43 protein-coding genes (1 of these 43 only partly in view) are annotated in these 42,854 nt (G+C 60.6%); 15 read left to right on the top strand and 28 right to left on the bottom strand.

Annotated features, from left to right (window positions below):
* The 3 genes from HY852_RS16815 to HY852_RS16805 form a co-directional block, all read right to left on the bottom strand.
* Positions 1 to 818 (bottom strand): branched-chain amino acid ABC transporter permease (locus HY852_RS16815; protein ID WP_291605905.1); only part of this gene is annotated, 818 nt, incomplete at its 3' end.
* Between the two features lie 12 nt (positions 819 to 830).
* Positions 831 to 1,724 carry a branched-chain amino acid ABC transporter permease gene (locus HY852_RS16810; RefSeq protein WP_291605904.1) on the bottom strand — a complete coding sequence of 298 codons (894 nt, stop codon included), beginning with the start codon at positions 1,722 to 1,724 and terminating at the stop codon, positions 831 to 833.
* A 75-nt stretch (positions 1,725 to 1,799) separates the two neighbouring features.
* Complete coding sequence (locus HY852_RS16805; protein WP_291605903.1) at positions 1,800 to 2,996, bottom strand: ABC transporter substrate-binding protein; 1,197 nt, start codon at positions 2,994 to 2,996, stop codon at positions 1,800 to 1,802.
* Positions 2,997 to 3,334: 338 nt separating this feature from the next.
* Here HY852_RS16805 and HY852_RS16800 point away from each other — a divergent pair, with 338 nt between their 5' ends.
* The 9 genes from HY852_RS16800 to HY852_RS16760 all read left to right on the top strand — a co-directional run bounded on the left by HY852_RS16800 (position 3,335) and on the right by HY852_RS16760 (position 14,404).
* Complete coding sequence (locus HY852_RS16800) at positions 3,335 to 5,065, top strand: acyl-CoA synthetase (protein ID WP_291605902.1); 1,731 nt, start codon at positions 3,335 to 3,337, stop codon at positions 5,063 to 5,065.
* Positions 5,066 to 5,200: 135 nt separating this feature from the next.
* Positions 5,201 to 6,475 (top strand): ABC transporter substrate-binding protein, encoded by a 1,275-nt coding sequence (locus HY852_RS16795; RefSeq protein WP_291605901.1) that lies wholly within the window; start codon positions 5,201 to 5,203, stop codon positions 6,473 to 6,475.
* 44 nt (positions 6,476 to 6,519) lie between these two features.
* Positions 6,520 to 7,416, top strand: coding sequence for a branched-chain amino acid ABC transporter permease (locus HY852_RS16790; RefSeq protein WP_291605900.1), 897 nt, complete (start codon positions 6,520 to 6,522; stop codon positions 7,414 to 7,416).
* Positions 7,413 to 8,342, top strand: coding sequence for a branched-chain amino acid ABC transporter permease (locus HY852_RS16785; RefSeq protein ID WP_291605899.1), 930 nt, complete (start codon positions 7,413 to 7,415; stop codon positions 8,340 to 8,342). The genes HY852_RS16790 and HY852_RS16785 overlap by 4 nt, the downstream gene beginning before the upstream one ends.
* Positions 8,339 to 9,070 (top strand): ABC transporter ATP-binding protein, encoded by a 732-nt coding sequence (locus HY852_RS16780; protein ID WP_291605898.1) that lies wholly within the window; start codon positions 8,339 to 8,341, stop codon positions 9,068 to 9,070. Before HY852_RS16785 ends, HY852_RS16780 begins: the two co-directional genes overlap by 4 nt.
* The gene (locus tag HY852_RS16775; protein WP_291605897.1) at positions 9,057 to 9,704 is read left to right on the top strand and encodes an ABC transporter ATP-binding protein; all 648 of its coding nucleotides are present in this window, start codon (positions 9,057 to 9,059) and stop codon (positions 9,702 to 9,704) included. Before HY852_RS16780 ends, HY852_RS16775 begins: the two co-directional genes overlap by 14 nt.
* A 661-nt stretch (positions 9,705 to 10,365) precedes the next feature.
* A complete protein-coding gene (locus HY852_RS16770; protein ID WP_291605896.1) occupies positions 10,366 to 11,721 on the top strand; it encodes a phosphatase PAP2 family protein in 1,356 nt (451 codons plus the stop codon).
* A gap of 159 nt (positions 11,722 to 11,880) precedes the next feature.
* Positions 11,881 to 12,336: a cupin domain-containing protein gene (locus HY852_RS16765; protein WP_291605895.1), complete on the top strand. Its 456-nt coding sequence runs from the start codon at positions 11,881 to 11,883 to the stop codon at positions 12,334 to 12,336.
* A gap of 283 nt (positions 12,337 to 12,619) precedes the next feature.
* Positions 12,620 to 14,404 (top strand): adenylate/guanylate cyclase domain-containing protein, encoded by a 1,785-nt coding sequence (locus HY852_RS16760; RefSeq protein ID WP_291605894.1) that lies wholly within the window; start codon positions 12,620 to 12,622, stop codon positions 14,402 to 14,404.
* Between the two features lie 89 nt (positions 14,405 to 14,493).
* On the opposite strand, the gene HY852_RS16755 is transcribed toward HY852_RS16760, so the two are convergent.
* Complete coding sequence (locus HY852_RS16755) at positions 14,494 to 15,369, bottom strand: tripartite tricarboxylate transporter substrate binding protein (RefSeq protein ID WP_291605893.1); 876 nt, start codon at positions 15,367 to 15,369, stop codon at positions 14,494 to 14,496.
* Positions 15,370 to 15,826: 457 nt separating this feature from the next.
* On the opposite strand from HY852_RS16755, the gene HY852_RS16750 reads away from it, so the two are divergent.
* Positions 15,827 to 16,378, top strand: coding sequence for a histidine phosphatase family protein (locus tag HY852_RS16750; protein ID WP_291605892.1), 552 nt, complete (start codon positions 15,827 to 15,829; stop codon positions 16,376 to 16,378).
* Between the two features lie 164 nt (positions 16,379 to 16,542).
* Here HY852_RS16750 and HY852_RS16745 read toward each other — a convergent pair whose 3' ends face one another.
* The 14 genes from HY852_RS16745 to HY852_RS16680 all read right to left on the bottom strand — a co-directional run bounded on the left by HY852_RS16745 (position 16,543) and on the right by HY852_RS16680 (position 28,860).
* The gene (locus HY852_RS16745; protein WP_291605891.1) at positions 16,543 to 18,192 is read right to left on the bottom strand and encodes a benzoate-CoA ligase family protein; all 1,650 of its coding nucleotides are present in this window, start codon (positions 18,190 to 18,192) and stop codon (positions 16,543 to 16,545) included.
* Between the two features lie 62 nt (positions 18,193 to 18,254).
* On the bottom strand, positions 18,255 to 18,656 hold the full coding sequence (locus tag HY852_RS16740; RefSeq protein WP_291605890.1) for a RidA family protein: 402 nt from the start codon (positions 18,654 to 18,656) through the stop codon (positions 18,255 to 18,257).
* Positions 18,657 to 18,840: 184 nt separating this feature from the next.
* Positions 18,841 to 19,683, bottom strand: a complete 843-nt coding sequence (locus tag HY852_RS16735; protein WP_291605889.1) for an enoyl-CoA hydratase family protein — start codon at positions 19,681 to 19,683, stop codon at positions 18,841 to 18,843.
* A 9-nt stretch (positions 19,684 to 19,692) separates the two neighbouring features.
* Positions 19,693 to 20,469, bottom strand: a complete 777-nt coding sequence (locus HY852_RS16730; protein WP_291605888.1) for an SDR family NAD(P)-dependent oxidoreductase — start codon at positions 20,467 to 20,469, stop codon at positions 19,693 to 19,695.
* Positions 20,470 to 20,474: 5 nt separating this feature from the next.
* A complete protein-coding gene (locus HY852_RS16725) occupies positions 20,475 to 22,796 on the bottom strand; it encodes a bifunctional salicylyl-CoA 5-hydroxylase/oxidoreductase (protein WP_291605887.1) in 2,322 nt (773 codons plus the stop codon).
* Between the two features lie 11 nt (positions 22,797 to 22,807).
* Positions 22,808 to 23,056: a hypothetical protein gene (locus HY852_RS16720; protein ID WP_291605886.1), complete on the bottom strand. Its 249-nt coding sequence runs from the start codon at positions 23,054 to 23,056 to the stop codon at positions 22,808 to 22,810.
* Positions 23,056 to 23,847: a fumarylacetoacetate hydrolase family protein gene (locus tag HY852_RS16715; RefSeq protein WP_291605885.1), complete on the bottom strand. Its 792-nt coding sequence runs from the start codon at positions 23,845 to 23,847 to the stop codon at positions 23,056 to 23,058. Before HY852_RS16715 ends, HY852_RS16720 begins: the two co-directional genes overlap by 1 nt.
* Before the next feature lie 104 nt (positions 23,848 to 23,951).
* Positions 23,952 to 24,968 carry a 2Fe-2S iron-sulfur cluster binding domain-containing protein gene (locus HY852_RS16710; protein ID WP_291605884.1) on the bottom strand — a complete coding sequence of 339 codons (1,017 nt, stop codon included), beginning with the start codon at positions 24,966 to 24,968 and terminating at the stop codon, positions 23,952 to 23,954.
* Between the two features lie 5 nt (positions 24,969 to 24,973).
* Complete coding sequence (locus HY852_RS16705) at positions 24,974 to 25,294, bottom strand: SCP2 sterol-binding domain-containing protein (protein WP_291605883.1); 321 nt, start codon at positions 25,292 to 25,294, stop codon at positions 24,974 to 24,976.
* Positions 25,295 to 25,339: 45 nt separating this feature from the next.
* Complete coding sequence (locus HY852_RS16700) at positions 25,340 to 25,714, bottom strand: non-heme iron oxygenase ferredoxin subunit (RefSeq protein ID WP_291605882.1); 375 nt, start codon at positions 25,712 to 25,714, stop codon at positions 25,340 to 25,342.
* Entirely contained in the window at positions 25,714 to 26,655 is a 942-nt protein-coding gene (locus HY852_RS16695) for an alpha/beta hydrolase (protein WP_291605881.1), read from the bottom strand. The genes HY852_RS16700 and HY852_RS16695 overlap by 1 nt, the downstream gene beginning before the upstream one ends.
* Entirely contained in the window at positions 26,582 to 27,385 is an 804-nt protein-coding gene (locus tag HY852_RS16690; RefSeq protein WP_291605880.1) for a hypothetical protein, read from the bottom strand. Before HY852_RS16690 ends, HY852_RS16695 begins: the two co-directional genes overlap by 74 nt.
* 1 nt (position 27,386) lies before the next feature.
* Complete coding sequence (locus HY852_RS16685) at positions 27,387 to 27,659, bottom strand: hypothetical protein (protein ID WP_291605879.1); 273 nt, start codon at positions 27,657 to 27,659, stop codon at positions 27,387 to 27,389.
* 37 nt (positions 27,660 to 27,696) lie between these two features.
* Positions 27,697 to 28,860, bottom strand: coding sequence for a Rieske 2Fe-2S domain-containing protein (locus HY852_RS16680; protein ID WP_291605878.1), 1,164 nt, complete (start codon positions 28,858 to 28,860; stop codon positions 27,697 to 27,699).
* Between the two features lie 279 nt (positions 28,861 to 29,139).
* Between HY852_RS16680 and HY852_RS16675 the strand changes: the two genes are divergently transcribed.
* Positions 29,140 to 29,793 carry a GntR family transcriptional regulator gene (locus HY852_RS16675; protein WP_291605877.1) on the top strand — a complete coding sequence of 218 codons (654 nt, stop codon included), beginning with the start codon at positions 29,140 to 29,142 and terminating at the stop codon, positions 29,791 to 29,793.
* 461 nt (positions 29,794 to 30,254) lie between these two features.
* On the opposite strand, the gene HY852_RS16670 is transcribed toward HY852_RS16675, so the two are convergent.
* From HY852_RS16670 to HY852_RS16650, 5 genes are all read right to left on the bottom strand, one after another.
* A complete protein-coding gene (locus tag HY852_RS16670; RefSeq protein WP_291605876.1) occupies positions 30,255 to 31,229 on the bottom strand; it encodes a PEP-CTERM sorting domain-containing protein in 975 nt (324 codons plus the stop codon).
* A 155-nt stretch (positions 31,230 to 31,384) separates the two neighbouring features.
* Entirely contained in the window at positions 31,385 to 31,663 is a 279-nt protein-coding gene (locus HY852_RS16665) for a hypothetical protein (RefSeq protein ID WP_291605875.1), read from the bottom strand.
* Positions 31,664 to 31,769: 106 nt separating this feature from the next.
* Positions 31,770 to 32,294 carry a PEPxxWA-CTERM sorting domain-containing protein gene (locus HY852_RS16660; RefSeq protein WP_291605906.1) on the bottom strand — a complete coding sequence of 175 codons (525 nt, stop codon included), beginning with the start codon at positions 32,292 to 32,294 and terminating at the stop codon, positions 31,770 to 31,772.
* A gap of 452 nt (positions 32,295 to 32,746) precedes the next feature.
* The gene (locus tag HY852_RS16655; protein ID WP_291605874.1) at positions 32,747 to 33,421 is read right to left on the bottom strand and encodes a DUF642 domain-containing protein; all 675 of its coding nucleotides are present in this window, start codon (positions 33,419 to 33,421) and stop codon (positions 32,747 to 32,749) included.
* Positions 33,422 to 33,808: 387 nt separating this feature from the next.
* Positions 33,809 to 34,471, bottom strand: coding sequence for a choice-of-anchor C family protein (locus HY852_RS16650; RefSeq protein ID WP_291605873.1), 663 nt, complete (start codon positions 34,469 to 34,471; stop codon positions 33,809 to 33,811).
* 67 nt (positions 34,472 to 34,538) lie between these two features.
* Here HY852_RS16650 and HY852_RS16645 point away from each other — a divergent pair, with 67 nt between their 5' ends.
* Positions 34,539 to 34,886 carry a hypothetical protein gene (locus HY852_RS16645; protein ID WP_291605872.1) on the top strand — a complete coding sequence of 116 codons (348 nt, stop codon included), beginning with the start codon at positions 34,539 to 34,541 and terminating at the stop codon, positions 34,884 to 34,886.
* Between the two features lie 713 nt (positions 34,887 to 35,599).
* Here the strand turns inward: HY852_RS16645 and HY852_RS16640 are convergent.
* Positions 35,600 to 36,781 (bottom strand): glycosyltransferase family 2 protein, encoded by a 1,182-nt coding sequence (locus tag HY852_RS16640; protein WP_291605871.1) that lies wholly within the window; start codon positions 36,779 to 36,781, stop codon positions 35,600 to 35,602.
* A gap of 204 nt (positions 36,782 to 36,985) precedes the next feature.
* Between HY852_RS16640 and HY852_RS16635 the strand changes: the two genes are divergently transcribed.
* On the top strand, positions 36,986 to 38,185 hold the full coding sequence (locus HY852_RS16635) for a glycosyltransferase family 4 protein (RefSeq protein WP_291605870.1): 1,200 nt from the start codon (positions 36,986 to 36,988) through the stop codon (positions 38,183 to 38,185).
* Between the two features lie 6 nt (positions 38,186 to 38,191).
* Here the strand turns inward: HY852_RS16635 and HY852_RS16630 are convergent, their stop codons facing one another.
* The 4 genes from HY852_RS16630 to HY852_RS16615 form a co-directional block, all read right to left on the bottom strand.
* The gene (locus HY852_RS16630) at positions 38,192 to 38,878 is read right to left on the bottom strand and encodes a metallophosphoesterase (protein WP_291605869.1); all 687 of its coding nucleotides are present in this window, start codon (positions 38,876 to 38,878) and stop codon (positions 38,192 to 38,194) included.
* 157 nt (positions 38,879 to 39,035) lie between these two features.
* On the bottom strand, positions 39,036 to 39,914 hold the full coding sequence (gene xrt, locus HY852_RS16625; RefSeq protein ID WP_291605868.1) for an exosortase: 879 nt from the start codon (positions 39,912 to 39,914) through the stop codon (positions 39,036 to 39,038).
* 108 nt (positions 39,915 to 40,022) lie between these two features.
* Positions 40,023 to 40,244 (bottom strand): XrtV sorting system accessory protein, encoded by a 222-nt coding sequence (locus HY852_RS16620; RefSeq protein ID WP_291605867.1) that lies wholly within the window; start codon positions 40,242 to 40,244, stop codon positions 40,023 to 40,025.
* Between the two features lie 59 nt (positions 40,245 to 40,303).
* Positions 40,304 to 41,176, bottom strand: coding sequence for a hypothetical protein (locus tag HY852_RS16615; protein ID WP_291605866.1), 873 nt, complete (start codon positions 41,174 to 41,176; stop codon positions 40,304 to 40,306).
* A gap of 250 nt (positions 41,177 to 41,426) precedes the next feature.
* Here HY852_RS16615 and epsI point away from each other — a divergent pair, with 250 nt between their 5' ends.
* Together epsI and HY852_RS16605 are read left to right on the top strand one after the other, a co-directional pair.
* Positions 41,427 to 42,128: an exosortase-associated protein EpsI, V-type gene (gene epsI, locus HY852_RS16610; RefSeq protein ID WP_291605865.1), complete on the top strand. Its 702-nt coding sequence runs from the start codon at positions 41,427 to 41,429 to the stop codon at positions 42,126 to 42,128.
* Between the two features lie 60 nt (positions 42,129 to 42,188).
* Positions 42,189 to 42,854, top strand: the 5' portion of a protein-coding gene (locus HY852_RS16605) for a serine protease (RefSeq protein WP_291605864.1). 78 nt of this gene lie beyond the right edge of the window; 666 of the gene's 744 nt are visible here — the first part of the coding sequence; it begins with the start codon at positions 42,189 to 42,191; its stop codon lies beyond the right edge, outside the window.

Raw genomic sequence — 42,854 nt, 5'->3', positions numbered from 1 at the left:
GCCAGCACGATCAGCGCGCCGAACAGCAGATTGCGCCAATCGCCGAGAAAGCGCAGGCCCTCGATGAGGAAGCCCTGAATGAAGATGACGGCGAGCAGCGTGCCGAACACGTTGGAAAGCCCGCCGAGGATCGGATAGGCGATGGCGAATGTCGCGAGAATGACGCCGAACTGCACATGCTCGATGTGCGTCGTATAGTGCGCGAAGATGCCGCCGCCGATTCCGGCGATGACCCCACCGATGGTCATCGCCGATACCTTCACCGCCGTGACGTTGACGCCGGAGCTGTGCGCCGCGACCTCGTCTTCACCGACAGCGCGCATCACGGCGCCGGCGCGCGATTGATCGAGCCACCACAGGCATGCCATCACGATCGCCACCATCAGCCAGATGAACATGAGGACGTCGAAGGTGGACCAGCCGTGCTCCGGGAAGTAGCGGATCTGGCGAAAACCTTCGGCGCCGTGCGGGCCGATCTTCAGCTCGCCGGCCTGAATCTGGTAGGTGAAATTGAAGAAGAACAGGCGCACGGCCTCGCCGAAGGCGAGCGTGGCGACCACCAGCATCAATCCTTTCACGCGCAGCGCCGGGAATCCGATCGCGCAGGCGGTCAGGCCGGAGACGGTGGCGGATACGCCGAGCGCGGCAAACAGATGCCACTTGAAGATGACGGTGAGGATCGCGGCGACATAGGCTCCGACGGCGAAGAAGGCCGCCTGGGCCAGGCTCACCTGCCCGGTGAGCAGGACGCAATAGGCCGAGAGCCCCAGCAGGGTATGGACGCCGATGACCTGCGCCAGACCGAGATAGAAATCCATGCCCGCCTCCTCTCAGTCGCGCCCGGGCGCCCTGGCGAAAATGCCTCCCGGCCGGAACACGAGGAAGGCGAACAGGAGCATCATGATGTAGAGGTCCCGTTCGGTCACACCGCGCAGGAACTGGAACAGGCTCTCCAGCCCGCCCACGATCAGGCCGGCGATGATCGCCCCGGGTATGCTGCCGAGGCCGCCGATCACGGTGACAATCAGGCCCTTGACGGTGAGCGGCTGAGCCAGCAGCGGCGACAGCATGCCGATCGCTGCGCCGCTCATGGCACCGGCAATGCCGCCCAGCATGCCGGTGACCACGAAAGTCAGAACGTTCACCTTCAGGATGCTGATGCCGCAGAGCTGCGAGGCGATCGGCTGCTGCGAGACGGCGCGCGTGGCGATGCCCAGCCTGGTCCGATAAAGCAGCAGCAGGAACAGCACCATGCAGGCGCAACCAAGCACGAAGACAAACATCAGGTCGCCGCGCAGCATGAACTGACCAAGCCGCACGACCACGTCGGAATACAGCGCGGGATAGGCGAGCGGCACGCCTTCCGTCGTGTGCACGATAATCTCGTCAATCAGCAGCAACAGGCCGACGGTCGACATCAAGGTGGCCAGCGGATTGGCGACAGGGATGAACTTGAAGCCGATGAAATAGACAAGCGCGCCGATCACCCCGCCGCACAGCGCCGCGGCCATGAAGACGATGATGGCCGGCGCGGCGCTGAAGCCGCTGAGAAGCAGCAGGCTGCCGTAGGCAGCGCCGATTGACGCTGCGGCATAGGAAAGATTGATCTTGTGCATCACGCCGAAGATGAGCGTGAAACCTATTCCGAGCAGCGCGTAGGTGGAGCCGAACAGCAACCCGTCGGCGACGGACTGCACGGCATCGATCAGATCAAGCAGGTCCACTGCGCCCTCACACTACAGGGTCGAGGTTGACAGGATGCGGCGGGCCAGCCGGGCCCGCCGCTTGATTGACGGCGATCACGAGGAAGGCTTGTGGAGGACCTGCCAGCTCCCGTCCTTCGCATGCACGTAGAGGTACGGCTTGATCGCCTCGCGGTCCTTGGTGCGCCCGACGGTGCCGAGCAGCCCTTTTGTTTCCTTCAACGCGGCCAGCCCCTGGCGCATCTTGTTGCGGTCGGCCTGCACCGTATCGGGCTTTGCCATGATCTTCTGGCTTTCGATCACTTCCTTGAGAATGAACATGATCTCGTAGGCCGCCGCGCTGTGCAGATCCATGCTGCCGCCCTGCTTGGAGACGTTCTCGGCCGCGGCTTTCGCCTCCGGGGTGACGGGCGCAAAACTGGTCGGGATGATGATGCCCTCCGCCTGCTTGGCGCACCCCTGCAGCGTCTCGATGCTGGAAGAACTGGTCAGGCCGATCAGGAGTTTCGGCTTCACGCCCTGACGGTCCATCTCACGCAGCACCCCGCAGGTCGTGAACGGGTGGGCGGAAATGGCGACGATCTCCGGATTGGCGCGGCGCATTTCGCGCACCTGCGTCGAAAAGTTCGTGTCGTTCAGCAGCCACTCGCCGGTCCCGAGCACCTGGAAGCCGTTCTCCTCGGCCTGTTTCTTCATCACGCCGTAGGTGGCATTCGAATGCGCAAAGTCCTTTTCGACGCCGCCGTAGATCGTCTTCAGATTGGGGTGCTCCCGCTTCAGCCACGCGAACAGCGACTTGTACATTTCGAGCTCACTCGGGACGTTGCGAAACGCCCACTCGGAAATCGCCGCGAGGCCGCCTTTGGCGGCGACGTCGGCGAACACGGGGATTTGCAGGCCGCTGTCGGAGGCGTCGCCCACCTTCTTCTGCAGGATGCCGAAGAGCGACTCGGCAACGTTCGAGCAGGTCGGCCCGACCGCCACAAAGGCATCCGACGAAGCGATGCGGCGGATGACGGAGATTCCCTCCTCGGCGTTGCAGCGATCATCGAGGAATTCGACGGCAAGCTTTGCTTTCGTGCCGTCGCCGAGGGTGACGCCGCCCGCCTTGTTGATTTCCTCGGCGGCTGCCTTCATCGCCGCCTCGCTGTTGACGCCGAACACGCGGACCACGCCGGATTTGGCGCCGAAGCCAGTGATCTTGACTGTACGCTCCTGGGCTAAAGCGCCGCCCGAAACACTGGTCATCAGGCCGGCAAGCAGCGCGGCCGCCGCAACACTGAGAATTCTCATGGTGTCTCCTCCTGCTGAAAGCGGGCGGTTTTTCCGCCTCCCTTGTGGTTGAGAATCTTGCAAGGCCGGTCCCGCGCGTACCACTCTGCACTTGACCGTCCGCGGACGATGGTGAGCCTGAGGAATGTCACGCCCGTTTGCAAGTCCCTTGTCTTCGCGCACGGAGTTATGCCGTGCCGCAGCAATTGAGCGGCAGGCAATCGGGCGGAAGAATTTCGCCTTGCTGACAGTCGGGGGGCGCGGTTTGATATATGCTCAGCGCCTTGGTCCAAAAGAACCGGATCGGACGGCGAGCGCCGGGGCTTCGCCACAGCGCGAGCGCCGCGGGAGGAGCAGCGATGGTACGATTACCGCAAGGTAAGCGCGCGGCACGCCCCAAGCGAACGATCTCCAGGCCAGCAGGCAAGACGCGTGCGGCGAAGTCCAATCGACGGTCGCGCGACGGCGACAACGGGGTGTTTTCCGGCCTCGGTCGCAACGAAGCAAACTTCTCCCCGCTCACGCCCGTTTCGTTCCTGCCGCGCTCGGCCGAGATCTATCCGGAACGGATCGCGGTGATCCACGGCGAGCGGCGCTACAGCTATCACCAGTTCTATGAGCGCGCCCGTCGCCTCGCATCGGCGCTTGCGGGCGCCGGCGTCAAGCGCGGCGATACCGTCTCGGTCATGCTGCCGAACGTACCGGCGATGGTCGAGGCGCATTATGGCGTGCCGATGCTCGGCGCGGTATTGAACGCCATCAACACCCGTCTCGAGGCGGCAACTATCGCCTATATCCTCCAGCACGCCGAGGCGAAGGTGTTGATCACCGACCGCGAGTTCGCGGCGCAGGTTGGGCCCGCGCTCGCGGCGCTGAAAAAGCGGCCGCTGGTGATCGATGTCGACGACGAGCTCTATACCGGGCCCGGCGAACGGCTCGGCAAGGTTGAATACGAGGCGTTCATCGCCACGGGCGATCCGAGCTTCGCCTGGAGTGCGCCGGCCGACGAGAGCAGCGCGATCTCGCTCAATTACACATCCGGCACCACCGGCAACCCGAAGGGGGTCGTCTATCATCACCGCGGCACCTTCCTCGAGTCAGTCGGCAACATCATGGCCTGGCCGATGCCTCCGAAGCCGGTCTATCTCTGGACGCTGCCGATGTTCCACTGCAACGGCTGGTGTTTTCCATGGTCGGTGGTGGCGATGAGCGGCACGCATGTGTGCCTGCGCAAGGTCGATCCGGCGCTGATCTTCCCGACGATCGCCGAGAACGGCGTGACGCACATGTGTGGCGCGCCGACGGTGCTGACGATGCTGACGTCGGCGCCGGCCGAGCAACTGCGCCGATTCAACCATGTAGTGGAAATCCAGACCGGCGGCTCGCCGCCGCCAGCCAAGGTGATCGAAGCGATGGAGCAACTTGGCTTCCGCGTCACGCACATTTACGGCATGACGGAGCTGCAGGGTCCTTCGACCTACTGCGCGCCGCAGGATGACTGGTCGGCGCTGCCGCTCGCCGAACGCGCGGGCTTGGTTGCGCGCCAGGGCGTCCGCTATCCCGTGGTCGAAGGGCAGATGGTGGCCGATGCCAGGACGATGAAGCCGGTGCCCCGCGACGGCCGGTCGATCGGCGAGATCATGGTTCGCGGCAACACGGTGATGCTCGGCTACTTCAAGGAACCCAAGGCGACGGCCGACGCCTTCCGCGGCGGCTGGATGCACACCGGCGACCTCGCGGTCGAGCATCCGAACGGCTACGTGGAAATCAAGGACCGCGCGAAGGACATCATCATCTCGGGCGGCGAGAACATTTCCAGCGTCGAAGTCGAGATCGCGCTCTACAAGCACCCGGCGGTGCAGCTCGCGGCCGTCGTCGCGCGACCGCATTCGAAATGGGGCGAGACGCCCTGCGCCTTCGTGCAGCTCAAGCCCGGCACTCAGGCGACCGAGGAGGAAATCATCACCTTCTGCCGCGACCGGCTCGCGCACTTCAAGGCGCCAAAGTCGGTGATATTCGGGCCGCTGCCGACGACTGCAACCGGCAAGGTGCAGAAATTCACGTTGAGGGAACGCGCGCGAAGCCTGTAACGGACTAAAGGCCGTCACAGGTCTTCCACACGCCAAGGTCTTCTGGTTTCGGATTCGGGCAGCAACCCATGTGAGATACCGCAGCCTTTGCCGATTGGCACTGGTCTAGTCAGACCGACAAGGAGGAGGAAACAAATGCGACCATCATTGAGCTTCGGGTTGTGCGCGGCCTTGGCCGCGTTCGTCTTTCTGCTGGCGGTGCCGGCTTCGCTCGCGCAGCAACCCCTCAAGGTCGGCATCGTTACGTTCCTGTCCGGTCCGGCCGCCGGTCCGTTCGGGGTACCGGCCCGCAACGCCGCCGAGCTGACGGCCGAGCTGCTCAACGCGGGCACTGTTCCCGCACCCTATTCCCAGAAGGGATTCGGCGGGACGCCCATCGAACTCGTCATCATCGACGAGGCGGGCGGCCCACAAAAGCAGGTGGCCGAGTATCGCAATCTCGTGCCAAGGGTCGACATCGTGATCGGCTACATCTCGAGCGGCGATTGCCTGGCGATTGCGCCCGTCGCCGAAGAGCAAAAGAAGCTCACCGTCCTATTCGACTGCGGCACGCCTCGAATCTTCGAGGACGCGAGCTACAAATACGTGTTTCGCACCGGTCCAACCGGCACAATGGACAACGTGTCTGTCGCGCTTTATCTGGTGGAGCGCACGCCCAACGTAAAGTCGATTGCCGGCCTCAATCAGAACTATGCCTGGGGTCAGGACTCCTGGGCGGACTTCGAGAACGCCATGAAGACCCTCAAGCCTGGCATCGAGGTGAAGACCTCGCAGATGCCGAAGCTTTTTGCGGGTCAGTTCGGCGCTGAAATCACCACGCTTCTCGGTAGTGGGGCGGAGGTGATCCATTCCAGCATGTGGGGCGGCGATCTTGAGGGCCTCGTGCTGCAGGGCGCACCGCGTGGCCTGTTCGAGAAGCACAAGGTGGTGCTGTCAGCCGGCGAACCGGCCATCAACAGGCTGGGCACGCGGATTCCGGACGGAACCATTCTGGGGGCGCGTGGTCCGTTCGGGCCGTTTGCACCGGGCACTGATCTCGCGCGCTGGCTGAAGACCACCTACCAGGACCGCTACCACGTCCCGCCGAACTATGCGTCCTTCAAAATGACGCAAGCAATCCTCGGCGTGAAGGCTGCCTACGAGAAGGCCAAGGGCAGCGGCAATGAGGCACCCGACCAGGACAAGATCATCGCTGCGTTCGAGAACCTGACCTTCGAAGGCCCTGGTGGGCCGGTCAAGATGGCGCTCGGCAAGGGCCACCAGGCGATCATGGACGCCGCGGTCGGCACGACCAGGGTAGAGGGCGGTGAGCTCAAGATCGTCGATATCGCACGCTATTCCGCGGACAAGGTGAATCCACCCGATGGCGTGAAAAGCGAAGCCTGGATCAAGTCTGGCATCAAGAAATAACAATCAGGGACGGCAGCCTACGGGCTGCCGCCGCTTGGCTTAAGATGAGCAGCATCCTGCCCATTGCCTTCGACGGCATCACCTATGCGTCCTGGCTGTTCCTGATTTCGGCCGGGCTGACGCTGATCTATGGCGTCATGCGCATCCTCAACGTGGCCCATGGCAGCCTCTATGCCTTGGGCGCCTATGCGGCTTGCTCGCTTGCCGGCGCATGGCTCGGTGGCGGACTGCCGGCGGCCGGCAGCTTCGCCATGCTGCTGCTCGCGGCCCTCCTCGTCGGCTCCGTTGCCGGTCCGCTGATCGAGCGTGGCCTGCTGCAGTGGATGTACGGCAAGGACGAGGTGGTGCTGGTGCTGATCACCTATGCTCTCTTCCTGATCATGGAGGACGTGATCAAGCTGGTGTGGGGCGTGGACTCGTTGCTGCTGCCCGACCCCTACGCGTTGCCCGGAAATTTTCAGCTCGGCGGCCTGACATACCCCGTTTACAACGTCCTGCTGATCGCATTGGCGCTGGCGACCGGGCTCGCCCTTGCCTGGGCGCTCTATCGCACGCGCCAAGGTAAGCTGCTGCTCGCCGTCATCCACGACCGTGACATGAGCATGGCCATGGGCATCAACGTGAGCCGGGTCTATCTCGCCACCTTCGCCGTCGGTGCGACGCTGGCGGCGCTCGGCGGGGCATTCACGGCGCCAACGATAGCCGTAACGCCCGGCATTGGTGTTGAGGTGATTGTGCTCGCCTTCGCGGTGGTGGTGATCGGCGGTCTCGGCAGTCTCGGCGGAGCGGCGCTCGGCGCGCTTCTGGTCGGCCTCGTCCGCTCGGCCACGGTGCGCTACTGGCCGGAGGCCGAGCTGTTCTCCATCTACGCGGTGATGGCCATGGTGCTCATTGCGCGCCCGAAGGGACTGTTCGCGGCGCAGGAGGCGCGCAAGATATGAAAGCTGCGATCGTCGCAATCGCTCCTCTCGTCGCGCTGACAGGGTTGGCTCTGCTCTCGCCACAATGGCTGGTGTTCATGGCCATGCTAGCGCTCGCCAAAGGCGTGGTGGTGCTTGGCCTTCTTGTGCTGATGCGCACCGGGCTCGTGTCGTTCGGGCAGGGGCTGTACTTCGGCATCGGCGCCTATGCGGCTGCGCTGCTCTCGCATCATCTGCATGTTGCCGATGCGGCCGTGATGCTGCTCGCAGGCGCCGCGGCCGCCGGGTTGATAGCCGCCCTGCTGGGCCTGCTGCTCGCCAGGTACCGCGATATCTTCTTTGCCATGCTGTCGCTGGCATTTTCGATGATCCTGTATGGCGTGCTGGTGAAGAGCGCCGCGCTCGGCAGCACGGACGGGTTCAACCTGCATGCGCGCACATTCTTCGGAGTTGCCTTGGCGTCCGGCGTGGAGCGGCGGGTGTTTCTCATTGCCGGCGCGGTCTGTGCAGTGGTGGTGGCGCTATTGGTGCACAGGCTGCTGGGCGGACACTGGGGACGGTTGGCCACCGGCGTGCGCGACAACGAGCTGCGGGTGGCCTATCTCGGCGCCTCGCCCTACCGCGTGGTGTACGTCAACTACCTGATCGCGGGTGCCATGGCGGGCCTGGGCGGCGCCCTGGCGGCCTTGGCGGTCGGCCATGTCGATCCCGAGATGACCTATTGGACGACCTCAGGCGAGTTCGTGTTCATCGCCATCCTGGGCGGCACCCAGAGCATTCTGGCCCCCTTCGTGGCGGCCTCCATCTTTGAGGCTCTGCGCACGATCGCCAGCCAGTACGCGCCCAACGTGTGGCAGATGTCGCTTGGCCTGGCCATGCTGGCCATCATCATGTTCCTGCCAGCCGGCCTGTGGACGCTCGCCGAGCGGCGGCGGAGGTCCGTATGAGTGCGGTGCTGACTGCAAAAGGGTTGCAGAAGAGCTTCGGCGCCGTGAAGGCGGCCGTCGATATCAACCTGACGTTCGATCCTGGCACCGTCGTCAGCCTGATCGGTGCCAACGGCGCCGGCAAGACGACCTTTCTTAACATGGTGACCGGCTATCTCAGGCCCGACAGCGGTCAAATCCTGTTCGGCGAACGCGACATCGTGGGCTTGAAGCCGCGCCAGATCACCAAGCTCGGCATCTCGCGCTCGTTCCAGATACCGCAGCTCTTCAATTCGTTGAGCGTTCGCGAGAACCTACTGGTGGCCGAGAGTATTGCCGCGATGGACGATCCGCAGGCAGCGGCCGACGAGACGCTGACGCGGTTCGAGCTCGCACCCTACGCCGCGCAGAAGGCCGGCTTGTTGCCCGAAGGAATCCGCAAGTTGCTCGACGTTTCCATGGCCCTGTCCAGCCGCTCCAAGCTGCTCCTGCTCGACGAGCCGACCAGCGGCGTCTCCGCCGACGAAAAGTTCGCCATCATGGACGTCGTGATGGGCGCGGCGCGTGCCGCCGGGGTAACGGTGATCTTCGTCGAGCACGATATGGACATCGTGGCGCGATTTGCCGGGCGCGTGGTGGCGTTCTACGACGGTGGCATCATCGCGGACGGATCGCCCGACACCGTGCTGCGCGCGGAGAACGTGCGCCGCTACGTGATCGGCGAGGAGATACCCCATGCTGCGGCTTGAAGGCGTCTCCGTGTCGATCGGGGCGGTGGCCATTCTGCGCGGCGTCGATCTCGAGGTCAGCGCAGGGGAGTTCGCCGGCCTGATCGGGCGCAATGGCGCCGGAAAGACCACCCTGTTGCGCACCATCATCGGGCTGCAGGCGCCAGCGTCCGGGCGGCTCGACTTCGAGAGCCGGGAGCTGGCGGACTTGCCGACCTACCGTCGCGCAGGGCTGGGGATAGGATACATGCCGGAGGACCGGCGGCTTGTGCCGGGCCTGTCGGCGGAGGAGAATATCCTGCTGCCTGCCTGGGCCGCGGACGCGGACGACGCAAAGGTGCAGCTCGCGCACATCTACAACACCATCCCCGAGCTGACGAGCTTGCGCGCACGCAAGGCCTTGCAGCTCTCGGGCGGCCAGCAGAAGCTGGTGGCCTTGGGTCGGGCGATGATGGGGGGACGCAAGCTTCTCTTGCTCGATGAGCCGTTCGAGGGCCTGGCGCCGGTGCTAGCCCGGCGCCTGGCCGAGGTGATCTCGGGGCTGCGCAGGTCCGGATTGTCGGTGATTCTCGCCGAATCAAGCATGACGCACGCACATGGCCTGCTCGATCGCGTGTTCACCATTGACCGCGGATCGGTCGGCCTGAGGAGTTGATGAGTAACGCAACAGGCCGGTACCGCGAGCGATTGATCGCCGCCGCACGCGACGGCGTCAGTAAAGTTAGTGGCTACCAATATGGTGCTGCCCTACGCAGGAGCTGGCGGACAGAACAGTCGCGTATCTGAAACCCGAGAACGACACTGAAGTGAGCCGCTAGACTGGGGCGTGGATTCATAAAGACGCAGGATGTCGGGTTTTGGGGACTTAGCAGACCTCTTCTGCTCGGTCAGGGCATTCCGATTTTGACCTGGAGCGGACCTTGATCAGTCCGGCCGCGCGCTTCCGCTGCCGAAAACTCAGGACGGCGGTGCGGATTGCCTAACGCGCATCTCGGTCGCCCACTCCGTCAGGCGCTGTTCAGCGTAGCGCAGGCCTTTGGTGGTCCGCTCCAGGCGATCCCGTCCGGCCTCCCAAGAGAGATTTTTTGTCCCATCGTAGACAGCCGCAGCTCCACGGCGACGACGAGGCTCACATTGACTTTTGTGCTTCCCGGGCTCACGGTCCGTCAAGGTAGCGCATGTTTGTAGCGCGTGCCCAGTTCAGGAGGTGTCCCGCTGGCGTCTGGCCGGGGGCGGCAGAACGGCGTTCAACCACCTCCAGCGCAAAAAAGATTCAAGGCTTCGGTCTGACGCCGGTCCTTCACAGGGGATCGACGATGATTACTTTCAACCGTTCCTTGGCAAGCAGCGTGGCTGCCGCGTGGCTGGTTGTGGCTGCGGGCACCGCTCGAGTTGACGCCGCGGGCGAAAGACCGACCTGGATCCTGTCCACTGTTGGTGACCGCAAGACTGCGCCACCGCCGACGGGAGAGGCCGCGACCGCCGAACTAACCGCTCTCAAGACGATGCTCGCCAATCGAAACGTCTCCGCGATCGCGCAGGTGCGCTGGTGGGACGTTGGCGGACCCGCCTATCGCTGGAATGAAATTGCGGTGAGGGAGATGCTGACACACTCCGTTACAGTGCCGCTCGCGTTGCGAAATCTCGCTCTCATTCACGCCGCCATCCACGACGCCGTGGTGAGCGCCCTTGCGAACAAGAAGAGCTACGCCCGTGAGCGTCCGTTCGCCGTCGATCCGCAGATCGCCGCAGTAGTGCCAGTAGCCGACAGTGGGTCCTATCCGTCTGATTTCGGCGCAGCCGCCGGTGCTGCCTCCGAGGTGCTGGCTTATCTGTTTCCTGCCGACGCGGATCGCATCAGGAAGCTTGGCATGGAGGCCGCCCAATCACGGGTCATCGCCGGCGTTGAATATCCGAGCGATGTCGAGGCAGGGCTCGACTTGGGGCGGCAGACGGCGGCGCGCGCGATTGAACACGGAAAGCAGGACGGCTCCGACCTGAAGTGGACTGGAACCGTACCCTCCGGCGCCGGCAAGTGGAGGGGAACAAGCCCGATCAATCCCGCCGCGGCCACATGGAAGTCATGGTCGCTGAAGACCTCGGATGAGTTTCGGCCCCCGCCGCCCCCGGACTACGATTCCGCCGCGGTCCTGGCTGAACTCGCGGAATTGAAATCGTTCGCGCGGACGCCACGGACAAATTCGATTGCCGTCTACTGGGAGACCTTCGGCGGAGTGCGCTCGTTTCAGCTCTGGAACGAGCACGCCAGCCGCAAGGTCCTCGAATACGGCCTCGGTCAGGACCCCGCGGCCGCCACATACGCCTTCGCGGCCATGAACATCGCCATGCATGATGCTTGCATCGCTTGCTGGGATGCAAAGTTCACCTACTGGCGTATCAGGCCATCGCAGCTCGACCCGGAACTCAAGACGCTATTCCCGCCGCCGAACCATCCGAGCTACCCGGCGGCGCATGGGTGCATTTCGACCGCAGCGGCCGTCGTCCTCGCTCGTTTGTTTCCAGACGATGCCGACACACTCTTGGCCATCGGCAAGGAGGCAGCAGACGCGCGCATGTATGCAGGCATTCACTACCGGTCCGACCTCGACGCGGGGCAGGCGCTCGGCCGCGCCGTTGCGGAAAAGGTTCTGGCGCGGGCGTCAGATCGTTGACGTCACGCGAAGATCGTCGGGCTTGGAGCGTGGGCGCGACCGGACAGCGTTGCGACCCATTTTGACCGGTTCGAACTCCGAATGCCGTGAGACTCGCTGCCGCAAGGCGTTCGAACTTGCCGCGACGTGCGGACTTACATCTCAGTGGAGGAGACTCACATGAGAAAATTCTTGGCGATAGCGGGCTTGGTGGCGTTCTCACTTCCAGCGATGGCGCAGGATACCCCGACGCGGGTCAATCCCGAGGCACTCGCGTGGAAGGAGAACCCGGCCTTCCCCAAAGGCGTCCAGATCGCAACTCTGGTGGGCGACCCGACGAAAGCGGGGGATGTAGTTGTCTTGCGGATCAAGTTTCCCCCTAACTTTCAAATGCCACCGCACACTCACCCCTATTCCGAAGTTGTCACCGTGATAAGCGGTAACATTGGGAGTAGCCACGGCGAAAAATTTGAGGAGAAAGGCGAGTTGTTAAAGCCGGGCTCGTTATGGGTGTATCCGGCAAAGCACCCTCACTACGCCTGGACCGGAAACGAGGAGGGGATTCTCCAAGTTCAGTTCGTCGGTCCTGGAGGCATCGATTACATCAACCCAGCGGACGATCCGCGCAAGAAGTAATCGTAGCCCGCTTTCGGCATTCAACTGCTGCCTCCCGAAGGTGCACTACGTCGCCGACGACATGATCGAATAAAGGCCTTGCACGCTGCAGTGCATGAGTCCGGAGTTGGCACGAGGCGGCCAACTGGATGCCCGCCCAAAGGGCTGCTGTCGGATGTAGACCGGAAACGACTTGCATCGGTCCAGACCGGCGATTTTGACCCATTTCGGACCTTGGGCGTAGCCGGACATCGACCCACAATCGTGCTATAATCATTCGATTTCCCCAGTACGGGGGACCATCTTGAGCAGCGAGCACGTAGAGCGACGACTAGCAGCAATTCTGGCGGCGGATGTCGCGGGCTCTTGCCGCTTGATAGGGATCGACGAAGAAGGCACGCTGGCGCGACTGAAAGCGCTTAGAAGAACGATTTTCGATCCCAAAATCGCTGAGCATCACGGCCGTGTCGTCAAGAATACCGGGGACGGCGCTATTGCCGAGTTCGCCAGCGTGGTCGACGCCGTGCGATGTGCCGACGAAATTCAGCGCGGCATGGCCGAACAAAATATCGACGTGCCGCAGGACAAGCAGATCGAACTCCGCATCGGCATTCACGTCGGTGATATCATTATCGAAGAGAACGATATCTTTGGTGAAGGGGTCAATATTGCAGTGCGTCTCGAAGGGATTGCAGAGCCGGGCGGCATCAGCATCTCGGATGACGCTCGTCGGCAAATTCGTGGCAAGGTAGATGTAACGTTTGAGGATCTGGGTTCGCAATCCTTGAAGAATATCGCCGAACCGATGCGGGTCTGGCGCGTCCCATACGGTCGCGCCGTGCCCGCGGTGCCGAACCGCTGGCCTGTTGATGAGACCCTTGCTCTACCCAATAAACCCTCGATCGCCGTTCTGCCCTTCACCAACCTGAGCTCCGATCCGGAACAGGAATATTTTGCCGACGGCATGGTCGATGACATCATCACGGCGCTATCGCATTTCAAGGCGCTGTTCGTCATCGCCCGCAATTCGAGCTTCACCTACAAGGGGCGCGCCGTTGACGTGAAGCAGGTTGGACGCGAGCTTGGGGTTCGCTACGTGCTGGAAGGCAGCGTTCGCAAAGCGGCAAATCGAGTGCGCATCACAGGACAGCTCGTCGATACCGCCACTGGCGCGCATCTTTGGGCAGACCGGTTTGATGGTGGTCTCGACGACATCTTCGATCTGCAGGACCAGGTGACCGAGAGCGTTGTCGGGGCGATCGCGCCAGCGGTGGAAAAAGCCGAAATCGAGCGTGCAAAGCGCAAGCCGACCGAGAGCCTCGACGCCTATGCCCTCTATTTACGCGGTTTGGCCAAGTCTTATCAGTTTGCTAACCGGCAAGCGCTCGACGAGGCATTGCGCCTGTTCAACAGCGCGATCGAGCTCGATCCGGATTTTGCGGCCGCCTACGGTCGTGCCGCCTCTTGCTACGCCTTTGCCAAGATCAATGGTTGGATTACAGTCACAGGGAACGAGATTGCCGAAGTAGCAAGGCTCGCCCAGCGGGCGGTTGAGTTGGGCAGGGATGACGCGCTTGCGCTCTCCCGCGGCGGGTGGGCGTTAGTGAATGTTGTTCGCGATCTCGGGGGAGGCGCCGCCTTGATCGATCGCGCGCTGATGCTCAATTCCAATTTGGCCGAGGCATGGCTTTGCGGCGGCTGGGTAAAAAACTGGCTCGGCGAGCCGGAAGCGGCGATCGAGCGCTTCGCGCGTGCCATGCGCCTGAGCCCACTTGATCCGCGGATGAGTGGTATGCGGGCCGGGACCGCGTTTGCCCATTTCTTCCTGGGCCGCTATGACGAAGCGGCATCGTGGGCTGCAATGGCATTGCAGGACAATCCGGACTATCAATCTGGATTACGCATCGCCGCCGCAAGCAATGCAATGGCCGGACGGCCGGAGCAAGCACACAATGCCATGGCTCGGCTGCGGCAACTCAATCCCGCGCTGCGTATTTCCAATCTCAAAGACGTGCTCCCCCCTATTCGGCCTGCCGAAGACCTCTCGCGATACGAAGAAGGCTTGCGGCGAGCCGGGCTGCCCGAATGACCATCGCAGAATGCTCTCCCGTTGGGACGAGATGATCGAATAAGCGCGACTTCCGTTGTTGGCCGCTATGAAATATCGGCGGGTCGAAATTACTCCAGCTTGATGTTGGCCGCACGGATCACCTTCGCCCACCTTTGCGTGTCGTCAGCGACAAATTTTCCGAAGTCAGATGGCGAGAGAACAAGAGGTGTAAGGCCCAGATCGGCGTATCGCGCCTTGATGCCGGGGCTTGCTAGTCCGGCATTGATATGATCGTTGAGCTTGTGGATGATCTCGGACGGTGTGCCCTTCGGCGCACCTATCCCTGCCCACGCGGTCACCTCATATCCGGGGACCGTTTCGGCAATGGTCGGCACGTCCGGCAGCGCCGGCGACCGCGTTGCGGTGGTCACCGCAAGGGCTCGCAGTTTACCAGCCCGGATGAACTCAAGCGATGGGCTCCCGCTGACGAACATTAGCTCGAACTGCCCACTAATCGCGTCGGTAAGGGCAGGTCCTTCGCCGCGATAGGGCACGTGAATTAAGTTGACGCCAGTCATGATCTTGAACAGCTCGCCGGCCAGATGGCCCGGCGTCCCGACGCCGCCCGACGCCATGTTGATCTTGCCGGGATTGGCCTTGGCGTAGGCGATGAAGTCCGGAACGGTTCTGGTGGGATGAGCAGGATGCATCACCATGACTTGGGGCCCGTGCACGATCCCGGCAACCGGTGCAATGTCCCGGATGAAGTTGAAGTTAAGCCTGTCGTAGAGCGTTGCGTTGATTGCGTTCGGTGTTGCGGCCAGCAGGAGCGTATAGCCGTCGGCCGGTGCACGGACGACTGCCTCTGTGCCAATATTGCCGCCGGCACTCGGCCGGTTCTCGACGACGAATTGCTGGCCGAGCCGCTCCGATAACCACTGCCCCATTAGACGAGCGTGAAAGTCTGCCGAGCCGCCAGCGGGAAAGCCGACGATGATGCGCACCGGCCGCGTCGGATAGGCTTGCGCTCGCGCGATGGTCGAGAGCGCCGGTAGCGCGGCAGTGGCCGCAGCCAAATGCAGAAACTGCCTTCGGTGGGGAAGTTTCATTGCAGTCCCTCCGCGGCGGCAATGCGATGCGAGCGGGCGCGAATAGCCTATTCCTATTCCTGAGATCGTGGAAGGGCGATGTCGCCTATTGGCCCGAGCCTGCCCAACTCGATGCTCATCCAAAGGTCAGCTGCCGAATGTAGACCGGAAGTGACCTGCACCGGCCAAGACCGCCGATTTTGACCCAAAGCCGACGTTCTAATGAGCAGACGTTTACTGGAAATCGCCCAGGCATGTCGAGAGCGACGGTGTCTCGACCCATAGGAGACGTTTTTACCTTGAAAATTATTCTACGAGAGGTTGTACTCTGTGATCAAGGGACGCACCTCACGCTTGATGAAACTCACAGGCAATGCCAACTCACACATTCCTTATCCGTCATGGTCAATCGACGTTCAACGAGCTATTTGATGCTACAGGAGTTGACCCACTTCACTACGACGCACGCCTGACTTCGAAAGGTCGAAATCAGGTCGTGGCTGCGAAGGAAGCTGCACAACGACTTGGCGTTGAGTTGGTCATTGTTTCCCCGCTGACGCGGGCCATTGAAACATGTCTCGGCCTGTTCGATCCAGAACAGACCAGCATCATCGTATCGTCGTTGCACAGGGAGCGCTTGGGGAATAGCTGTGACATTGGGCGTCACCCAAATGTACTCTCAGCCGAATTTCCAATGCTGGATTTCGGCCATCTCGAAGAATGTTGGTGGCACGATGGCCCCAAGGATCATCGTGGCGTTTCTGTAGAACCTGACGATGTAGTGTTTTCGCGTATGGCAGAGTTTTCAACATGGTTGGCAAGGCGGCCCGAGCAAAGAGTGGCCGCAGTTGGACACGGGACATTCTTTCACCGTCTGACAGATCGTCACCTTGATAATTGTGAAATTATGGAGTGGCACCCCTAGAACCGCGATGTGCTTGGTCGCCTATTGGTCCAACTCAGACCTCCGGCGATGTCCGCTTTCGCGCCGCTATCAGGGACAAAGCAGACATCAAACCGCCCTGATCCACTGTGCCAGATTTAGGGGTACACGCCCTGGTCGATGATCTCAATCCGCTCAGACCGTCATCATCGTTGCGATGCATCGTTCCTCAACTTGAATCGTTGGATCTTTCCGGTTTGGGTCTTGGGCAGCGCCTCGAGAAAGGTGATCGCGCGCGGATATTTGTAGGGAGCGATCGCGGCCTTGACGTGATCCTGCAGCCGTTTCACCTCAAGCTCATCGCGCGGGGCCGCTTGCTTCAGGACGACGAACGCCGAAACAATCTGCCCGCGTTCCGCATCGGCCGTTCCGACGACAGCGCATTCGGCCACATCGGGATGGGTTAGGAGCGCCGCTTCCACCTCGGGCCCGGCAATGTTGTAACCGGCCGAGACGATCATATCGTCCGCCCGGGCCACGAAAGAGAAGCGACCATCTTCACGGCGCACAAAGGCGTCGCCGGTCAGGTTCCAGCCGTTCCGCACGTAGCTGGTCTGCCGCGCATCCGCAAGATAGCGACATCCGGTCGGACCGCGCACCGCAAGCTTGCCGGCCGTCCCGGCAGGCAACTCATTCATGTCGTCGTCCACGATCTTCGCCTCGTAACCTGAAACCGGATACCCCGTCGATCCCGCGACCGCGTCATCTACCCGGTTGGTCATGAAGATGTGCAGCAACTCCGTGCTGCCGATGCCATCGAGGATCGGCTTGCCAGTCTTTTGGGTCCAGCTTTCGAAAACCGGGGCCGGCAAGGTCTCGCCGGCCGATACCGCAAGACGCAGCGACGACAGGTCGGCGCCCTTCTCCATTGCTGCGATCATCGTCCGATACGCTGTCGGCGCGGTGAAGCAGATCGTCGCCTTGTAGGTTTCGATCATCTTGATCAACTCGGGCGGCGAGGCGTTTTCGATGAGCGTCGCCGTGGCGCCGAACCGCAATGGAAAAATGGCGAGGCCGCCGAGTCCGAACGTGAACGCAAGCGGGGGCGATCCAACGAAAACGTCGTCCGGCTGGACGCCGAGGACCTCCCGGGCATAACCGTCGGCGATGATCAGGAGGTCGCGATGGAAGTGCATCGTCGCCTTCGGCACTCCGGTCGTCCCCGACGTAAATCCCAACAGGGCCACGTCATCACGACCTGTCTTGACCGCCTCAAAACGGACCGGCTTGTTCAGCGCCACGCGATCGAGTTCGGCATCGTGGTTCGATGTACCGTCGAAATTCACGACCTGCTTCAGAAACCGGCTCGTCTTCGCGCAGGCCACGAGATCGTCGGCAATCCGGCTGTCGGTCAGCGCAAGGCCGATCTCGGCCTTGTCGACAATCTGCGTCAATTCGCCGGCGCGAAGCATCGGCATCGTATTGACCACGACCGCGCCCGCTTTTGTTGCGGCAAGCCAGGCGGCCACCAGGGCCGGATTGTTGCCCGACCGTATCAGCACCCGGTTGCCGGGCTTGACCCCGTAATTCTCCACCAGCGCATGCGCCAGCCGGTTCGACCAGTCCGTCAGCTCCTTGTAGGTGCGCTGACGGCCGTTGCCGATCAGGGCAATTCGATCGCCAAGCCCCTTATCGACGATACGGTCGGTCAGTTCGACACCGACATTCAGATGATCCGGATAGTCAAATTCCGGCCTGTCCAGCAGCAGATCCGGCCATTGATTGGACGGGGGCAGATTTCGCCGCGCAAACGTATCGATGTGACCCGACGGGCCAAGTTTGGGAGCAGCAACCATCGCTTCTATCTCTTCTCGGTTTCGACAACATGTGGGCGGCGCATCGAACCCGCCTGCAACAATCACTCCCGATCCGGCAGCACGGCGATTGCCTGGATCTCGACCTTGGCGCGGTCCTCGATCAATCCGGACACTTGCAGCGCCGTCATGGCCGGAAAGCGCCGACCCATGACGGCGCGATACACCGCGCCGATCTCCTTCAATCGCGCCGAATATTCCTTGCGATCGATAAGGAACCAGGTCATCGACACGATGTGCGCCGGCTCAGCCCCTCCCGCGCGCGCAACCGCGACGATGTTTTTCAGTGTCTGCTCGATCTGATCGACGAGATCGTCCGATTCGAACACGCATTGTCCATTCCAGCCGATCTGGCCCGCGATGAAGATCAGCTGGCCCCGCGCAGCTATTCCATTGGCGTAGCCGCTCGGCGTGACCCAACCCGGGGGCTGCAGGATATCACTCATAGGCACGCTCCCATATCCCGACGCTATCGAAGCAGATCGAAACGGCCGCTCTCAAGACGTCAAGTCCATTGATGCATTTCTGGACCTCGGTAGCGACTTGCTGGATGTGCTGCGCAACGACTGCAACGAAATCGCGATGCCGGGGTCGAAAAAGTGGTCGCGAGACGGCTCGCGCGGGCTCACGTCAGTTTCCCTGAAAGACCGGCTTCTGCTTGGCGGCAAACGCCTCGAAGGCGCGGCGAAAATCGCCGGTCACCATACAGATCGCCTGCGCCTGCGCTTCCGACTCGATCATTTCGTCGACGCCCATCGCCCATTCCTGATTGAACATGGTCTTGGTGACGCCGTGGGCGAACCAGGGCCCGTCGGCCAGCGAACGCGCCAGTTCCTGCGCCGCACCCACAAGCTCCGCCGCAGGCACCAGCCGGTTATGAAATCCCCAGGCCAGACCTTCCTCTGCGCTCATCGCGCGACCGGTGTAGAGCAAGTCCGCCGCCCGCCCCTGCCCGATCACACGCGGCAACAGCCCGCATGCGCCCATATCCGCACCGGCAAGACCAACACGCGTGAACAGGAAGGCCGTCTTGGCCTGCGGCGTCGCCACTCTCAGATCGGACGCGAGCGCAAGCATCGCGCCGGCGCCAGCGCAGATGCCATCGATGGCCGCGACGATGATCTGCGGACATCTGCGCATCGCCTTCACCACGTCACCCGTCATGCGCGTGAACGCGATCAGATCGGGCATTGCCATGCGCGTCAGCGGCTCGATTATTTCGAACACGTCGCCACCCGAGCAAAAGTCGCCGTCGGCTCCGGTCAGCACCACCGAGCGGACATCGGAGGCGTAGGCGAGATTGCGAAACAGATCGCGCAATTCCTCGTAGGACTCGAAAGTCAACGCATTCTTCTTTTCCGGCCGGTTGAAAGCGACGGTCGCGACGCGTCCACTGTCATCGGTAGTCCACCGGAAATGTCGCGCCGGATAGTTTCTGAAGGGTCGCAGCTTTGCTTTCATTTCAGAAGACATGTTGTTTCCTCACCCGGTAAACACTTCACCGCCGGCGACGGCGACCGATTGTCCGTTGATTGCCGATGCCCCAGCGGAAGCGAGCCAGAGAACGGTGTCGGCGACCTCCTCCGGCGTCACCAGCCGTTGCATCGGATTGACCTTGGCGAGCATCGCCCGTGCCTCCGCTTCGCTGCGTCCGGTCTTGGCGGCAATATTGGCGGCGGCCTCCCCCACCAGCGGGGTGTCGGTGTAGCCCGGGCAAACCGCGTTCACGGTGACCCCGCTCCTGGCGTATTCCAGAGCCAGCGAACGCGTCAGCCCGACCACGCCGTGCTTCGCCGCCACATAGGCGGAGACATAGGCGTAGCCGGTGAGCCCGGCGCTCGATGCGACGTTGACGACGCGGCCGCGCCCGCGCCGTGCCATGCCCGGCAGGACCGCGCGGGTGACGAAAAAGACGCTGGACAGATTGCTCGCAAGCATGTCCGCCCACATTTCGCTGTCGGTCCGCTCGAAGGGCGCGCTCGATGCCTTCCCGGCATTATTGACGAGGATGTCGATAGGCCCCGCTTCGGCCTCGATCCGCGCCACGCCGTTCGCAACCGCGGTCTCGTCGGTTACGTCCATCGCGACCGTCGCGCCGGCACGCTTGCCGAGCCGAGCCGCCGTGTGGGCGAGCCGATCCATCCTGCGCCCGGCAACGCTGACCCGCACACCTGCTTGCGCCAAGGCCAGCGCGGTCGCCGCGCCAATGCCAGAACCGGCACCGGTCACGAGGGCATGCGCATTGTGCCAAAAACCCACGGTGATCACCTTACGGCGACGGCCGCCGCGGCGGCACGCTCGAGATTGGCCTCATATTGCTGCTTGCTCGCCAGGTACTGTTTTGGCCAAGCGATCGACTTCACGCCGATCCGCGCCGCCTCATGCAGTGTCCAGGCCGGATCGGCCAGGTGCGGCCGCGCGATGGCGCACAGATCGGCCCTTCCCGCGGCAATGATTGAATTGGCATGGTCGGCTTCCGAGATCGCTCCGACCGCGATGGTTGGAATTCCGACCTCGTTGCGGATCTTGTCGGCAAACGGCGTCTGATACAGCCGGCCATAAACCGGACGATCCTCGGCCCAAACCTGGCCCGACGAACAGTCGATCAAGTCCGCCCCGGCTTCCTTGAAGAGACGGGCGAATTGGAGCGCGTCATCGGGCGTGTTGCCGCCCTCCGCCCAATCGTGGCACGACAATCGAACCGACATCGGGCGCTGCTCCGGCCACACGGCGCGTATCGCACGAAACACGTCGAGCGGATAGCGGGCGCGGTTTTCAATGCCGCCGCCATACTCGTCGGCGCGGCGGTTGGTCAGCGGCGACAGGAAGCTCGAGAGCAAATAGCCGTGGGCGCAATGCAATTCGAGGATATCGAAGCCGGCTGTTGCCGCCCGTCGCGCCGCCGCCACGAATTCCTCACGCACCCGCTCCATCTCGGCGCGCGTCATGGGCTTTGGCAACTGGCCGTCCGGCAGGTAGGGCACCGCGGAAGCGGACACCAGAGGCCAGTTTTGATCCGGCAGCGGTTCGTCGATTCCCTCCCAGGCCACGCGGGTCGAGCCCTTCCGTCCGGCATGACCCAACTGGATTCCGATCCTGGTCGGCGAGTTGCCGTGAACAAAATCCACAATGCGCGTAAAGGCCCTTGCCTGTTCGTCGTTCCACAGGCCGCAGCAGCCGGGCGTGATCCGCGCTTCGGGTGAAACACAGGTCATCTCGGTGAAAATCAGTCCCGCGCCGCCCAGCGCGCGGGCGCCGAGATGCACGAGATGAAAATCATTCGGGACGCCGTCCTGCGCGGAATAGACCGCCATCGGCGAGACGACGATCCGGTTCGATAGCGCCAGCCCGCGAATCTGGTACGGCGTGAACATCGGCGGCGGCACGGCCGCATTCGACGCCGGAAGTCCGCATTGCTGCGAAAACCACTTCTCATAGCCTTCCAGCCACGTCTTGTCGCGCAGACGCAGGTTTTCGTGGCTGATGCGCTGCGAGCGCGTCAGGAGCGAATACATGAACTGTTCCGGCTCAAGCCTGTCGGCATAGCGCGCGCCGACCACCTCGAACCATTCCATCGCATTGCGCGCCGCGTTCTGGATCCGCGCTACGTCGATACGCCGCACGTCCTCGTAGGCGGCCAGCACCGCCGGGATCTTGTCCGGCGACGAACCCAGCTGCTTGAACTGGGCGGTCAGCTCGATGGCATCCTCGAGCGCGAGCTTGGTGCCGGAACCGATGGCGAAGTGCGCGGTATGCGCCGCATCGCCCATCAGCACAACGTGGCTTCTCCCGTTGACCACGCTCCACTGGTCACAGATCAGGCGCGGAAACGACAGCCATGCCGACCCGCGCAGATGGCGCGAATTGGCCACCAGCGAGTGACCTTCGAGGATCTCGGCAAACAGCTGCTCACAGAATGCGATCGAGCCGTTCTGATCGAGCTTGTCGAGGCCGTGCGCCAGAAACGCCTCTTCGGTGGTCTCGACGATGAAGGTCGCCGCCCCTTCCTCGAATTTGTAGATGTGCGCCTGAAACCAGCCGTGCTCGGTCTTGCGGAAGTCAAACGTGAAGGCATCGAAGCGCTTGTCGGTGCCGAGCCAGATGTAGCGATTGGGCCGCAGCACGATGTCGGGCCGGAAGTTCTCGGCGTATCGCGTCCTGATCTTCGAATTGACGCCGTCAGCCGCCACGATCAGGTCCGCATCGGCAAATTCCAGATCGGAATCGACCTCGCGCTCGAAGATCAGTTCGACGCCCAGCTCCTCGGCGCGCGCCTGCAGGATGTTGAGCAGGCGCTTGCGGCCGATCCCGACGAAACCATGGCCGGTGGTGCGCATGCGGCGGCCCTTTATCAGGACTTCGATGTCGTCCCAGTGATTGAACGCCTGCTCGATTGCATCGGCCGTGGCGCGGTCCCACTTGCGCATGTTGTCCATCGTGGCATCGGAGAACACCACGCCGAACCCAAACGTGTCGTAGGGCCGGTTGCGCTCGATCACCGAAATCCGGTGCGACGGATCGAGCATCTTCATAAGGATGCCGAAGTACAGCCCTGCAGGTCCGCCTCCGATGCAAACGATCCGCATCGCTGTCTCCTCTAGCTTCGGTCGCACATGGCGCGCGAGCCGAGATGGCTTTCGGCCCCGCGCCGGTTACCGGGCAATTCGTTCGCAGGCCCAGAGGGCGTAAAGCTTCCGGTCTTCATCATATAGGCACAATCGAGCGCCGTGCGAGCGTGAAGCTCGACGCGGCCCATGGGTACGCCACGGTCCCTGAGCGCGGCGATGATCACGAGGGCGGAGCCCAGATTGCCGGCTCCCATGGTCGCGCAGGCGAGGTTCCCCATTAGTGCAGCTCCTTTGAAAAGGCGGCACGCACCGAACCGATACCCGAAATCCGTGCTTCAAAGACCTCACCGCCCTTTACGCCGACCATGGGACCGAGCGCGCCGGACAGGATCGTGTCACCCGCCTGCAGCGGCCGCCCGGCACGCGCCATCGTTCGCGCCAGCCACAAAACGGCGGAGAGCGGATCCCCGAGGCAGGCTGCGCCCGCGCCTACCGAGACGAGCTCGCCGGCGCGTTCCATCGCCATGCCGCAGCAGCGCAAATCGAGTCCATCGAGTTTTTTCGGGCTCGCGCCGAGAACATAAAGACCTGAGGAGGCGTTGTCCGCAATGGTATCGAAAATGCCGATCTTCCAATCGGCGATACGAGAATCGACGATTTCGATCGCCGGTAGTGCGAATTCAACGGCGCGCAAGGCATCGGCCACGGTGATCCGCTCTTCCGTCAGATCGCGGCCGAGTACGAAGGCGATTTCGGCTTCGACCTTGGGCTCGATCAATCGCTCGCGCGGCACCTCCCAACCGTCGAGCACAGCCATGTCGTCGAACAGCATGCCGTAATCGGGCTGACCGACGCCGAGCTGCCTTTGCACCGCGAGCGATGTGAGGCCGATCTTGCGGCCGACGAGCCGGCGGCCGGCCGAGACGGCGCGTACCGTGTTGATTTCCTGAACCGCATAGGCGTCTTCCACTGTGCCGCCAGGCAGAAGCTCGCGCACCGGTGCGCAGGGCTGCCGCAGCTCTTGTGCCTGGATCAGCTTGGCCGCAATTTGCGTGATGGCCTCGTTCATTTGAAAATTCCTTGTCATCGCCAAGCTGACTTGGGCCAACGCGTTGATCCGCATTCCATCGCGCAATTTTTCAAGACGTTCTAATTTCAAGACATTTGCGCTGATCAGTAAAAGGCGTCGAAATGTATGCGCTCTCGCTCGACGCCGTACCCGAGCAGCATGCGAACGACCGCTTCGACCATCAGCGGCGGACCCGCGACAAATATCTCGTGTTCGGCAACCCGCTCGCCGATCGCGGCATCGACCACCTCATGGATCAGCCCGCGTGGGCCGTTCCATTCGGCGCCAGACTCTGCCGAGAGCGCCATAGTAAAGGAGAAACGCCCGCCCGGAGCAGGCAAGCCGAGGCGTGCCGGTTCTACTATGTCGTTCGCGGTGCGGGCGCCGTAGAACAGGTGGATGTTGCCGGCGTCGGGATCAGCCAGCGCGGCGCGGGCGACGGAGACCATCGGCGCGAGACCGGAGCCGCCTGCGATGCAGAGAACGGGGGACAATTGCGGACGATAAGTTGCAAGGCCGAAAGGGCCTTCCATCGCGAGAGAGGCCCCTTCAGCCAGATGGCCCATCACCTCGCTGGTGAAACGCCCGCCCGGCACCCTTTTTAGATAAAATCGCCACAAGCCGCCTTCATCCGGCAGGCCGGCCATCGAATAGGCCCGGCGGATGCCTTGCGGCGGCGCATCGCCCAGCAGCATGAACTGGCCCGGTACGAAGCGGGCCGGCGTGGTAGTCCTCAGATGAAGTTCGACCATGTCATGGGTGAAGGACTTGATCACCTCGACCGAACCGATCAGCGTTTGGACCGGCACCGGCGGCGCATATCGCCCCGCGAGCGCCACCGCAATTGTGATGTCGCCGAGAGGGCGTGTCTGGCAGGCAAGATGCCTGTTGCCCTTCTTGCGGTCGCGCGCCGAGAGGCCTGGCGCCGCGTCCCACAGCGTTTCGACACTGCCGGCAAGCAACTCGTAGCGGCACGCGCCGCAGCCGCCCGAAGCACATTCGTAAGGGAAACCGATGCCCTCCTGCAGCGCCGCCGCGAGGATGGTTCGATCCTCGCCGCACGTCACAAGGGCGGGAGGCGCGCCATGGCCACGCGGAATGATGATTTGCGCAGACGACATGCGGACTAGGCCATGCTCGGGGGCAGGCCGAAGACCTTGTCGAGACGCATGGCGATCCGGATGTCGCCGCGCAGCCGCATGCGGCCGGTCATCAACGCGATCTTGGGATTGAGCTTCTGGTCGAGGATCTTTTCGAAATTGTCGAGCTTGAGCGTGATGGTGATATCGCTGGCGCCATCTTCGTTGGTGACGCGATTCGGAATTGTGCGCCCATCGATCAGGAGAATGCCGGTCTCCGGAAACACGAACTTAATCACTGCATCGAGCCCGCTCTCGGCGCCGACAGACGCGGTGACCCGGTCAGTTATTTGCGCAAGTTCAGCCATGGATCTCCTCCTCAGACGAATGGGCTGCCGCCAAGTTGGCGCCTGTCAAGCGCCGCCCTGCACTGCCGGGCGGGCGGCCCCAACGTAGATGGTGCCGTCGCGAAGAATGACCTCGAAGGTCCGCAGCGGCACCGCACAAGGCTCGGCTTCGGCGCACCCCGTGCGCACGTTGAACGCGCCGCCGTGGAATGGACATTCGATCACCTCGCCATCGAGACTTCCTTCGGAAAGGGAGGCAATGCCATGCGTGCAGGTGTCTTCGGTCGCAAAAACACCGGCGTCGATGTGAAAAAGGGCCAAGGGTGGCGCGCCGCGGCGGTCGATTCGGCGCACCGACCCAAGAGGGAAGTCTTCAATCCGTCCGACAGCGATAAGGCCATTCTCGGGTGTCACGCTTGCTACGCTCCTTTGCCGCTGCATCAGCGAGGACCACCTGCCCTTTGATCGATGAATGACAAGGTGGCCTCCGCAAAGCTCTCCGGATGTTCGATCATCGCCCAATGCCCGCAATGCGGGATGATATACCCCCAGCTATTCTCGATCAGCTGTAAGAAGCGGAAGGCGCTCGCAAGGGGCACCACCTTATCCTGCTTGCCGTTGATAACGAGGGTCGGCACGTCGACCTTTCGGATGAAATCCTCTTCATAGAACAGGCCGCCCTGCTCCTTGATCCATCCCATCGTCGCCGCATAGGCGCGCCGCGCATCGGCCTCTCCGGCAAGAGCGAACCGGTAGGAGACGAGATCCTCGTCGATCTCGAAACGATCATTCGTCAGCGCCCGGATGAGACGGATCATGCCCTCGCGGGTGAAGTCGTAATTTAGAATCGGCAGCAATTCCTTGCTGATCTCTACGTTCAGACCCGCGCTACCCATCAGGACGAGCGCACGGACCAGATCAGGGCGGCGCACGCTCACCCCAAGCGCCGTCGCGCCGCCCATGGAATTGCCGACCAGCGCGGCGGGGCCGTCGAGTTCCAGGGCTTCGATGAAAGCCGTCAGATGATCGATACGGCGATCCTGGCTGTAGGAGCCCTCCGGCTTGGCGGTGCGGCCGAAGCCGATCATGTCGACCGCAATCACGCGGTGATCACCGGCAAGAAGCGGAATGACGCGGCGCCAATTGCCATAGCTATCGGCCCCGGCACCGCCACCGTGGATCAGGATGAGTGGTGACCCGTTGCCGCTTTCGAGATAACGCGTTCGCACTCCCTCCGCGTCAATGAAACGCTCCACGATTCCGGGCGGGAGAGCGGCGAAAGCCGACTCAGCATTTGAAGAAAGAACTTCAGACATGAAAGGCCACTCCTCCCATCCCGGTAAACCAGGACGGCATGGGTCGGTAAAAAATCTCTTCGCCACTCGGGGAGCCGGCGATCTCCGCCGCCATCAGCCAAGCGAGTATTTCGATTCCGCCATTGCCGCCCTCCTCGATAATGCTGGCGTTGCCGAGGGCGGCGAGATCGGCGCCGCGCCCTGCCACAAGGGATGCGATGACCTTGCGGTCGAACGCCTCGCTGATCTCGCCGTGGCGCGGCACGCACAGCCAGTGCGACAATCCACCGGTGCCGAGCACGACCACCCGCTCGCCGCCCGGCAGGGCAAGGATGGCGCGCCTGATGCTGCGCGCGAGCGCAAGACAACGCGCCGCCGAGGGAATGGGATCAGTGTTGATGTTGACGAGCACCGGCACGACCGGTATCGCCCGTGCATCGGCGAAAATCAGAGGGATCATGACGCCGTGATCGGGCCGATATTCTTCCGCCCGTGCGAGATCGAAGCCATCTTCCGCCCCCTGTGCGACGATGGCTCGCGCCAGCGCCGGGTGCCCCTTCAACGGATCACGAGGAATGTCCATGTCGCCGAAGGGTACATAGGATTCGGCGACGCCGACCGTAAACGGCGGCTGCAGCGCCAGATTGATGTTGAACATGTGATCGCTGCTGATAACGACCACCACATCGGCGGCGAGCGACTTGAGGCGGCGCCCGATCTCACGCATCCCCGAAACAACCGCGCCGGCATCAGCCTCGCAGCCCTGCGGCGACATGACAATGTGCGAAACGGCGAAACTTCCAACAAGCCTGGCCATGTCAGTGCTCCTTTGCCAGCGTTGCGAGATAATCGCGCATTGACACATGGCTTGCCATGTCGGGATTGGAAAACAGCAGATAGTGCATTTGCAAGATGGGATGCACGCCGATCGAAGCGAGCGCGGGCGGCGATGCCTCGGTGAGCGCCGCCCTCTCGGTTTCGGTAAGCTCGTATTCGGCGAAAACCTGTTGGCGGTCCGCCTGGAAGCGTTCCATCAGGCCAAGCTGATGGGATAAGTCCTGAATCATCTTGTGAACCTGATAACGCGCCATTGGCGGCCTCGCAAAACAGAGAGGGAGCAGTCGGCTGTCACGCCTTGACGTGAGCGAGAGTCTGCAGGCCGCGGTTATGCTGGCTTGCGAGCTTGCGCCAGGCCACGATGGCCATGTCGGGCTCAAACAGCATTTCCTTCACCCAGCCCCAATCGTCGGCATAGAAATCGACCATGGCTTCGCGCGCCCAGACGTCGTCATCATTGAAACCTTCGAGCGCCATCGGCAGCCACTTGGCGTCGAAGTCGCGATTGAACCCCGCCGTTTCTTCGTCATTGGCGCAACGCTTTCCGATCGTCTGGAAATAGTAGTGCGAGTTCTCCTCGCGCGGCACATACCATTCGAACTGGTTGAGTCCCGGATTGGGCCAGGGATTGACCTTGAGCACGCCAGGCAGCCAGATCGAGATGTCGTTCGCGACGCGCGTCTCGCCGAAATGGCCCTCGCGAACCATCTGGCCTTCCACATAACCTTCAAAGACCGGCACGGAGGCTTCGCCGAGCAAGTCGTAAACGCCACGCCGCCCGCCTTCGGCATCGGTGTCGATGATGCGGTAGCTGTCCTCCGGACGTCCTGCGGGGGCGAATCCGAGCGGCAGCGCAAGATCATTGCCTTCGACCAGAATGGAATCCTTATGGATGTAGATGTGGGTTGGATCGAAGCCGTTCTCGACGCCAAGCCGCCAGTTCGAATTGATGATGCGGTTCTTGCCGCGGATCACCATGTCATCGTCGAGAAAGCCGGGTGGCGTGTCGTGCGCGAGCGGCGGAGGATCGCCATCGCCCAGGAAGACGAACACGCAGCCTTTTGCTTCCTGCACAGGATAGGTCTTCAGCCGCTGCCTCCCGATCAAGGCGCTCGACGGATTGGTAATGATGTCGCAGAGCGAGCCGTCGTCCCAGCGATAGGTCCAGGCGTGATACCAGCAGGTAATTGTGTTCTTGGTCTTGCAGTCGAGCTTGGTCGAAAGCGGCACGCCGCGATGCAGGCAGCGATCCTTGATGCAGTAGAGGACACCGTCGACGCGGTTGATCAATAGAGGCTCGCCGCAGAGCTTCGCCTGCAGCGGCTCGCCTTCGGGAATATCACTGCCAAAAGCCACCGGATACCAGTGGTTGCGGAAGCCCAGTTTGGCGTCGACGTACGGCGCCCACCCCTTCACCCGCTTGAGAACCTCCTCGTTCACCAATCCTGTCGCCATGCCGAACCCTCCCTGGTCGCCGGTTCTTGCTTTCCGAGTCCGGCTGCACTACCGTGTTATTGTTGATCTGGATTGTTCAACAATCGTGCGCTCTGAGTCAACACTTTTTTACGAGTGCTAACCGACAGCGTTCTCGCAAGTCGGGTCCAGCCAGGGTCGAGGAGTTTGGAAGGTGTCTCAATGAGCGGCACGAACTTAAGGGTCAGCAACTCCAGGGCCGCCAACGAGACCGCGGTCCGACGCGAGGTGCGGTCGGCAGGTAACGAAGACGGCCGGCCGATGACCCAGGTCGATCAAGCCGTGCAAGCAATCAATCTTGGCATTCTGGAAGGCCGCTATGCACCGGGCCAGCGCCTGATCGAGACCGAACTCACCCGTGAAATCGGCGTTAGTCGCAACACCTTGCGTGCCGCCCTGCGCCGACTGGCTGCCGACGGCTTGGTGCAAATCGAGGACTTCCGCGGTGCGATGGTGGCACGCCCCTCACGCAAGGAAATGCGCGATCTGTTCGAAGTCCGCGAAGCTCTCGAGGGTTTGGCCGCGCGCCGCTCGGCCACCAACATCATACGACCCGGACTGCGCCAGCGGGCGGAGGCCGTCGGAAGGCCCCTGCTCGTCTCACGCAAACTGACACCGAAGCCTGAAGAGCATCTGTGGGAAAATCGCCAGTTTCACGACCTCATTCTGGAACTGGCCGACAACACGCACCTTGGCCGCGTTCTCGACCAGCTTCTGATGCCGGTGTTCCAGAGGGCGTTCTTCCGTGTGTATGATGCTTCGCTTTACCGGAAATCCGTCAGCGATCACCGGCTCATCCTCAATGCCGTTCTCGCCGGCGACGGCCCCGCCGCCGAAGACGCAATGCGCGCCCACGTACGCTGGACCGCGACCCTTGCAGAGAACATTCCGGACTCTCTGTTTCGCCCGGACTGAGCCCCTGGGCACAAGACTCCAACGATCGGTGGCCGGACGAGTCGGTCCGCGGAGCTTGCGGTGGCGGTCATGCACATTTCATCTCGTCAAAATGCGCGGCGTTCTCTTCTTACGAACGGCTCTCGTTGCGTATGCGCTTGCGCGAAAGTTGAATTCCCCTGACGAAGAGTGAAACTCGGCCGTCCGGACCGCGCTGATGATGCCGATCACTAAAAGGAGGCGCGCCCCAAGGACGTTTGCAGGGTGTTGACCGTCCCGTGTTCGAATTCCTGTTACCGACACGAAGACGGCGGAAGCCATGACCTCAATAGCGGTGCCGGGCTTGCGGATCGAAGTGCCCAACACCCTACGCACACCTGACGGTTGCTGCGCAGCCCGCGCACAGGCGGGCTTCTCGGGTGCTTGGATGAGCTTCGGCTCGCTCGGCGGGCAAGGGTGTCGCAATCAGGCCGTGGGTGAGCTCAGGCTGAAAGCAACGCAAATCTCCGCCGGCGAGCGAGAAAGCCCAGCCCAAGAAAGCCCGCGATCATCATGATCCAAGTCGAAGGCTCAGGCACGGCAGCCGTGAACTGAACCTCGCTCACCATGATCCAAGGTTCAAGGCCCAAACTGGGATCGAGGTCTCCCGTCTGACCGCCAGCCGCTTCAACTCGAAAACCGCTGGCGAATGGACCCGTATCAGGGTCACAGAAGCCAACACATTTCGAGGAGTCGTTGGGATTGGCTGGATCAAAACCCTTCACGTGATTGTTGTAGTAGTCGATCCCATCCTGCTGGAGCGGACCGCGCTTTAGCGTAAGGCTGAACAGAGAGTCCGAAGAGAGCGAGCCGAATCCACTCAACGTGAGCATCTGGGTGAAGGCGTTGAGAGAGGTCACCGTCAGGCTGGCCGACACAGGCTGGCCATTGACGTCAAGCAGGACCTCGTTGGGCGCTGCGACCAGACCGTTTGTCTCACCGGGGGCGGCGGGGTTGAAAGCAGCCACATACAGCGCGATCGAGTTGACGAACTGACCGCCGGCCAAATGGAAAGCGATGGTCGGATCTTGATACTTCCAGCCGACATATTGGGTGGGCTGCCCGGCAAACGCACCGCTCGATATGGCGCCGTTGGCGCCACTGACAAGCGAGTAGACCTGCGTCGCAATCAGGCCGTCCGTCAGTTTTCCCGTGCCGCCGGTCAGGGGGGCGTCCTTGGGCGCGGCATTGTTCGGGATTGTTTGGTTCGAGCCGTTCTTGTTTGCGTAGAAATCCGGCGTGGCCTGGCCATTCTTCGTGTACGAGAAATCGAAATAATCGTAGCCAAACGTGAATTGCGTGGTGCCGTTGCCGTTGTTCATGTCGTAGCTGGCAACATTCACCAATCCCGCGGATGCTCCTGTTGAACCAAGCGCGGCTATCAAAAAGGCGAGCAATAAACCTGAACGAAACGGCATTTTCAGAACTCCAGCTCCCCGGGAAAGATCAAGGAAGCGCCCTGGCAACTGTTTAGCACTTTTAAATTGCGCGTCAATTTGTACCTTTACTACAACACCTTTGCCTCGTCCTTATTATTAATCGGCACCGGCTCTGCGCACTGGCGAGAATTGGCTCAGCGGCGACTTTTTTGCTCCATGCTGCCTTTTCTCAACGGATTAGGGATCGGCGCAACATCGGCCGTCATGCCATCGGGCGCCAGCCCACGGAAAATGACGAAGCCGCGGTCCGTCGCGATGATATCACCCCTTTGCAGAAGGCTGTCGTTCAACGCCATTTCGGAGGCGATCCGATCTTTCTCGGCAGGTGTCGGCGGAGCTCGTTTGATTCGACCGCCCTCCTGGGCGGAGCTCGCCATGGTGGTCAAAACGGCCAGGCCGACAACACTGATCATGCGCATTGCAGCGACCCGGGATGGCACGCTCTGGCCGAGGTTACCCATCTCAGGCCAAAAGAAAAGCCGCCTTGCGGCGGCCTTCGGTCAAGCGTGGCTGATCTGGTCAGGCAATGCGGAGCGCCGAGCGTGAGCTGCGACGGTAAGCCAAAAAGCCGACACCGAGGAAACCAACGATCATCATCGCCCAGGTAGCCGGCTCAGGAATAGCCGTAACCACTGCACCTTCACCGCTCACAATGCCGGTGTTTCCGGACCCGCTCGGCGTTCCCGGATAGGTATACGTAAAAAGATAGCTATAGGACGGCGTGTAAGTCCCCGGCGGCAGGCTGAACCCAGAGTACACGAAATCAAAAGTCACGGGGGAGCCGCTGGACACGGTCACCGAGTACGGCAAGAGCTGTGTGTTTCCGTTGCCGTCATTAAACGTGACGGCTCCATTGAACTTTTCGTTCGCGAAGCCAGGCAGCGGATCGTAGCTGAAAGTCAACTTGAGATCGAAAGTTGGGCTTCCACCTCCGGGCACAATCAGCGGAAGGGCAGTGAAGGAATCGACCACCACGGAAGCCTGCGCCTGACCTACCGTCACTCCAATGAGGGCCATGATTGCAATCAAGCACGTCCTGAACATATTCACCTTCCAGCCTCCAAGGCCAACAACCTAATCGTCTATTTAAATGATTCATTAGCAATGACGTCATTGCAGCGCAACGACGCCGCACCGGCAATCACGACTATATTTTTCTCAAACTGATCGATTCGCAGGCAATTTACAGGGCTTTTTTGCGAGACTATCTCAATAGCGAAGCAATTGCGTAACTTCATACCTCAACCACTAGTTGGGAAAAGCGTCCGGCCGAATCAATTATCCAAAATGAATGCCGCTGGAATTTAGTCCCAGCGTTTAATGACGAAAGTCTCGCCTCTCTATGGCGGTGTTGACAGCCTCTGGCGGAGCAACATCCGTCGGCCTGATCTCCGTCCGACGGATAGAACAGCGCCAAGGTTCGGCAGGCAAAGGGACCACGGAACAAAGAAGCCGCCTTTCGGCGGCTTCGCTGGGATTGAGGAGGTTATGGCTGATCAGACGATCCGCAACGCGGCGCCCGCGCTGCGACGATAAGCCAGGAAGCCGAGCCCGAGGAAGCCCATCACCATCATCGCCCAGGTGGCGGGTTCGGGAACGGCAGACACATTCACGGTGTCCAAGAGGATGCCGCCATTGCAGCAGTTGTCGAGCTGCGCAAAAATGAGTGTCGACGTTGGTCCGGCTGCTGCCGTGAATAAGCTGTAGTACTGCGTCCAATGCAGATCACTGGTGGTCGAGCCATCATGTGAAATGGTGGTCGATAATGATCCGACCTGCACCGACGCCGAGGTTGGATGCGGAGAGCCACCGGGGTTGTTGCTGTACCAGAAGCTCAAACTGTATTGCTGGCCGGCAGTCGTTGCGAATGTTTGCTGGATCGTACCAGGCACGAAACCGGTGAGGTCAAGATAGTAAGGCGAGCTGGCGGGTGATGCCGGCCAGCCCCCCGACTGTTGCACCAGGTCCACGTTACCGGAAGTTATTTGCCACGCATTGTCGAATGCAACACCGCCATAGTTGCTAGGCCCCACTACGGGCCCAAAGTTGGTGTAGAATGGAAGGACTGGATTGCTCGGGCTATCGAACCCACCATCGAGGAGCAGATTTGCGCTTGCGGTACCCGAGCCAAACGCAAGAAGTAGCAATCCCGAGGCAATAGTCTTTAACACTCTAATCCTGCTATGCATTCTATCGCTCCCAATAAAAGCGGCGCCTTTATCAAAACATTTAATTCTTAACCAATTGGTAATAACCTACTCAGGGCTGAAGAGCGTGTCAATCAGGACGACGCACTGAGTGGTGTTTAGTTACCCGAGGTTTTGGCGCTCCTCAGAGCCATTGAGATCGCGTCCGCCGGCGCTCAGTCGCGTCGCCGACGTGCCAGAAGTGTCACTGGTGCCATGGAGGGAAAGCACGTTTGAGTGCTTCGCTGGAATCATGCCAGCGGTCCATCTGGCCGGGCACGCCGCGGGGCCATCAAAGCGCAGTCCGCCTGGGTAACCCTCGAAACAGAAAAAGCCGCCTCGCGGCGGCTTCTGCAATTCGCTTTTGGCGCCTCAGGCCATCCGCAACGCTGGGCGCCGCTGCCGGTGGGCCAGATAGCCCAATCCGAAAAAGCCGAGGATCATCATCACCCAAGTGGACGCCTCAGGTACCGCCGTAACGGCTACGTTGTCGAGCGCCGCCCCCCAGCAGCAGTTCTGGCCGACGTTGCTGGCGAAGTCGATCAGAGTAGACGTTCCGGTCGCCGTGAAGATCAAAGAGTAAGTCTGCCAGTTCATGTTCGCCTTCGAATTCGGCGGCGCATCGAACGTGTACGTGAACAAGGTGCTTGGGCCGCCCGCACTGACATACACGCCTCGCGTGTCAGGGTGCGAATCCAGATGATCCGGATTGGCGGAAAGGTCGAAGGTGAGAAGGTATTGCTGGCCGACAACGGTCGTAATTGCCTGTTGGATGTCGCCGATGCTTCCACCGTTCAGATCAACGCTGTGGGTGCCATCGCTGGCCTGCCAGTAACCGTTGATCCAGTCGACGCTGCCGCCCACCGTCCAGCCGGTGATCACAGCTCCACTTCCCGGAATGGTTTTGTAGCCACCAGGGCCGGCGTCGTTTAACCCGCTTTCGAAGCTTCCATTCTGAATCAAGGTAAGGGCCGAAGCGCTGCCCGCCCAAAGGACCGCCAATAAGGCCGGCGCAATCAATAATGAACGCTTCATTAAAACCTCCCCAGAAGAATTTGCGAAAAATAAGCAAAAGCGACTATGGTGTCAATGCCCCAGGAAAATGCTGACTCGCCGCCAATCATCAGGATTGGATTTAATTCGCAGTGCCGCCACAATTAAATTCGATCCAATGATTGCGCGGGCAGGTCTTTCGCCTTCGTTCATTGATCACTGCTCGGGCGCCCACGCGGTGAATCGAAAGAATCAAGTCGGCCGGATCTTCGCCATCCCAAAACAGATGGTAGCGGCAAACCTGTTCTCGTCCTCTATCTCGCGAACGGACGCTTCGGTGTCGCGCTTGTCGCTCGGGGTGCTCGGAACCTGCCAATCGGCGTCTTCGATTTCGGTCGATGCGTTCAAGGCTGCCAACAGCGCGCTGGTGAAGGTATCTGGCATTCTCAATTCCTAGTCTTCGCGAGCACAAATCCGGACGAGCGCCAGTGCTTAGCATCCTTAAAACTCAGCAGTAAGTCAGCCCGACTTCATCCACTGAAATGTCTCGCGATCAAAAATATTTTGCACCCAGCGGTACGGCTGGCGCACCTCGTTCATGCCTGACCTGACCGAGCGGAACGGCGTGTGAGATGTACATTTTCGGTGGTGAGTTGTTTCCTACTACGACACCGCCGATGTGGAGCAATTTTGATAATTGCAGCAGCCGCTATGAATCGGCAGCCGTTACGTCCCGAGCACCCACTCGAGGCCCGCGACAAGCGCCCAGAGCCACCCCGCCATGGCGATTGCGACAGCCGCTAGATAGAGCGGCCGCGCCATTCTTTTCCGAATGGTGCTCATTGACCCGCGCGCCACGCTTCCGCTTCAGAGAGGCGCTGTCTCAAGCGCAAGACTTCCCTGTAGCGTTGGGCAATATTCGCCGGTTTTCCCGTGTTCGGAGCTTTCTGTGCTCTTTTTGATTTTCGAGCTGGTTGACGACGGGTGACCGTCCCGCGGAGATCGGCCTTCATGGAATTCCCCTGCCCTGCTATGCTTGATCGATTTCCGAGCAAGCAGCGTGCCAATTCAAATCATTACACGCGTTGCACCCACCGATTGGTCAGTCTTTCCTCTAGCCGGGTTCGATAACGCTCGCGTGACCTTGCCCTGAGCATCGCTACTCATCCCCTATTTCATCTTGGACCGGTCGGTTCGCACCCACTGCCCAGCGGTCCGGCCTGCGATCAAACGGCTATAGACCTCCAGTTTATTGAGCATCGATCTGGCCACCTTCGGTCCTTTCGATAGCGGCAAGATTTCGCGTCCGAATTTCCACCAGGCCAGGACGATTACAGCACTCAACAAGACGAGATTTGCCGTGGCGAGAAGCAGGGGCAGCATACCCATTCCACCTAGTGCGGCGAGAATGGTCAAACCGAATATTCCTGCAGTCAAAACTCCCAGCAACGATAATGGAGGGATAAGCAGATCCAGCGCTAGCACGAAGAGATCCAAGTCTCGCCGCTTGATCGCCAGAGTCGCCAAACGTGGGACTGATCTGAGCATCGTGGCAAGATGCCCTTGGATCCAGCGCAGTCGTTGGGTTTCGCTTGCCTTCACTGTCGTCGGAAAATGGCTGGTTACCTTTACGAAGGGAAAAAAGTGCGCCGGCTTGCCCGCAGCGGCCAACTCCACACCAAGCTTTAGATCCTCCGCGACGTGCCCGGTTGCAAGGGGAACTGCGCTGATCAGTTCCCATGGAAAGATCATGCCTGTTCCCATCAGCTGGACAGAGCGATTCAAGATCCTGAGCCCAAGGGGCCGGGCAAAATTCTTTATTGTCCAGGCAAACTCTGAAAGCTTCTGATTGACCTCCGAATTTTCAGCGCTCGTCATCAAATCCAAAGCCTGCACCGGACGGCGAATCGAGGAACAGACCATCCTCAACTTTTCCACCAAATCCGACTGCACCCTGCAATCGGCGTCGATGAACAGGACGAAATCCGGTGCATTTTTCGCCAGGTGCGAAATTGCCCTGGCCATCGCATAGCCCTTGCCGATCTTCTCAGGGTCGTTGCGGACAACAACTTCCGCTCCAGCCGCGGCTGCGACAACAGCCGTGTCGTCCGTGCAATTATCCGCAATTACGAGAAGGGTGTCGCGATCGCCCAATTGCGGAAAGAGATCGTGCAGCGTCGGGATTATGCCATTGCTCTCGTTGTGAGCAGGTACGACCACCGCCACACACCCGATCGCTTTGGGCGCAGAGAGTTCCACCGGCTTTTCTTTAACCGGCCTTAGAGCTGCAACCACCTCAACGAGCAACATGAGGACTGGAATGCTAAATAATCCAACTATGAAAACCAGCAACGGCATTTCCCCGCCAACTGTTTCGGGCTAGCGCCGAACCGAATTCGTTCCGGTTAACCCTGCCCGACGTTGAGCAATTCATCATACAGAAGCCACGTCGATATTTCTGGCAACGCCCTGCAGACCCGTGTTTATTTCAAACGCACACATATCACAAGGCAGTGGACTCATTTCCCAGCGAGCGACAGATCCCAGGTACTGCAAATGCGAATTGCATATCTAATTAACCATTACCCTGCCGTGAGCCACAGCTTCATCCGGCGTGAGATCCTCGCGCTCGAAAGACAAGGGCTTGAGGTCCTGCGCATTTCTTTGAGGGGGTGGAGAGAAGCGCAGCTGACCAAAGAGGATCAGCTTGAACAGTCGCGCACACGATATGTATTGCGCGATGGAGCGATGTCCCTGGCAGTCGCCTTCTTTCGCGTTCTGCTCAGAAATCCAAGGCGTTTACTTTCCGCCGCCGCACTCACCTGGAAGACTGGTCGGCATGCCGAGCGTCCATTGCCCGTCCACTTTGTATATTTGATGGAGGCCTGTCGCATCGCCTTGTGGCTTGAGGACGAGGGCGTCGATCATCTGCACGCGCATTTTGGCACGAACTCGGCACAAGTAGCGATGTTGGTTCGTGAACTCGGCGGCCCCCCCTGGAGCTTTACCGTTCATGGTCCGGAGGAGTTCGACAAAGCCCGATCAATTGGGTTGCCGGAGAAATTGAGACGCGCCGATGGTGTTGTAGCGATCAGCTCTTTCGGCAGAAGTCAGCTCTATCGCTATGCCGGCCGCGAGCATTGGAAGAAGATCAAGGTTGTCCATTGCGGAATTGAGCGCGCCTTCTATGAAAGCTCCTCGGGCAGCCGTTCCGTCAGCCGAAGGCTGGTCTGTGTCGGTCGCTTGTGTGAGCAGAAGGGGCAGTTGCTGTTAGTGGATGCTGCGCGGCGCCTGGTCGACCGCGGAACCCGTTTCGAACTTGTACTGGCCGGCGACGGCGAAATGCGGCGAGGGCTGGAGCTCTTGATCTCTCAGTTCAAGCTCGGAGATACGGTTCGAATCACAGGATGGATCAGCACCGATCAGGTTCGACAGGAGATTCTCGCGTCTCGCGCGCTGGTACTACCGAGCTTTGCCGAAGGCCTTCCCGTCGTCCTCATGGAGGCCATGGCACTCCGAACTCCAGTTATCAGCACATACGTCGCGGGAATTCCCGAGTTAGTGGAGCCTGGACAGCACGGCTGGCTTGTTCCTGCAGGTGACATCGACGCATTGGCAAATGCGATGCAGGGTTGCCTTGATGCTCCTGACGAATTGATAGCAGAGATGGGAGCAAGGGCACGCACGCGAGCGGTCGAGCGCCACGACATCGATCAGGAAGCCTCCCGCCTCATCGAGCTATTTCGAACCTGCTAACGTCGACTATTCTGTCGCTAAGCCTACGACTTCAAGAAATTCCCTAGCTCCGCCCGGACGCTCGTCCTCAAAAACCCCGATGACAAGCCGGCCGGTCTTCCATGCCATGGCATCCAAGTTCGTTCTTCCCGTGGTCACGATCGGCGCGCGCAGGTGTGCATCATGGCCGTGCACAACATGGCGCCGGCCGTGGCCGACGCTGGATCCTTCAGGATATCGCTTCCACAAAAGGGTCCGTTCATTTTGCTGATCGAGAGGCACCATGGGATCCACTGCGGCATGAACGAACACTCGATGTTCATCCACATGCATGAACGGCAGATCGGCTAACCATCGCAGGTGCGCTTGCGGGACGAGCTGCTGGCCGAGGCAGTTGCCGGCCAGCCCGCCGTAGGAGGCCAATGTCGCGCCTCCTCCATTAGCTTCCCACCAACCGCGCTCCGCCAGATTGTTGCACACCGCCCCCATCATCCATTCGTGATTGCCTTTCAGGCAAATCAGATCGAGCTTGCTGGACTGCCAATTCATCAGACGTTCGACAACCAGGCAACTATCGGGTCCCCGATCGACATAGTCCCCCAGCGCGATGATGGTTGCTGGTTCTTCTCCCGAGTGGACGTTGATCATCTCCAAGGCGGCATCGAGCAGATCAAGCCGCCCGTGAATATCTGGAATGGCGTAGGTTCGAGCCATTTAAGCGCGTCGGCCTTCGGCCAGTGCTGACCACAGGATTGAGAAGGGGCAGTCCAGAATCGCGTGAAAATTCCGAGTCATGGCCGCTGTTTTCCAAGAACCGTTCGTTCTGCAACCCAGCTGCTGAACAGCGGGCTCGTGGGCGATACAAGTTCCGTCAGGTCGCCTGGGCCTTAATTTCGGGACCGGACCGCCGCCGCAGCCGCGTGATGAGGCTGCTGCAGAGCCCCATCATCGCGTCAAAGAAGAACAGCAGAATAACTGCGATAACAAACAAGCCGATCCCCGTGAGATCGTGCACAACTCCCTCCAGGAGATCGGGGCCGCCGTAATACGCCATCAGAACCAAAGTAAAGACCCGCACGAAATTGGCCAAGATCGTGATCGGGACGATTGCCAGCAGAAGAAGCAAGCTGCGGATCTTTTCCTGCCGGCGAAAGGCATAGGCGTAGAAAACTCCGATCGCAGACAAGGCAAAAATCGAGTTCATGCCGGAGCAGGCGTCCTTGACCAGGAGTTGGTACGATCCGATCATGATCATGACGCCGTTCTGCGCCACAGGAAACCCCGCGGAATACAGCACGCGCGTGACCGTGTCGGAGATGAAGACCTTCAGCGGCACCGTCGCAGCATCGATGATCCAGTCCGGCATCGGAACGGCAAAAAATATAAAGCCGATTGGAAAAGCCAGGATGCGAAGAGTCGGCCAGCCTGCCGTCAATAAGATGCACCCAACAATGACCGGAATGATGGAGGCCATCTCGAAGGTCAGAAGGCCCTGTTGAATCCTCGCCAGGAACATCAGCACGAGACCGAACAGAAGCGCGGTCCAGCCAGCAACCGGCGCACTCGAAACGCTCGCAGACCTCAGCTTTTCACGGGATTGCCAGACCAACCATAAAGAGGCGACGATGATGAGCGGACCGTGGCCTTCCTGTTCTGTTTGCCAGGGTCCGTCGATGAGCCCGAGAAAAGTCGGGACATAGGCGGCAATGATCGCTCCCGCGAGCAACGCGGGCCATAGCAGCGCCGCCAAGGAGCCTGGCTTTGTCGGCTGAAGCACGTGAGTGGACGCCATCCCTGCTTTTACCGTCGAAATATCATAATCAGTAAACTAGTAATCACTAAACCGGTCAACAGCCCATTACCTGCGTGCAAACAGTGCCGCGTAGGTGATCCCGGCCAGGATAAGGATAATCCCCAGGTAGAAAAAGCCGCTATTTCCCACCTGATTAGCCACTGCAAATACAATCCCGGCCAACAAGAAGTGCAGCAGGGTCCCGCGCTCTCGATCTGTGAACCAAAAGAACGCGATGACCAGACCCACAAAGCACGTCACGGTTACAACATCAAAAAACGTGGTCATCTATCGATGCCATTTCATCGTCAAGCAGCCTCGTAGACGTTAGCGCGGGAGCGGCGGAGTTAATCCTTCTTTCCCTCTCCCCGTTGCATGATCTGCGCATATTCGCCTTCGAACTTGGCCTCGAGGTTCGCTGAATAAGCCGCGATACCAAGCTCCGCCTTTACAGCATCCGCCCGCATCAATTGCAGCGCCAAATTGGCGGCAGCATCTCCTTCGAGCGGACGAGGCTCTTCAGCCTTGACCTTGAAGAAAACGCCGTTCGGGCCAGACCGGACAAAAAAGACATCGTCCGCTTTCCTTGCTTCGATCGACCTGAAAAGATCCGGAGTCAGATCTCCGCTCGCGAGCACGCCATTCTGGCGGCCATGTGGGACAGACGCCGCGGTCAGTTGCTGGTCGATCTCATCGAGCGACTTGGCATCTCGATTGGCATCAATGACAGACTGGGTGGATGGTCCAAGCGGGAATGCTATCTGTTCGACCTGCATTAGCTTCCTGGCAGCGAACTTTGCAGGATTGTTGGCGATGTATCTGTCAATCTCTGCCTTGGTCGGCGATTTGGATCTTGCCGTTCGCATCACTACCGCGTTTTCGAGGACCTGTTCTCGTGACCGTAGCAAATCCAAAAGCACTCCCGGCTCGCGATCGAGCTTGCTGGCGAGCGCCTGCTGAAGGAGGTACTTGCGGACAACGAGCTGACTCACTACCTGCCTGATGATTTCCGGATCCTTCTGTTTCTCCGCAGGTACGTTTGCCCAGCGGAACTCATTTTCGAGTTCCTGATTGGTGACAACTTCATTGCCGATGCGTGCAATGACCTGCCCTCGCGAGACTGCTGGCTGGTCGGCCTTCTTCCCACAGCCGGCGAGCAGTGCTGCGCAGCAGCCTAGAATCACGGCCAAGCGACCGAGCTGGGTGGGCCACTTCCTCATCCTTGAACTCCATCTACAGACATCGCTCGACAAACAAACTGCTGGTTAAAAAGACCCGTTGCCCGGGTGGAAAGCGAAAATCAACTATGAGTATCCGGTTGCGAGGCCCCGGTCGAGCGGCCGCCCAGCGTCCGAGATCCGCTTTTTCGATTTATGTTAATGTCGAAAGCACCGATTACACGCTGAAATGCTGGCTGAACTTCCCTAGACTGCCTTTTCTCAGTAACCGTTAACTTGTAGACTTCCATATATGAAATCGAACCGCATTAAGATTGTTTTGGCATCCGCCGCTATCGTCGGCACGGCCATTTTGGCGAAGGTCCTTGCCCCTCATGAGCTGATGGCGCGCACCGTCACTGCTCCAAGCCTGGAGAACGTAATTCCTCGCCAGTTTGGAAATTGGAAGGTCATCCCCGAGATCAGCCCCATCAGGCCAGTTGATCCCGAAGCCTACGTTCAGCCGGATCCGCTTGCAGGCAAGGTATACAGTCAGGAGGTCGGGCGGGGATATTCCGACGGGCAAGGCCATGTTGTCATGCTGATGGTCGCATACGGACCAGTACAGAACTACAGGCTCAAGGCTCACCGGCCCGAAATCTGCTATACCGCCGCCGGCTTCCGGATATCAAACAAGCTTGATGCGGCGCTCACTTACAGAGCTGGCTCGCCGCCTATTCACGTCAAGCAGCTAATAGCGGAGCGCGAGGCGCGTTTTGAACCAATCAGCTATTGGATGCGCGTTGGCGAGGACATATCCAACGGCGTCATTGAGCACCAGCTCAGCCGGTTAAAGTATGGGCTACGCGGAAAAATTCCGGATGGTGCATTGATCAGAGTATCAACCATCGGTCTATCGCGAGAGGAATCATTCAAGCTGCAGGACCAGTTCATTCGTGACCTGCTGGCGGCAATCCCTCCCGATGAACTTAGGTTCTTCACCGGCGCATCTTAGCAACAACGACCTTCGGCCGAATATCGGAGTTGGTCGCCAATTCTTTTACTCCGGAAGCAAATGCTCGGATATTTTCGACGAAGTCAAATTCCGAAGCGCTACGGTCTTCTCTGTGCCTGCGTTTGCCTGTCCCTAGTCGTACAACCCGCATCCGCGCAATTTGCCGAGGAGACGCTGCTCGCTTATGCGGTCAACGTCCACCGGACACCGTTACAACCGTGGCCCGGATATGGGATCTACCTGGGCAAGGGCCTCTTCATCACTGCCGCCCACGTTGTGGGGCGAGCATGGTTGACACGCCCGAAAGTGGTGATCGCCCGCGCCGAGTATCCGACTCAAACAGTCAAGGAAGGAAGTTTCGACGGCACGGACCTGACGCTGTTGTCGGTTGACGAGAACCTGCTTCCCATGCGCCTGCGCTTGCGCCGAATGTCGCTATGCCGAAAGCCACCTTGGCCGGGCGAGCAGGTCGTGACGGTCGTACCGGGAGGAATCGTTCGTTCGAGTGTCATTGCGCCTGAACGGATTCCGATCGGAGCTCGTCGTTTCAATACCGCTATCGAAGACGTAGCCCGGACCGGAAATTCTGGATCAGGAGTTTTCGATTCTGAGCACCGGTGCCTGCTCGGCATCATGAGCCGAAAGATCAGCGGATCACGACCATGGACACGTTATGGCAAGACCGAAGTCCACGACATAGCCAAATACTTCGTGCCGGCATCCGAG

This window comes from Bradyrhizobium sp., from assembly GCF_016213215.1.
In the GTDB taxonomy this organism is placed as follows: Bacteria; Pseudomonadota; Alphaproteobacteria; order Rhizobiales; family Xanthobacteraceae; genus Bradyrhizobium.
The sequence above is the reverse complement of the archived record's forward strand: the minus strand, read 5'-3'. Positions and strand labels throughout refer to the sequence as shown.

Excerpts from the sequence above, each read along its gene's own strand:
- HY852_RS16805 (WP_291605903.1), bottom strand. The coding sequence starts at position 2,996 with ATGAGAATTCTCAGTGTTGCGGCGGCCGCGCTGCTTGCCGGCCTGATG.
- HY852_RS16800 (WP_291605902.1), top strand. The coding sequence starts at position 3,335 with ATGGTACGATTACCGCAAGGTAAGCGCGCGGCACGCCCCAAGCGAACG.
- HY852_RS16795 (WP_291605901.1), top strand. The coding sequence starts at position 5,201 with ATGCGACCATCATTGAGCTTCGGGTTGTGCGCGGCCTTGGCCGCGTTC.
- HY852_RS16790 (WP_291605900.1), top strand. The coding sequence starts at position 6,520 with ATGAGCAGCATCCTGCCCATTGCCTTCGACGGCATCACCTATGCGTCC.
- HY852_RS16785 (WP_291605899.1), top strand. The coding sequence starts at position 7,413 with ATGAAAGCTGCGATCGTCGCAATCGCTCCTCTCGTCGCGCTGACAGGG.
- HY852_RS16780 (WP_291605898.1), top strand. The coding sequence starts at position 8,339 with ATGAGTGCGGTGCTGACTGCAAAAGGGTTGCAGAAGAGCTTCGGCGCC.
- HY852_RS16775 (WP_291605897.1), top strand. The coding sequence starts at position 9,057 with ATGCTGCGGCTTGAAGGCGTCTCCGTGTCGATCGGGGCGGTGGCCATT.
- HY852_RS16770 (WP_291605896.1), top strand. The coding sequence starts at position 10,366 with ATGATTACTTTCAACCGTTCCTTGGCAAGCAGCGTGGCTGCCGCGTGG.
- HY852_RS16765 (WP_291605895.1), top strand. The coding sequence starts at position 11,881 with ATGAGAAAATTCTTGGCGATAGCGGGCTTGGTGGCGTTCTCACTTCCA.
- HY852_RS16750 (WP_291605892.1), top strand. The coding sequence starts at position 15,827 with ATGCCAACTCACACATTCCTTATCCGTCATGGTCAATCGACGTTCAAC.
- HY852_RS16745 (WP_291605891.1), bottom strand. The coding sequence starts at position 18,192 with ATGGTTGCTGCTCCCAAACTTGGCCCGTCGGGTCACATCGATACGTTT.
- HY852_RS16740 (WP_291605890.1), bottom strand. The coding sequence starts at position 18,656 with ATGAGTGATATCCTGCAGCCCCCGGGTTGGGTCACGCCGAGCGGCTAC.
- HY852_RS16735 (WP_291605889.1), bottom strand. The coding sequence starts at position 19,683 with ATGTCTTCTGAAATGAAAGCAAAGCTGCGACCCTTCAGAAACTATCCG.
- HY852_RS16725 (WP_291605887.1), bottom strand. The coding sequence starts at position 22,796 with ATGCGGATCGTTTGCATCGGAGGCGGACCTGCAGGGCTGTACTTCGGC.
- HY852_RS16720 (WP_291605886.1), bottom strand. The coding sequence starts at position 23,056 with ATGGGGAACCTCGCCTGCGCGACCATGGGAGCCGGCAATCTGGGCTCC.
- HY852_RS16715 (WP_291605885.1), bottom strand. The coding sequence starts at position 23,847 with ATGAACGAGGCCATCACGCAAATTGCGGCCAAGCTGATCCAGGCACAA.
- HY852_RS16710 (WP_291605884.1), bottom strand. The coding sequence starts at position 24,968 with ATGTCGTCTGCGCAAATCATCATTCCGCGTGGCCATGGCGCGCCTCCC.
- HY852_RS16705 (WP_291605883.1), bottom strand. The coding sequence starts at position 25,294 with ATGGCTGAACTTGCGCAAATAACTGACCGGGTCACCGCGTCTGTCGGC.
- HY852_RS16700 (WP_291605882.1), bottom strand. The coding sequence starts at position 25,714 with ATGCAGCGGCAAAGGAGCGTAGCAAGCGTGACACCCGAGAATGGCCTT.
- HY852_RS16690 (WP_291605880.1), bottom strand. The coding sequence starts at position 27,385 with ATGGCCAGGCTTGTTGGAAGTTTCGCCGTTTCGCACATTGTCATGTCG.
- HY852_RS16685 (WP_291605879.1), bottom strand. The coding sequence starts at position 27,659 with ATGGCGCGTTATCAGGTTCACAAGATGATTCAGGACTTATCCCATCAG.
- HY852_RS16680 (WP_291605878.1), bottom strand. The coding sequence starts at position 28,860 with ATGGCGACAGGATTGGTGAACGAGGAGGTTCTCAAGCGGGTGAAGGGG.
- HY852_RS16675 (WP_291605877.1), top strand. The coding sequence starts at position 29,140 with ATGACCCAGGTCGATCAAGCCGTGCAAGCAATCAATCTTGGCATTCTG.
- HY852_RS16670 (WP_291605876.1), bottom strand. The coding sequence starts at position 31,229 with ATGCCGTTTCGTTCAGGTTTATTGCTCGCCTTTTTGATAGCCGCGCTT.
- HY852_RS16665 (WP_291605875.1), bottom strand. The coding sequence starts at position 31,663 with ATGATCAGTGTTGTCGGCCTGGCCGTTTTGACCACCATGGCGAGCTCC.
- HY852_RS16660 (WP_291605906.1), bottom strand. The coding sequence starts at position 32,294 with ATGTTCAGGACGTGCTTGATTGCAATCATGGCCCTCATTGGAGTGACG.
- HY852_RS16650 (WP_291605873.1), bottom strand. The coding sequence starts at position 34,471 with ATGAAGCGTTCATTATTGATTGCGCCGGCCTTATTGGCGGTCCTTTGG.
- HY852_RS16645 (WP_291605872.1), top strand. The coding sequence starts at position 34,539 with ATGCTGACTCGCCGCCAATCATCAGGATTGGATTTAATTCGCAGTGCC.
- HY852_RS16635 (WP_291605870.1), top strand. The coding sequence starts at position 36,986 with ATGCGAATTGCATATCTAATTAACCATTACCCTGCCGTGAGCCACAGC.
- HY852_RS16630 (WP_291605869.1), bottom strand. The coding sequence starts at position 38,878 with ATGGCTCGAACCTACGCCATTCCAGATATTCACGGGCGGCTTGATCTG.
- HY852_RS16620 (WP_291605867.1), bottom strand. The coding sequence starts at position 40,244 with ATGACCACGTTTTTTGATGTTGTAACCGTGACGTGCTTTGTGGGTCTG.
- HY852_RS16615 (WP_291605866.1), bottom strand. The coding sequence starts at position 41,176 with ATGAGGAAGTGGCCCACCCAGCTCGGTCGCTTGGCCGTGATTCTAGGC.
- epsI (WP_291605865.1), top strand. The coding sequence starts at position 41,427 with ATGAAATCGAACCGCATTAAGATTGTTTTGGCATCCGCCGCTATCGTC.